A 57,671-nucleotide genomic window follows, 5' to 3' on the forward strand; every position below is an offset into this window, starting at 1 on the left:
CATGTCTGGCGCAGCGCTAGCGCAGTATTTCATATAGGTTAGGACATTCATGGCATCGCGCGTGGGCCATGCCCCACCCGATAAGCAGCAATACCCCATCCCCTAATGCCTCCAGGGGATAATTGGAAGATGTTTATGTCCTAACCTAAGTGCCTATTGCGATAGAGACTCGGTTTCCAGATATAAAATTTGGGCGCTATCGCAGGATTCATCTTTGCGATCGTGCGATGGTGCCCAAGTTTTTCCCGGCGCGCCTTACAGCGGGGGGATCATATGCGTGAGGGGAACCGCCTACCTCACATGAAGCCGAAAAATCCCTGAGGCGGCTCCCCTCACACAAAAGAAGCCCGCGCCCTTCCCTCAACTTGTGATAACCTGGGTTTGTGGGAACCAGAGGGAAAGCCGGTGCTATGTCCTTACCCAAATCAGAAACCTGGCGCATGTCTGGCGCAGCGCTAGCGCAGTATTTCATATAGGTTAGGACATTCATGGCATCGCGCGTGGGCCATGCCCCACCCGATAAGCAGCAATACCCCATCCCCTAATGCCTCCAGGGGATAATTGGAAGATGTTTATGTCCTAACCTAAGTGCCTATTGCGATAGAGACTCGGTTTCCAGATATAAAATTTGGGCGCTATCGCAGGGAGCGACAGGCACAACAGTATTTTCGCGTCATATTTGAATGCCTGCCGGTGCCGGTTGGCCACAGTTCCCGACCTTATATGCGCACACCTATCCCATTGTTCCTAATCTAACACAAATCCTGCCAATTGCAAAGGGAGAAAGACAAAAAGTTTGCAGAGGATTTTCGCTGTGCCGGGGCGGGTTGACAAATATATTTCGTTGTATGTATTTCCCTCTTTCTTCTTGGCGTCCTTGGCGTCTTGGCAGTTCATTAATAAACCCCCTATCACAGCCTCACCCTAATGAGCAACAGCACCGGCTATCGCAGAGGGCAGGACCCCGGCACCCGCGAATGCAAAACCGGAATGCTCCCGGTCAGAATCACCTCGCCACCGGCACCGATCTCCCATTCTTGCGCTTCCACAATCTCTTGCCGCACCGGCAGCACCGCCCCACCGGCAGCGCCCCGCCCCCCCACCTCACCCGCAACAGCTGTCCCCCAGTCCTCCCAAACAGAATTGCTGCTCAGGGCGTCGCTGGGGGAGGGGGGCAAGCCCCCAGAACCGGTGACGGCGAAGCTGCTGCCCTTGCCCAGCGCACAGGGGTTCCGGTCAATCAGCCCGGCGGCATCGACGGGGTTTTCTGGCAATTCCACCAACCCCTGGGTGGGGTGAGCGTCCGGGGTGTTAATTTCTACAGTGCCGCTCAACTGCGGTCCGCCGGTAGAGCTGGCTGTGATGTCACTGGTTCGGTCGTCCTGCTGCGCTCTCGCTTGTGCGCCAAAGATAGAGCGAGCGTCAACCCTCACCTCACCGCCCCGCCCTTGGAAGGCGTTGGCGTCGATGTCGCTATTTTCCAGCGCCGCGAGAGCGCCGGTTTGGATAGCGATACTTCCGCCGGTTCCGGGACTCCCTTCGCTGCCTGCTTCAGTAGAGATAGAACTGTTGTGTCGCAGCAGCAGCACCTCCCGCGCCAGCAGGCGGATATTGCCGCCCTTGCCGGAAATGGTTCTGGCGGCGAGCTCTCCGCTGTCGAGACGGATAGAGCCGGCTTGTATCTCCAGGTTGCCGGCGGCTCCTGACATGCCGCTTCCCATGATATCGGTGGCGTTCACCCTGACTTCCGCCCCACTGCTAACACTCAGCCGTCCGGTTTCAACGCTCAAGTTGCCCGCATCTCCAGGCCCAACCGTTTGAGCGAACAGCCCACTGTTAATCTCTCCATCTGGTGCGGTTGCGGAGCCACTCAATTCCACAGACTCCTTGGCCCTCACCGTCACCGTTCCCCCCTTGCCCTGAAAAGTAGACGCTGACACCCGCGCCCCACCTCGGACAGCCAGCCGCTGCGTCTCAATCGTCAAGTCCCCAGCATCTCCAGTGCCGAAAGAGCGGGTGAGCAAGCCGCTCGGACGCTCTCCAGCGACGCCGCTCAGCTCCACAGATTCAGAAGCTCTCACCGTCAGGTTTCCCGACTTGCCGGCACCCAAAGAACTTGTGACCGCCGCCGCTCCATTCCTCACAGTCAGCCGCCCGGTTTCAACCGTCAAGTCCCCCGCACCGGCATCTCCTTGGGCTTCGGCAACTAATCCGCTAGAAATGCCGTTTGCTGAGGTTCCGCTCAGTTCGACTGAATGGGTTGCCCTCACCGCCAAGCTCCCCCCCTGTCCCAAACCCAAGGAGCCAGATGACACCTGCGCCCCATCTCGAACGATTAAACGCCCCGTTTCTACAGTGACATTTCCCCCAGCGCCGGTGGCTCCTGTCTCGACTTGAGCGGACAGGGCGCTGGCAAACCGGCTGCTGGCTGTCGCGCCGGTCACTTCTACTGACTCGGAGGCGCGTGCGGTCAGGTTTCCCCCCTTCCCCGCCCCAAAGGTCGCTGATGACACGGCTGCGCCATCCCGGATGATTAACCGGCCCGTTTCCACGGTTAAATTCCCCCCAGCGCCGGTGGCTCCTGGCGCAACCTGAGCCGACAAGCCGCTGATTCGCCCCCCAACCGCTGATTCTCCAGCCAGCTCCACCGATTCAGAAGCCCTCACCGTCAGGCTGCCGGCTGCCCCCTCACCCCGTGTGGCAGCGGATACCAGCGCCCCGCCGCGAACGATTAACCTCCCCGTTACCACAGTTAAATTGCCTCCTCTCCCGGTGGCAGCCGGCCTCACTTCAGCGGATAAAGCGCTCGGAATAGAACCGTCTGATGATGTGCCGGCCAGCTCTACTAACTCGGAGGCTTGCACTTTAAGTGTGCCACCTGCTTGTGAGCCCCAGGTGTTGGCTTCAATCGCCGAGCCGCCGGTCAGCGTCACCCGCCGGCCTGTAACTTGGACATCGCCGCCACCGGCACCGCTAGCATCGGCGGACGCCTCCCCGGAAAGTTGAATGTCGCCAAAGGCAGGGACGCCCTCATATCCCAAGGAAAAGCCTTTCTCTGCCGGGGTGAGGCTGACTGTGCCGGCACCGGCGACACTGCCGATCTCAATCCGCCCCCCAGCTGTCTTGAGAGTTCCGCCTTCGAGGGCGACATTTGAGCCAACCAGGGCCAGGGTTTGTGCCGGTGCGGCGCGCAAACCGCCACTCGTGTCACCCCCGCCGGATGTCGTTTCCCTTCCCCCTCCCCGCACGAGAATCCTTCCCGGATTTGCCTCAAACTGCAAGCCAACCGGCACGCTGACGGTGAGCAGGGGCGGGTTTTGGGGGTTGGCGGCGCTGAAAACGCTGCCGTCAGCAAAGTTCAGCCCCTGTGCCGTGCTGGCGATGAAGGAGCCGCCAATGTTGAGCCTGGCGTTGGGGCCAAAAATAATGCCGTTGGGATTGAGCACGAAGACGTTGGCGCTGCCGTTGGCTTGAATGGTGCCGTCAATGTGAGAAATTGACCGCCCTGTCACGCGCGTGAGGATGTTTTGAATGTCCGGGGCATTATTGAAGTGAGCTGTCCTGCCGGTGGGGAGGGAAAATTGTTCAAAACTGTGGAAGAGGTTGCTGCCCTTAACGGTGCCGCCGGTGATGGTGATGGTATTGCCATTTGCGGTGACGGCAGAGTTGACCGGCAGCGTGGCGTCTGGGGCGGTTTGCGCCGGTGTGCCGGTGGGGAAAAATACCGCATTCCCCGCCGCCAGCAGGCAGCCGCACAAGCCTAATTTCCAGCCGATCGCTCTCCGCCGGCGAACCCCACCCCTTACGCCCCTCCCCGCCACCGGGAAGGGGGGGAAGAGAGAGAAGTTCATCTCACTGATATGCGACATTTGGTGCCTGCCACTTCCCTGAAATTTCAATCCCTCATAGGGATTCACACTTACTCAATCCGCACATTATATATAATAGCACATTTTCCAACACAGCTTGCCTCCGGCACGAATGAAACCCGCTCTGAGAGTTGTTTTATAAAGAAAACGTAAAAGAGCCAGCAACCGGGGCCGGCCACGGGAGCGCGGGTGTCAGCTTTAGCTCTCTCTTCCATAAGATTGATTAATTTTATAATCAACCGCCAATAACGCCCTAGCTTAAAAGGCTTTACTGCCACCTTTTATAGCAGTAGGCACTTAGGTTAGGACAAGGGGTTTAACATGATGTAGGAGCGGGTTCACCCACAACCTGTGCCACACCGCTATAACACCGATAAACCCGCCCCTAACCGCTGATATAGCAGCCGGCAATTGGGCCATAGCGTGTCCTAACCAATATGACTGCTGCTATCAAAATCACAATTAGGGGTTGCTAAATAGGGATTAGAACGCTTTAATGCCGCGTTTTTCACTCCGGAATCTAAAATCTAAAATCCACAATAGGTAGAGTTACCACACCGGCGGCTGCAGGGGTTGGTATCTGGGGGCGCTGTTGAGGCTAGGGATGACTTGTATAGCAGTAGTCATATTGGTTAAGAGATTAATGACATGGTTTATGGGGCTCATGCGCATCGGGCTCATGCGCATGGGAAAGACTCACAGCAATGCCCAATGCGATGATGCCCAATGCCCTATGCGATGATGCCCATGTACTAACCTAAGTGCATACTGCTATAAATTTTAAATTAAGAAGTGTCTGTTAAAAATTCAAAATTAGCTGGCACTCCTAGCCTTTCTCACTGTTCCCCTTCTGAAGTGATAATATAGCAGGCAGATACCTGGACTGGCAATCAGCGCCACACTCCCGACAGCTAGCGCAGCAGCTGTCTGACAGTTTCGAGCAGTTCTGTCGGGCGGAAGGGTTTGGCGATGTAGGCATCAGCACCTTGCTTCATCCCCCAGTAGCGGTCGAACTCTTCGCTTTTGCTGGTGCACATTACGACGGGGATATTTTGGGCTTTTGGGTTGTTTTTTAGCCACCGGCACAGTTCGTAGCCGTTCATGCGGGGCATAACAATATCTGTGATTACTAAATCGGGGCAGCTCGCCTGAATTTGTTCTTTGGCTTCGAGGCCATCAGAGGCTTCGATAACATCCAGTCCGCTTCGTTTGAGAATGTCGGCGACGATTTGCCGCAGTGTCAAACTGTCATCCACAATCAGAACTGTACTCATAACTCCCTACCTAATTGCTGGTTGGAAAGGTTAAGGCCGTGGTTGATTCCCCGCAATGCCGGTATGCTGTCTGGAGACTGGCCAGATCGCCCCGCTAGACAGCTCAGAGGGGTCTAGAGGGAGCGGTGATTCCGCTACAGGGGGGCGTGCGCGTTGCGCTCCCGCTCCTCCAGACAGGCCAAGACCTCGCCCGGACGCAACGGGGTGGGGGCGAGGCTCAGCGCAAGGGGCGCTCTCCAGCCCCGGACGGGCCCGCCCGGATTCTCGCGCTTGGCGCGTCTGGCAAGTATCGATCAGTTGCAACCGGCACCGTGAACTTCCTGCAGACGATGCCGCCACCATAGCCTCCTCCCACAGTTAGATTTCCCACTGTCCGCTCCCAAGTGCCAAAAACTGTTTGGCATCCGGGGCGCATGGAGCCGCCACGGGCCGGCCACGGGGGGCCGCCCCTACGCAGACCTGTCCCCGGAGGGCCGCCTCGGTTCACCGCGCTCCCTCCATTCTCAGACAATTTTAGGGTGTGCCAAATTGCGATTTGTGAAGCGAGGGACACTGCAGGAAGCGGGTTTGGGGGGTTTGGTTAATTTTTGATTATAGATTCTTAATTTTAAATTAAAATTAATGTTCCAAGGGGGAGAATTTATCGACTCCGCCCTGTCGGGCCCGGGTCGGGCCCGGCTCGGGCCCGGTCGGGGGCGGCGAAATGCGACAGCCCTTGGTTTATGTAACGGTTTGCAAAGTTATAATGAGAGACGGGTAAAAGATACCTTAAGAAAATCTAAAGAACCTCGAAAGGCAGTACCATCACATGCGAGTTGCGATCGCTGGAGCAGGCTTGGCAGGGCTTTCCTGCGCGAAATATCTGACCGATGCGGGTCACACGCCCACAGTCTTGGAGCGGCGGGACGTGCTGGGCGGCAAAGTAGCGGCGTGGAAAGACTCTGACGGGGACTGGTACGAAACCGGTCTGCACATCTTCTTCGGTGCCTATCCCAACATGCTGCAGCTGTTCAAGGAGCTGGGCATTGAAGACCGGCTGCAGTGGAAAGAGCACACCATGATCTTTAACCAGCCGGACAATCCGGGGACATACTCCCGCTTTGACTTCCCCGACCTGCCGGCACCGCTGAACGGCGTCATGGCCATTCTCCGCAATAACGACATGCTCACCTGGCCAGAGAAAATACGCTTCGGGCTGGGGCTGCTCCCGGCCATGATTCAGGGCCAGAAGTACGTCGAGGAGATGGACAAATACTCGTGGTCGGAGTGGCTGAAAATGCAAAACATTCCGCCGCGAGTGGAGAAAGAAGTGTTCATCGCCATGTCCAAGGCGCTGAACTTTATCGACCCGCACGAAATTTCCGCAACGATATTGCTGACGGCGCTCAACCGCTTCCTGCAGGAGAAAAACGGCTCGAAGATGGCCTTTTTGGATGGCTCGCCCACGGAGCGGCTGTGCCAGCCGCTCGCAGACTATATCACCGAGCGGGGGGGCCAAGTGCGGCTAAATGCGCCGCTGAAGGAAATCTCGCTCAACGATGACGGCACGGTGCGGGGGTTCCTGCTGCGGGGGACCGGCGGGGCGGCGGATGAACTGTTCACCGCTGACGCTTATGTCTCTGCCATGCCTGCAGACCCCCTAAAAGTTATGCTGCCGGCCAAGTGGCGAGAGCTGGATTTCTTTAAGAAGCTGGACGGTCTGGAAGGAGTGCCGGTGATTAATGTACATTTATGGTTTGACCGCAAGCTCACCGACATCGATCACCTGCTGTTTTCGCGCTCGCCGCTGCTGAGCGTCTATGCCGACATGAGCAACACGTGCCGGGAGTATGCCAATCCCGACCGGTCGATGCTGGAACTGGTGCTAGCACCGGCAAAGGATTGGATTGCCAAATCCGACCAGGAGATTGTGGGTGCCACGATGGCAGAGCTAGAAAAGCTGTTTCCCGACCACTTCTGCACCGGCCAACCGGCTCGCTTGCTGAAATATCACGTCGTGAAAACGCCGCGCTCTGTTTATAAGGCGACCCCGGGACGCCAGCAGTGCCGCCCGTCCCAGAAGACTCCGATTAGCAATTTTTACCTGACCGGCGATTACACCATGCAGCGCTACCTGGCCAGTATGGAAGGGGCTGTGCTTTCTGGCAAGCTAACAGCGCAGGCGATAGCCCGCCCCTAGCCATCAACAGACACGCCCGCTGCTACCACGCCCTCTGCCGGCAGGGGCGAATGCGTTGCGCGAGCCGCCCCCGCACGCTGCCCTTGTCAGTCCCCCTTTCGTTCCGGTCCCCGACGCAGTCGTGCTCTGACTCGACATCGAAGTTGATGACTCGATCCTTCTGGCTGATAGCTAATCCCCCAACCCATGCTGCAACTGCCTACTCACCCCCGCACGAAACCGCTGGCTTCCCCAGAAGCCTCCTATGAACTCTGCCGCCAGATTACGGCCACTTACGCCAGGACCTTTTATCTGGGCACCCTGCTGATGCCAGAGGCCAAACAGCGGGCGATTTGGGCCATCTACGCCTGGTGCCGCCGCACCGACGAACTGGTGGATGGCTCTCGCGCTCGCCTGACGACGCCTGAAACGCTCGACCACTGGGAGCGCCAATTGGAGTCGATCTTTGCCGGTCACCCGCAAGAAGACTTTGATGTGGCGCTGGCGGATACGGTGGAGCGCTTTCCCCTTGACATTCAGCCCTTTCGGGATATGATTGCCGGACAGGGCATGGACTTGTACCGCAGCCGCTACGAAACCTTTGAGGAACTGTACCTCTACTGCTACCGAGTCGCCGGCACGGTGGGGCTGATGACGCTGCCGGTGATGGGAGTCGAACCCTCCCCCCGCACCGCTCCCTGGAATCGAGCGGCCTCTTCCGATCCCAATCCAGCTGAACAGGCGGTGGCCCTGGGAATTGCTAACCAGCTGACGAATATCCTGCGAGATGTGGGGGAAGATATCCGCCGGGGCCGCATTTACCTGCCCCTAAAAGAGTTAGCGATGTTTGATTACACGGAAGAGGATTTACTCAACGGTGTGGTGGATGACAGGTGGCGCTGTTTGATGCGGTTCCAAATTCAGCGAGCCCGCAAGTTCTATGCCGAAGCGGAAAATGGCATTAGCGCTCTCAGTCGGGACGCCCGCTGGCCCGTGTGGTCGGCTCAGATGCTCTACAGCCACATACTGGTTGCCATTGAGCGCAACAAGTATGATGTCTTCCGCCGGCGCGCCTATGTTCCCGGAGCGCGGAAGATGCTGACTTTGCCGGTGGCTTGGCTGAGGGCGCAAGTCTTCTAAATGCCCGCCACGCGCTCTTGACCGCCAGCCACCGGCGTTTCAGCAAGCAGCACGGCTGTTGGCTGGCGGCACTAGCTTTGTGTTTTGCAGCACAGCCTTGAAATCCTAAACTGTCCTATTTTAGAGAAGGAACCTTTAGAAGATGGTAGCCATGAAGGGGCTGTTCACAGTGCGTCCGCTCAATGCCTTAACCAACTCCCTGAAATTAATTATTCAGCCGCAAGATATTGAAACGAGCGACAGTCTGTGTGGCGTCGGCTTTCAGCCAGTTCCTGCCATTCCACAACTCGTTTACCGAGTGGTTGCCAGAAATCAGGTTGCTGATGTTTTCGGGCAGATATGCGATCTGCTGACAGAAGCCAGTCAAGCCGCCTCCCGGTTTTTACTGACCCGATCGCCTCTTGAGGACAGCACTCTGCTGGTGGAATTCCTCGAGGCTCAGCCCCTCAGTGCCATCACCCTGTGCGTCAGGAACGCCTGGTTTTTTCGACTGCTGATCGAGCGGCGCATCTTTTTCAAATACCAGCCGATTTTTCACCTGGCATCCGGTCAGGTGGTCGCCCATGAATGTCTGGCTCGCGCCACCAGCGATCAGGGGAAATGTCTGACCGGCAAACACTTAATTGATGCCGCTGTCTCCACCCAGCTGAGTTGCGAGTTTGACGAGCTGGCTCGCGCCGCCTGTCTGGAATCGATTGCAGCGCTTAAAACTGAACAAACGTTTTTTATCAACGTCCTGCCCAATGCTATTATACACAATCCCCACTCTTTGGATCAGAACTTTCAACAAGTCCTGGATCTGGGATTGCGACCGCAACAAATTATCTTTGAACTCACGGAAGTGGAAGTCCTGGATCGCTGTCCAGACTTGCCGCAGATCGTAAACCGCCTGCGGGAATGGGGATTTGGGATTGCGGTAGATGATTTGTGCGGCTGCGTTTCAGTCGATCACTACGTCCTGGAGTTCCGTCCCGACCTGATTAAACTCGACCGGCGGCTGGTGGACGGTTGCAGCAAACACTCTCTGAAGCAGACGCTGATCAAAAGTCTCTTGCATTCCGCCCACGAAGAGGGGATTATGGTTCTAGCCGAAGGACTCGAAGACAGGTCAGATATAGAGTTCTGCCGCGATTTGGGCGTGGATTACGGACAGGGATTTGGTCTGGCCACTCCGGAACTGACCCTACAAACGGTGAGAGCGGATTTCACCGGCTTTGCTATGTCTAAGGCGTCTTAACTATTTTAAATTTAACCTTTGGGACTGTCAGAGGATAGAATTGGTTTGAACAGGCATTTTTCAGCGCACCGGCGCTCGCCTGACTTTCCCGCCACCAGCCGGTCTTGTATTAAGCTTTTAGGCTTTTATAGCAGCCGTCATATTGCTTAGGACATCAGTGGCCTAGGGATAAAAGGCGTAGGACAGGCGTCCCCTGCGATCCTGCTGTCCGTTCCCGAGCGTGAATACTGCTATAATCTTCCTATCTGCCTAAAGGAGGCAGAGCCTCCAGGACGGCGTTCCCAGGCTCAGGCTGGGAACGAGGGAAATCGGCGTGAAGAAACCGATTTGCACTCGGGGCAACTTGATAAATCTGATACATTTACGCGACATTACCCAGCATAACCCCGGACAGCGCAACGATAGCACTATCACCGAGAAAAGTGATAGAGGCGTTATCCCGCAAAGCTTTCAGGCAGATACCGACAGCGCCATTCCAGTCCCGCGAAGCGCGCAAATCTGCAGCTAGGACAGTGAAAACTTTTAGAGCCACCCAAGCGGGTGTGGGCATTTTGAGCTGGCAGTGCGCCTACCCAGCATCGCTCTCGCCGTTTTAGACCTGATTTTTCGCAAAGCCGTAGGCTTCCGTGTCGGAAGTCAAGGGAGGCAGGCAGAAAAATAAGCGCGGTAATTGAAGTCGCGATTTGCCTGTTCGGAGCTGAACGGGGCGTTTGTCAATTTTTCAGCTATGTCTGTATTGTATCATGTTTTGTAGGATTGCGCAAGAAATCCAGAATTAAATTTTACCTCTTTTGTCCCCGCTACAGCAGCTGGGGGGTGAAAACTGTATCATGGGGAAAGTTTTGGCAACTGCAACGCCACGGAGCGCACGCCGCTAACTCTCACCCACACACCCATGCAGCTTGAATTTGTTCCCGTAGAAGAATTTTATTTTGCCCTCACCCTAGCAGTTCGCACCTTGGAAGATTTGACCAAACCAGGTTTAGCCGAACTGGTGCGGGAGCGCTTGCAGTCAAAATTTGGCCAGCCCTCAACAGTCGCCGCCGCCAGCCAGAATACGTTCAACTATGTATTTCGCGTGCGAGATTGCCACAGCAGCCCACCAACTGGGCTGGTTGTCTCCATATCCGACTGGCATGGCACACTCCGCTTGAGCAGCGATTATGGCTGGACGCTCGACGCCTCTCGCAAGCCGGTGCGCACCGAAAAATTCCAGCACCGGCAAGAATTTGCCGGGCAGTTGCGAGCTTACCTCCAGGATTGGCTGCAAGTCCCCCTGCTCGAAGAGGCGTCCCATGAAGTAACCTAGACTTGCCCCAAGACCTGCAAGTCTCAATAAAAAGACAGGAGCGGGCGCTTGCCGCACTCTGCTTTTGGCCCAAGTTCCCGACCGGCTCCCCGGCACAAGTGCTCAAAGCGCCCCCAGTCTTCCGCCCATTAGCTGCGCCTAGGGATTGCTCGCTTGAGCCGCTAGCATCTGCTTCAGCTTTTCGAGCTCCTGCGCCCAGCGAGGATCGGGCTGCGTGGCTTCTGAGGACGAAGACGCGGTGGTGCCGCTGCTGGCAGGTGCTGCTGCGCCACGACGAGACTTGTTTTGGCCACCACCCCGACGACCGCCTGCGCGCTCGCCACCGCCACCGCCACCGCCTGCGCGCTCGCCACCGCCACCGCCACTCCGCTCGCCTGCACGCTCGCTTGCCCGCTCGCCTGCGGTTTTGACCACAGGGGCAGGGACCGGCGCTGCTGTGGCAGGCGCTGCTGCTGCCGCCAGGCTGTGGTCCTCTTCTCCTTTCCCCTTAGACCGAGGCAAAGCCTTTTCTATCTTTAGGGGGTTTTCTTTGAAAAGGTAGCCGTTGTACTTTTCGATGATTTGGTCCGCCTCTTCTTCCGTTTTAACTGTCACAAAACCAAACCCCCGGCATTTGCCAGTTTTGCGGTCTGTGATCACTTTCGCCGTCACGCCTTCGCCCGCCTCAGCAAAAACGGCTTGCAGCTCCTTGCGGTCTATTTCCTTGGGCAGATTGCCGACATAAAGACGAATCGACATGGAACACACCTCCAAAGTTGGGTTCAAACAATTTAACAAACCTTAACCGGCTCAAAGGCCCTCCGCAGACAAGTGCTGACTCCCGGCGCAGCGCACCAGCCAACCTCCTGCCCCTCTGGCCAACCTCAACAGCGCCGCTCACCCCTCCACAAACATTGATTCAGTAGGGCTGTGCCGGTCCGCCGCACCCGAAAACACTTCCGCGTGCTGTCAGGTCGCCAATTCAAGCTTTTGGTCATCTCTAGGAAATTGCAGCTCAATGTTGTTTTTGGAGATTTCTGTCACGCACTCAAGAAGCGAAACTGCCGTTTCAACCACTCGTGGGATGCCGGGAACTCAAGCCAAAGGGATACTAACATCCCGATTCGTCCTTTAGTATATCCAGGATATGACGCCCTCAGTAGCCGGTAGCACCACCAATGACCCGAGGCAAAATCCTGTTCGGGTTGCCAGCCGCTGTCTCTACTAATCCGATAATCTTCTCATAACTCCTTAAATCTTATCAGAGTCAAGACTCTAAAAACTAGCCGGTCAACCTCAAATAGGGCGAACCTGACCCAAATACTCTTTGTATAGCTGCTCAGTCAGCCTAAAGAGCGGGGGCGCAAGCAGCGCCTGAGCGCTCTCCCTCAATCCATCAGCTTTTCTTTCTGTTGGGCTGCCAGCCCCTCAACGCTCTCAAAAGCGCAGAGGTTCGGGGCGCTTGCTATTGTAACCTGGAACAGGCTTGCCTGTTCCCAATCCAAGAAACCGATCTCTTTTGAGCCGTCTTTGCATGAACGGCAACTCTCAAGTCCGTCAGCAACCCGCCCATCTGTATGCAACGAGGGCACAGCAAATTTCAAACCCTTCATTAAGGTATCACAGTCAAGACTCTATAGCTCTTCCCCAGCGACGCACGCTGTTGCCCCTGCCGCCACCGTTCCCCCTGCCGGCAGGCGAAAGGCCAGCCGGTGGCTGCGGCTGGCTGAACATGCTGTGTTGGGAAAAGGAAAACCTGACACCGAGACGGTTGACAGAATGCAGTGGAACAAACTTCAGGCATTGCCCACCCTCTCACTGCGGCTTTCTGTGAATAAATGTAACACGAGAGCGCCCGAAATTGCAATATTTCTTCACATTTTTTTCACAGCGGGGCACCTGTCCCTGAATTTTTATAAACTCCGGTTGATTGCCTACATAAATTTAAGGGCAGATTTGTCAGTATAAGTTAGCGCGCGCTTATTTAAATTTTGATTAATCAGGCGGAAACATTAAAAGCCGCCGCGAGAGAGCAGGTAGGCGGCCCACAGCGCCGCCGCACCGGCCAGAATCGCAGACCAAATGGGATGGCCACTCCTGCTGGTTTTGCCGGCACCGGCTTGCAGGGTTTCAACATCGATCCAAGGAGTCGCTCCCCGGCGAAACCAGCCCGTAACCGTCACCTGCCGGCTCACCAGATCCCAAGGACGAACCGACTTGGCCTGCAGCCAGACCGGCCCCAGCTTCGAGAAGCAGTGCAATTTCACCACCCCAGTTGCAGTTTGCAGCAGCAAGTCCTGTCCGAGCCAATTGCAAATGCCGGTGCGCCCCAACAGCCTGCCCTCCAGACGTACCGGCTGGCTGTCAAGGGGCAGAGCCGCCGGCCCGGCCAGCAAGGCCGGCAAACTGGGGGCAGAGAGATCCGCAGAGCGCCGGATCTCCGGAAAAAACGCATTGAACCGCACAACCGTGCCCAGACTGAATCCAGCCAGCAGCAAGCCCCAGAAAAGCCACTGCCAGTCGCGGAACACCCAAGAGATCAGGCTGATGCGCAGCTGCACGCCAGTCCAGCCGACCAGCCACAGCAAGCAGGCAGCAGCCAAACCGGCCAGCACCCCAAAAAAAGGAGCGCCCAGCAGCAAAAGCGTCTTGCGGTTTAAAGATTCAGAACTGCCAGCCGGCACCGAACCCCCCAAATCCAGCTCAGTCTCCAACTTCCAGAAGCGGGCGTACTGGGCCAGCAGTTGCAGCCGGTCGCCAGTCGGGGGGTGAGAATTGTTGGCCGCCAGCCACCGGCGGTAGGGGTTGCGGCAGTCCCATTCCAGCAGCGACTCCAGACGAGTGCCGGCCAAACACGAGCCAAGACCGACCGCCTGCCGGTGGCCCACCGGCACCAGCAGGTCAAACCCTTCCAGCAGATAGCTAGTTTTCCCCTGTTGCCCGACATCCCCAGCAATGCCAGCGGCCATCTTCAGCAGAGCCCGCGTCAGGCCATTAGGATTGCCCGTCGTTTCAGCCGCCAGACGGTCGCTGTAATAAACCCGCACCCGCGACAGCCACAGAGCAGGCCAGCGCAACAGCCAATAGAGCCCGTAAGAGAGGGCAGAAATCCCCGCCGCCGCTGAACGCAACAATTTGGCCTGCCAGCTGCCGGCGTTTTGCCAGCGGTCCCCCCATTGCGCAACTTGCCAGTAAATAAGATAGGGAATATTCGCCACAAGCGCGGCCAGGGACATGACGGCAAAATCCCCGGTGGCAATGTGGCCTATCTCGCCGGCACAAATCGCGGCAATTTCCCCATCTGCCAGCCGGTCGAGCAACCCCTGACTGACGGCGATGCGGGCCGTGCGGGGCAGGTTGCCGTAAGTCAGCGCCACCGGCGCGGCGGTCGGCAGCAGCTTCAACGCCGGCACTGGCCAGTCTTTTTGGCGGCAAAAGCGTTTCAGCACCTGCACTGCTTCCGGGCTGCTTGCGGCCAGGGTGTCGGCAGACAGCGGCACTGCGCCATAAAACCGCTGCAGCAGTGCGTCCAGCAACCAGGGAGAGGCGACCAGCAGCAGGGCCATCGCGGCGAGCACCGGCGGGTTGGGGGCGTAGTAGAGCCGGTAGAACTCCTGAATCGAAGCTAGCCGCAGTTTGACTAAGATATCGTTGGTGGTGGCCAGGAAGAACTGGAAAATGGCCCGCATCACCCAAAACTGTGCGGCCAGGGTGCCGGCCAACAGCAACCTTAAATGCCACTGCTTTGCTAATAGCATTGGCTTACAATCTTTTGCGCGTGCGGCATTTCGCCAGCTGATATTGCAGTTTAGAGGGTGAAAATGGTGGGCCGGTATTTGGGGATTGGGGGATTGCTGGGGCTTGTTCTGCTTGCCGGCTGCCGGTGGGGAGGGGGCGGAACCGAGGGGGGTGCGGCTTTTTTTGCCAGCCGGCGGGGGGGAAGAGGGGACAAAGCCGGTGGGATCTGGTGGGGCTGGGGGTTGGGATGTTTGAGGGGGTGAGGAGAGAATTTGGGGGTAGCGGGCTCGCAAACCGGCGTTGGTGCGCTCGGCCCATTCTTTGACTTGGCCCTGGGAGCTGGAGCGCAGGGTTTGACAGAGGGCGAGGGCGCTTTCGATCAGGCCATTGCCTTCATAGGCGAGGACGAGCCCCATCTGAGCTCGCAGGATAGTGGGTTCGTGAAGCTCAATCTCGCAGACGCCTTCCAGGTGAGCGATGGCTGTGGGGTGATCTCCCTGTTTGAGCGCCGCTAAACCGGCTTCTAGAGAGGGAGTGGCCGGAGAAGCGCCTCTGTTATTGGATGGAAGGGGGTCGGGAATCGAGGACATAATGGCTGCGAGTGGCTTTGTTTCCCACCATAGCTCACAAAATTTTGCTGCCACCAACGTTTCAATCCCGTTGCCGGGATTCAGCTGGCCAAAAATTTTCTCCTCCCACCCCCTCGTGAAATCATTGTCGCATTGATATGGGCTTCTTCGCACAACGGGCATGCTCCCCCACCAACTACCCTAACTCTGGCGGGGGGCGCTGGCAATCCGCATTACTGCGGATTCGCAGGCAGGATTTGTGAGGGATAATTGACTCAAAACTGGAACTGGGCCTAGGACTTACGCACAACCATGAAAGAAACCGGGTTTCTGGTGTGAGAGCCGGCGCTAAAAGTCAAGGAGTTTGGTTGAGAAACCCGGTTTCTGCGCAAGTTCTATGGGCCGTAATAAGTGACACCGGCATGGCAACGACCGTTTTCGAGCGCAATAACGTACAGGTGCTGGGCAGTGGCAAGCAGACGATTGTCTTTGCCCACGGGTTCGGAACTGACCAGACGGCTTGGCGGCATCAGGTTGTGGCTTTTCAATCGCGGTATCGCATTGTCCTGTTCGACCATGTGGGAGCAGGCAAGTCAAATTTTGCGGCCTACAGCCCGCGCCGGTACAGCAGTCTCTACAGCTATGCGGAGGATTTGCTGGAGATCTGCGCTGAGTTGGGCTTGAGACAGTGCGTGCTGGTCGGCCACTCGGTTAGCGGTATGGTCAGCCTGCTGGCGGCGCTCGTCGATCCAAAGCTGTTCAGCCGGCTCATTTTTATGGGGGCTTCTCCCCGCTACCTCAATGATAAGGATTATGTGGGCGGGTTCGAGCAGTCGGACTTGGACGCGCTGTACACTGCCATGTCATCTAATTACTATGCTTGGGCGAGTGGCTTTGCGCCTCTGGCCATGCGAAACCCGGAAAGACCTGAACTGGCGCTGGAGTTTGCCCAGGGTCTGTCGGCCATCCGCCCGGACATCGCTCAGGCTGTGGCGCGGGTGATTTTCCAGTCTGACCACCGGGCTGAGTTGCCGCGCCTAAATGTGCCGACTCTGATTATACAGTCGAGCGACGACATTGCCGTGCCGCCTGAGGTGGGGGCATATATGGCAAAAAAGATACCTAAGAGCCAGCTGATGCCGGTGGCGGCGACCGGCCACTTGCCTCACCTGAGTGCGCCCGAAGAGGTAAACAGGGCCATTGAGGCGTATTTGAAGAAGTGAGCGCGATTATAGCTGAAGGGAAATTTTAAGTCAATAGGTTTGAGGCGGTTATGAGTTCTGGCAATTAGGGGATCGCCTGAGATATGCCGGAAGGACTATATTACATGATGTCCAGTTGCATCGGTTGAGGAGATGCGGTGCGGGGCATTGGGTATTGGGTATTGGGTATTGGGTATTGAGCATGGGGCAGGGGGCATGGGGCATGGGGCATGGGCTTTCCCCTAACCCCTAAACCCTCACCCCTAACCCTTAAGAGTGACCGAGCTCGCAAGGTCAGATAAATTAACCGGAGTCACAGACATCTGATTTTTGGTTAAACCCTCTGTAACAGGCGTTACAGGTTGGAGATTATCTTATACTTACGTTTAATTGTTTTACTTATTTTCGGATAGCCGGATGCGGGAAATCAATGTTTTAAGGGCGTTTGGCGCGTTAACCTTTAATCTCAGATGCAAGATAGAAAATCTTAAATTCATATTAAAGCTGCCGCACAATCATCCAGAGCGGCTGCCAACGTTTAGAGGCGCTGTGGTGTGGCTGGCGCTGGCACTGGGGGGCTTTTGCCTGCTGGCGGGAGTGCCGCCGGAGCTGCTGGCGGCACCGGCGCTGTTTGCCGCTGGGGCGATGCTGCCACTGCCGGTGGTGGCGGTGGCGCTGCTGGCGGGGATGGCGCTGTACGGGCAAGAGATGTGGCTGGGGGGTTGCGCCCTGGCGGTGGGGGGCGCAGCGGTGCTGGGGGTGCTGGCGCGGAGATTCCTGGTGGGTGTGGAGTGGGAGCTGGCATTGCGCCAGCCGGTGGGCTCGCTGCTGGGTGCCGGCACGGGTGCCACTCCCGAGAGTGTCATGGAGGGAGCGCTGACCAAAATGCGGGACTTGGCGGGTGCCGGTGCGGCGATTGCAGTGCGCCAACTCGACGAGGTGACGGCTGAGGCGGTGCTGTGCCTGCCCCAGAGCGCTTTGCTGGACAGACTGATAACTCCCAGGCTGTTTGCTGAGGCGCTAGAGCAAAACCGCTGCTTTTACTATAGCGACTGTGCGTCCGCACCGGGCGGGGCTCGGGTTTTGGTGGCCAGAGGGGCTAGGTCAATAGCCGTGCTGCCGCTTCAGGATGTGGGGGGTTTGCGCGGGGCAATTGTATTAATTTGGTATCGCCCCACGTCGGTCCCCCCGCACCAGAGGAAGCTGATCGAGTCCAACTTGGCGGCGCTGCGGACTCTGTTGCGGTTCTCTGACACCACCTCGCACTTGGAGAAGCTGCAGGCGCGCTACGGTGCCATCTTGGAGACGATCCCTCAGGGTGTGGTGTTTGTGGATGAGAGTGGGGATCAGGGCTGGCTGAATCAGGCGGCGGCGGGGCACTTGGGGCTGGCACCGGGTGCGGTGGAGCCGGTGTCTGTGGCGGTGGCGATGGCGGCGCTGCGGGAAAGCGCTGACAACCGGCAGGCGATCGCCGAGCAGGCTGTGGGGTTTTTTTCGCAGCCTGATGCCGAGATTCGCGACTGGGTGTGGGTTTGCCGGAGCGCCGCCTTGGGCCAGAGAGACTGCGGTGGCCCCACAGACAGTCAGGCTCTGCCAGCGCCGGCACCCGACGCCCAAAAGGTGCTGAGCATCTCGAGTACGCCCACCCGGGTGCGCGATGTCCCCGGTCGCCTCTGGCTGCTGGACGATATTACTGAGCGGTATTTCAGCCGGCTGGCGCTGGTGCAGCGCACCGCCCAGCTGGAAGCCGTGAATAAAGAGCTAGAAGCATTTTCCCACTCAGTGGCCCACGACTTGCGGGGCCCTCTGGCCGTGATTGACGGCTTCAGCTTGCTTTTGCTGAGAGATTGTGCGGACCGGCTGGATGCGGACAGTCTGGAGGATCTCCAGCGCATCCGTGGCGCTGCTGAGCGGATGGGCCAGCTGATCGACGATTTGTTGCAGCTGGCCCGGGTGACGCGGGCTGAGATGAAGCGGCAGCCGGTGGATCTCAGCGCAATGGTTGCGGCGATCGCCCGAGATTTGAAGGACCGGCACCCGGAACGTCAGGTGGAATTGGCGATAGCGCCCGGGGTGGTGGCCACTGCTGATGGGCGGCTGGTGCAAATCGCCCTGGAGAACCTGTTGGGCAATGCCTGGAAGTACACGTCCAAGCGCCCCCGGGCTCGGATTGAATTCGGAGTTGGCCTGCAGTCGCCACAGCCGACTTACTTTGTCCGCGATGACGGTGCCGGCTTCGATATGGCACAGGCAGATAAACTGTTCGCAGCTTTCGTGCGCCTGCACGACAGTGCTGACTTTGAAGGCACCGGCGTCGGGCTGGCCACGGTGCAGCGCATCCTTCACCGGCATGGGGGCCGGATTTGGGCTGAAGCCGCTGTGGAGCGAGGGGCCACCTTCTACTTTACGCTTTAGACTGGGTGCGCTGCGGCCCGCCACCCCGTCGTTTTTACTCTCAAAAATTAAAATATATCGATCCTAACAGATTTATAAAAAGTTATCAGTTCTGAACAAAGGGATAAGGAAATTTCCAAGTTAACGGAACAGCTGTTCTGTGGCATCTAGCAACTGAGGGCTCTCAGCTGTATTCCGCTTTCAAATTGGTGGGTGAACCCCCCATTCTCTCTTCTTTACAGCCCGCAGCCTTCGCATGTGTGACAGACCCGATCGAGAGAGGGGGGAGAGGGGAAGGGGAGAGCGCTCCCTGGATACATGCCACTTAGTATTCGTCTGGGGGGAGGGGTGTAAAGTTTAGTAACACACTCAAGAGTCAAAGGCTATAATAGACACAAATGGCTATCGGTTAGAAGGGGTTGGAAAATTTGTTAAGCGGGCGGGAACCCCAGACAATCGTCTCCTGTCAATAAGAGGGAAAGCCAGAGCGTCAGGGCAGTGCCGAGAGGCGCAAACAGAACGCTGATGAGATGGCTGTTAACTGTTTAAAGGATGAGTGCGATCGTGGCGAAATCAATGCTCGACACTAGGCACTTGTTAGAGGATATATATAGAGGAAATGGCTGAGCGGTTTAAGTCTGTCAGGCTGCTTGTGCTTAGCGATATCCTTGAGCTCTCATCTACTCATTATTTCGGTTCGATTTACATTCATCAGGTAAGTGATTGAGGATTCACCATGAAAGCTAAATTCATCGCTCAAGTTTTGCTGGGTGCTGTTATGTTTACTGGCGCTTTTGCCCCACAAGCTCATGCAGGACAGCAGGCGGGTACATACAGCAGCACACAAAGCGGTACATATAGCGGTACATACACCGGTTCCTACAGCGGTTCCTACGAGAGTTCCTACGGCGTTGCCTCCAGCGGTTCGTGCGGCAATTCATCCAGCAGTCCGTGCAGCGGCGGTTCCTATAGCAACCAGCCAATCGTTGCCTGCGATACCTCCAATCCTCATCTTCCCAAGACTGTTTCAACCCGCACCGGTCGCGCACTGTTTGTTTGGACAACGACGCTTGGGGACTGGGACCCTCTCAGCCGCTGTCAAGCCGTTACTGACCGGCTGAACAACCAGGCGAAAAAGAATGGCGGCACTCTGAAGGGTTTGATTTTTAACGTGGGGACAGTGAACACACAAACAGTGGTTTGTGTCACCAGCGCCAGCCAACCTCGCTGCAATTCTTCTAATCTGATTTTCACCATGAAGCCAGAGAACGCTTATAACGCCGGTGAAGTTATCGACCAGCTGCGAAATCGGATTGAGGGGCTGGCCAGCGGTCGTCCTGTGATTGAGAGTGAAGCCAAGAAAGGGGTAGATGCCGGTCAGTTCTAAAGCCGGCAGCGGCACTTCTTTCCCATCAGAGAACTGCCCTCGGTGTCAGGCCAATGGTGCATCCCGCGTTTGGAATAGTGCCGGGTAGAGACCGTACATATACGGTTTCTAGATATTTAGGAATATTAGCCGGCACCAGCGGATGGCAGGTGGCTATCACCCTACTGTTGAATCTGCCATCCTATACGATATCGTAAAGGGGAACATCGGGCTGGAATTTGCCCTGGGTATTGACTTTATCCTGGGCAAGCCAGTCCATTTTTATTGGCCGAACTTTTGCGCGTAATAATCCTTATTGCGCCCCCATTCAAAATATTAGGGATAGGGGCGTATGAACTGCTTTCAAGAAAAGTAATAAAGACCGGACAGATTTGCTTAAGTTCCGCCTTTCACAAAAAAACAATAATTCCTTTTTGTCTCTGTAAAAATATAACAAGCTAGATTTTTTTATATGGTTTTTACGAGCGGGAACATCAGGGAATACGCTCCGGTCATTAGGAGAGAAAGCTGTAGAGGAAAGCGAGCGCAAACGGCGCAAATAAAAAAGCTGACAATATGGCTGGTCACTGTTCAAATTTAGAGTGTGATAAGGGCGAGCGCAATGCTCGAAGCACTCGTTAGATGAAACTAAAGGTCATAGCTTATCTGGGCGATACACTGCGCTTTAGCTTAGCGGAAACCTGAGGATTAATCTGATTGAATTAGCTTCATTTCTGTTCATCAGGTAAGTGATTGAGGATTTCAGAATGCAACGTAAATTCATGGCTCAATTTTTGCTGGGTGCTGTCATTTTCACTGGGGCATTTGCCTTAAAAGCTGAAGCGGGCTCCAACCAGCCGAGTCCCAGCAATCCCAGCCAACAGCCTGCCTTTTCCTGCGACACCTCCAGTGGGATTCCCAAGACTGTTTCAAACCGAACCAATCGCACGCTATTTGAGTGGAATAACTATCGGAACCCTCACCAACAGTGCGCGTCAGTGACTAATCGGCTGAACAATCTTGTGCGGCGCAATGGAGGCTCTACGCAGGGCTTGTTTTTAAAGGCCGGACTGGTGAACAATCAAACCGTTGTTTGTGTGGGAACCGTGGCTCAATTTGGCTGCAATTCCGGGAATACTGTGGTCAACATAACTCAAGGCAATCAAAGCACCATCACCAACGCCGGTGACGTTGTTGAACCGCTACAAGATCAGATTTCCGATCTGATCAGCGGGGAGGCGGCGATTCAGAGTGGCGGCAAGAAAGGGGTATCTCTCGGTAACTTCTAAAGCCGGGTGCGGCGGTTCTTTGTAATCAAATAGCTGCCGCCTCCGTCAGGCAAATGTAGCGCCAAGCGTTGGAAAAAACGCCCGGTAGAGACGCGATATGTCGCGTCTCTACATGAGAAACCCGGTTTCTTAAAGAAACCGGGTTTTTGGCGCGTACTTCATTCAAATGACAGCCAATTTTAGGCTATTTTTAGAGGCTTTCTAAAAAAAACGAGAGAGGTGATGTCAGGTTAAAATTTTTCCTAGATTGGGTTAGAAAGTGGGAACCTCAGTAAATTAACTCCGGTCATTAGGAGAGAAAGCTGCAGAGGAAAGCAAGCGCAAACAGCGCAAAGAAAGCAGAACTCCTGGCTGGAAAGAGGTCAATTATTAGGGCAATAGTGGCGAGCGGAATGCTCTAAGTAGTTCTTAGATAAAACTGGACGCCATCGCTGAGCGGGGTGATTAAATGCGCTTTTGCTAGGCGGCAAAATTGATCTAATAAAAGAGCCTAATTTTTTGTAAAACATCAGGTAAGTGATTGAGGATTCGTTATGCAACCTAAATTCATGGTTCAATTTGTGCTGGGTGCTCTGATTTTTACCGGTGGATTTGCCTTAAAAGCTGAAGCGGGATACCACCAGCCGCGTCCCAGCCAACAGGCTGCCTTTTCCTGCGATATCTCCTCTCCGACTCCCAAAATTGTTTCAAACCGAACCCGTCGCACGCTGTTTACCTGGGGAGACCGGCACAACGGCCAACAACCGTGCGCGGCAGCCACTAATCGCTTGAACAGTCAGGTGCGCCGGAACGGGAACACTACGAAGGGGTTAGTTTTTAACGCCGGCGTAGTCAACAATCAAACAGTGGTTTGTGTGGGCACCGTCACTCAATTTGGCTGCAATGCTGGGAATACTGTTGTCAATATCTCTCAAGGCAATCAAAGCAGCATCACCAACGCCGGTGACGTGATGGCCCAACTGCAACCCCAGATTCAGGATATTGCCAGCGGGCGTCCTGTGGTTCAGACTAAAGCCACTGACTGTGTGGATGCTTCTGAGTTCTAAAGCCAGGGGCGGCGGTTTTTTCTAAAAAAATAACTGCCGTCGCCATCAGGGAAATGTAGCATCTAGCGTTTGTCAAAACGCACGGTAGGGACCGTACATGTACGGTCCCTACAAACTTAATAATATTAGCCTCACAGGCAGATGAAAGTTCGCGGTTGCCGTACCTGCGAGCGGGTGATGCTATACTAGCGAACAGAGGAATGCGCCGGGCTGGAACTTCCCTGGAGAGTTGACTGTCTCTAGGGAGAGCCGGCACATTTCTCTTTTGTAAACGCTACAGCATCTTTGAGGTACTTGTGAGTTTACTGTCAAGCGCTTTTGGTTTCTGGCCAGTGTTCGTCCTGGCGTCCGCTGTGAGTGACTTGTCGCAGTTTCCGGCAACTCAGCTTATATCTAACGCTCGGTCGGAATTTAGCCCGCCGGCAATTTTTCCAGCGCAATATGCGCCCGGTCGCCCTTTGGCAGCGGTGCCGGTGCCAGAGATTGCCAGGCAAGTGAGTGTGAGGATTTTAAGTGAGAGAGATGCTGGGTCGGGGGCGATCGTTCAGCGTCTGGGCCAGACTTATACCGTGCTGACTTGCGCTCATGTGCTGGCGTACAGCCGCAAAAGTAGCTATACTGTCCTGACACCCGATGGGAGCCGGCACACCGCAACTAGGCTGAGCTCTATTCAGTTTGGGGATGCGGATTTAGCCCTGCTGGAGTTTACCAGCAACAGATCCTATGAAGTTGCGGCGCTGGGCAACTCGAATTCCCTGTCGGTGGGCGAGCCGGTTTATGCGGCGGGATTCCCCAACAGCGAATCGGTTAATTTGGATGGGGATGGAGGTGACTGGGGGCTGCGAACCTATCGCTTGACAAATGGCCGAGTGGGAATGCTGCTGCAGCGATCTCTCGATCGGGGCTACCAGCTGGGTTACACGAATGAAATCGAAGAGGGGATGAGTGGCGGGCCGATTCTGGATAGCAAGGGCCGATTGATTGGAATTAATGGGCGGCTGAAATATTCGCTTGCCGGTATTGACGCATACACCCTTGCCGATGGATCTGTGCCATCTCAGGCGCAATTCCAGCAGATGGAAGCCTTGAGTTGGGCGATCCCGATTGCCACCTTTGAGGAAATGGCTGGGCAGTGGCTGGGTTTGTAGCGGGAGGGGGGAAAACTGGGGTTCTTGACCGGCGCGCTTGTCGTAAGGTACAGTTAGGAAATATCATGTCCGGTAGCGACAGGCGTGTGGCGGCAAGGGTTTATGGCGTCCCTACAATAAATTTGCAATCGGAATGCCGACGGATATGATAGAATTCAATTTTGGCGCTCTTTTCTGGCACCTCGCAGCTTTGTCGCTCCACCCAACCTCCGTTTTAAGGGAGGGAGAGATAGCAAGCCGCCCTTTTTAAGGAGGATTGGGGGTGGGTCAAGTGTGGGACTGGTTCGCGAAACAAAAATTGCTTCTTTGTCATCGCCTCAATCGCATAAAATTAGATGTGAAGAAACATTGGCAGGGTCATGCTAGAGATCGGCGATCTGTTCAACAACGGCTATTATCTCGCTCAAAACCCGGATGTGGCCCAGGCTGTGGCTGCCGGCGCAACCACGGCGCTCAACCACTTCACTCAGTTCGGTCAATTTGAGCGCCGCAACCCCAGCGGTCTATTTGATACGACGTTCTATCTGCGCTCTAACCCAGACGTGGCAAATGCCGTCAGCAAAGGCGGGACGTCGGCGGTTCAGCACTTTATCAATTTCGGTCAATTCGAGGGGCGCAACCCCACTTCCCTATTTGATACGAGTTTTTATCTGGCAGACAATCCAGATGTGAAAAATGCCGTCAGCAGGAGCTTGACGGGGTATGAACACTTCGTCGATGCCGGTCAGTTCGAGAGGCGCGACCCCAACGCCCTCTTCGATACGAAATTTTATCTGGCATATTACCCCGACGTGGAAAACGCTGTCAGCCAAAATTTGACGACGGCTTACCAGCACTTCAGCCAGTTTGGTAAATTTGAGCGGCGGGACCCGATTGCGGAGTTCAATACATCTTATTATCTCCAGAACAATCCAGATGTGGCGGCTGCAGTGCAGCGAGACGAAATCACCGGCATAGAGCACTTCGATCTTTACGGTCAGTATGAAGGGCGGAGTCCGAGTGCTGATTTCCCGACGGGAGCTTATTTGCAAGTGAACCCAGATGTGGCGGCAGCGGTGAGAGCCGGTGCGCTGACGGCGATTAAACACTACCTTCAATATGGGGAAAATGAAGGACGCCGGTTTATCGAGGTAGCTGCTGAAGAGGATCTCCGCCGCGCCACCAATGCCGGCACCCTCAGCGCTACGCCAAAGGTTCAGAATGCGGTTACCACGACAGAAATCGATAATGCTTTTAAGGAGGTTTACACGTTTACCCTGTCGGGCACCAGCAACCTTAACATCCAACTCCAAGGGATAGCCGAGGCGGATATTGGCATTGAAATCGGTCGGGACATTGGCAATAATGACATTATCGAAGGCAGAGATATTTTCTTTAATTCCCTAGCGAACTTCGATTCCACGCTAGATCAGGTGAAGCAGTCCGTGCTGCTTCCGGGAACTTACTTTATCCGCATAACGCGGAATAAAGACTTGCCGAATTACACCCTGAGCCTGTCGGCAACCCCGGCAGCGCTCCCAACACTGACGGAGTTTGACCCTAATTTGGGGAACGGTCTGGTGGATGCTAAAAAGGCCGTTGAGGGGGCGATTAAGAGCGCGAATCCCAGCGCTGCCGCTCTCAGTAGCGCTGCCGCTCTCACTCAAACAGATGGAGAGAACTTTGAGGATCTGAACTTAATTAATGTTGCGCCGGTCTGGAATGCCGGCTTTACCGGCGAGGGCGTCAAGGTCGCGGTGATCGATAATGGGGTTGACTACAATCACCTGGATTTGAAGCGCAATATTGTGACTAGCGCCGGCTATGACTTTGCGGATAAGGACAGTAACCCCCTGCCCGGACCCCGGGAGACGGCGAGCACCACGAACCCCGAACAGTTCGACGCCAGCGAACACGGCACTCATGTAGCGGGAATTGTCGCAGCAGCCAGAAATGGGATTGGCACGACTGGGGTGGCTTATGAGGCGCAGATTCTGCCTCTAAAGGTGCGCGAGAATGCTAAAGATCCCTACGATCTGTCTGCTGCGGCGGTGGCTGAATCAATTAACTATGCTGTCGCGCAAGGGGCTAAGGTGATCAATCTCAGCTTGAGTTTGCCTACTGCTAACGATACCATAACGGCTGCGGTTAAAGATGCCGTATCGAAAGGTGTTGTGGTTGTGGCTGCTGCAGGCAATCAAGGGGGACAAGACACCAACTTTCCGGCATCTTTGGCTGCAGATCCTAACATTCCCGGCGTGATTGCTGTGGGCGCTGTGGATGAGGACAAGCAGCAGGCTGAGTTAAGCAATCTTCCCACACTGAATGGAGAAGCAGCACCGGCGCTGAAATTCGTGGTAGCGCCCGGGGTGGGGGTTTTGTCCACGACGGGGGACCGAGAGTATAAAACCACGAATGGCACCTCTCAGGCGACTCCCCACGTTGCCGGTGTTGTGGCGCTGATGCTGCAGGCGAATCCCAACCTGACGCCGGTGCAAGTTGTGGATATTTTGACTGGGGAAGCCACGACTCTCGTGGGGCTGAGTGACTTCCCCAGACCCGAGACAGCAATCGCCTAGTCGCCTTGCCAGAAATCGGATTTAGAAACCAGGTTTCTTTCAGAAACCTGGTTTCTGGGGCTTATCTTTATAAAACTAGGTTAAAGTCAACTTCATCTTTAACCCGTCTTGATTCTCTCCGTAATAACTCTTCAGGCGAGCCACCCTGGAGAATCCAACCGACTCGTAAAGGGCGATAGCGCTGTTATTCTCCGCCTCCACCTCCAGGAACACCGCCTGGATATTTTCCCTCCCCAGTTTATCCAAACATTCTAACATTAGTTTCTTGCCCAATCCCTGCCCTCGGAATTCAGCCTTAACCGCAAAACTGTACAATCTAGCCACTTCTCCGCGACAGGTTTTTCGCTTCAAGATAATAGCATAAGCCGCCAGCGTTCCATTCAACCGCATCACATAGATATCTGTGCGTGGACTTTTCAGCAAATAGGCGATCTGCTTCTTAGAAAAGGCTATCCCCTCTCTAAAACATTGAGCTTCTAGTGAGGCCAGATCGCTCTTATCTTCAAGGAGCGCTTTATCTATTTTACAGTCCAGAGCAAGCCCCATTGATTTGCGCCCCTTTTCCGTAATAAAAATTAGCAGACCATTTGGGAATGCGAAACGCCGGACGGTAACTTTCCTTGCTCCAAGCTAAAGAAGGGATTTCGCAGTCGTCTCCAGCATTGCACCATTTGATATCGGCCCAGTACAGGCGGCAAAACTCGCTAAAAATGTATTGAGCGGAACCCGTAAAATTTCTATCCGTTTTCTCAATCAGGACGCTAAATATGTCGGCACCGATCTTTTCCCCAAACGTAAAACCTACCACTTGGTCACTGGCATATAACACCATGCCGGTGAGTCCTAAAGCCTCAGCATTCTGCAAAACACGCTTTGTGGCTGCTGTGTCTTGATAGCGCTTGAAGGCAATTTTTACCGAGTCTTGCACCTGCGGCTGCCAAATATCCAGCAGGTTCAGGCACTCTTCTATACGATCGGGGGTAAACCGCTCAGTGTAAATATTGCTGTATCTCCTCAGGAAAGCCGCGCGACTTTGCCGCTTGGAAGCCAGATCGCCCCCCTTTAAGTCTATCATCCGCTGCGTTTCATAGACATAATCGCCGCTGCGAACTGCCAGGTCAAAAAGTCCGAATTTGTCAGCCCATTCTCGGGGGACGTATTCCACATATAAGCTGGGCTGGTTAAATTGCTTGAAAAAGAACAAGCATTCTTCCAGCGCTGCTTCCTTGTCTCCAAATCCGACCGGCGGAAACACCATGAAGGGTTCTCCTCCTTGCATGGCAAACACACACAAGCAATCTCTGACGATTTTCCACCGGGTATCGCACACTTCACCCCACATGAACAGGTTGGCAAAAGTCGCATCGGATATGGGGGTCTGACTGGCGGACAGAAAGAAATCGAAAATCGGCTTATGCTCTAGCTCTAATTTTAATAAGCCGCTGCCCTCAAAATAGTCTTCGTCCTGCTCAACTGTAGCGTCGGATGTGTCACTCTTTGGCGATTGGTTTTGCATGGTTTACAGAAATTATAGCTCCCTAGAAGGCAAAGGTTTTGTTGGCTGTATTATAGCACGATCTCTGGCAAGGCATGTCAAATTTTTATGAAAAATTTTACCGCCCATAAATCAGGGAGTCGCGAGGGAGAACGCACCACTTTTGTAGCGCGAGTCAGGAAGAAGGGTAGAGGGCGACAATCCCCTGTCATTCTCCCACCTTCCAGCTTCATCTTTTTCCCTTGCTTTTCCGGAAAGGGAACGAGACTTTTGCCCACTTTCCCTCCTGTAAATGGCCATTAGGTTGCTTCCTAATGACATCCCACACTCCATCGCCGCTGCACGGTGTGTTCCCCCCGGGGGGAACACACCCGGCTTCTTTTACAGCGCTTCTGGTTCCTGACCGGCAACCACCGGCGCTGAAGCGTTCAGCTTCAAGTCCGGGTGGTCAGCTTGGATCTGATGCAAGTTCCACTCATTCTTAAACAGCAAAACCGGCCTTCCCCAGCTATCCTTCACCGTCACGGTATTGAACAAACGCCCGACTTTCGCCAGCGCTTCCCAACCGCCAGCCACCCAGCGGGCCACAGAAAAAGGCAGCTGTTCCAGCAGCGTCTCAACACCGTACTCATTCTGCATGCGGAACTGCACCACCTCAAATTGCAGCTGGCCAACTGCGGCCAAAATCGGGTCGCGCTTCGCCTCATCAGCTGAGTACATAATCTGCACCGCACCCTCTTCCCGCAATTCAGAAACGCCTTTGCGGAATTGCTTGAACTTGGAAGGGTTGGGGTTTTTCAGATAGGCGAACAGTTCTGGCGAAAAGCAGGGAATGCCTTCATACTCCAGCTTCTGACCCGTATAAATCGTGTCGCCAATCGCAAACACTCCCGGGTTGTTCAAACCAATTACGTCGCCCGGATACGCTTCCTCAATTGATTCCCGATCTTGAGCGAAGAGTTTCTGGGGGCGAGAGAGGCGAACGATTTTGCCGGTGCGGGCGTGGCTCACTGTCATGTCTTTTTCAAACTTGCCGGTGCAGACGCGCACGAAGGCAATTCGGTCGCGGTGTTTCGGGTCCATGTTGGCTTGCAATTTGAATACGAAACCGCTAAACTCCGGGTGAGTGGGAGCAATCTCACCGGCAGTGCTGCGTCGCGCTCCCGGTTTCAGGGCGTATTCCAAAAAAGAATCCAGGAACAGCTGCACGCCAAAATTGGTCATGGCGCTCCCGAAAAACACCGGCGTCATAATGCCGGCGTGCACCTGTTCTAAATCCAGCTCTGACCCCAATTCTTCCAGCATTTCCAACTCGTCTTTGAACTGGTAGTAGAGGTCTTTTTCTAACAGTTCTTCCAGGCGCGGGTCCCCCAGATTGAGAGCGGTGTCGAGCGCCTCTCGCGCCCCGTGGGCGCTGCGCTCGAATAAGTGAATCTGCTTGGTGCGCCGGTCGTAGACGCCTTTGAAGCGGTCGCCGGTGCCAATGGGCCAGTTGACTGCGTAGGTCGTCAGGCCCAGTTCCTTTTCAATCTCGTCCAGCAGTTCCAGCGGTTCCCGCCCGGGCCGGTCGAGCTTGTTAATAAATGTAAAGATGGGAATGGAGCGCATCCGGCAGACTTCAAACAGTTTCCTCGTTTGGGGTTCGAGCCCCTTAGCCGCGTCTTCCAGCATCACCGCGTTGTCCGCTGCAGCTAGGGTGCGATAGGTGTCTTCGCTGAAGTCCTGGTGTCCGGGGGTGTCCAGCAGGTTAATCTGGTATCCCCCGTACTCAAACTGCAGCACGGTGGAGGTAATCGAGATCCCCCGCTGCTGCTCCATCGCCATCCAGTCGGAGGTGGCGTGACGCTGCGCCCTGCGTGCCTTCACGGCACCGGCTTCGTGAATGGCACCTCCGTAGAGCAGGAGCTTTTCCGTGAGGGTGGTTTTCCCGGCGTCGGGGTGCGAGATAATGGCAAAGTTGCGGCGCAGGTCAACCGCTGTTTGCAGTTCGGCTTGGATTTCGGTGGTCATTAGGTAGCTTGATTGGGGACTCTTTACCAGACATTATAGGAATTCCGCGCCCATGCAAATGGCAAGATGCCGAACCCGACCGGTTGTACTGTCCCCCGGCGCGGATTCAGGGGGAGAGGGGGCAGGGCGCAACACGCCTTTAAACTCGGACAGACGTACTATACAAATTTGGGAGTTTCGATTGGATATTCTGCATTTATAATGCCGGAGCGAAAGCATTTTTATTCCCTACATAGCCTCCATTTTTCCTCTTCTAGCAGCAGTCATATTGGTTAGGGCAGGCGTCTCGCCTGCCCTACGTCAAGACCTCGTAGGATAGGCGTTGCTTTCCGACGCTCGTCTCCGAAAATAAGTGAATATTGCTAGATCAACCTTTCCCGCCAGTACAATAGCAGTAGGCACTTAGGTTCGTACATTTCGGCCTCTTTTGCACCCTCGCACTCTGGCTCCTATTGTCCTAACCCATATTACTACTGGGATATAGACGTAGGCCAGCGTCTGGCTGCCCTGAAGGTCTAATGTTTTAACCCAAGTGAATACTGCTATAGCAGCAGTCATATTGGGCGCGGACATTCATTTCCCTATCTGCGTCCATCTACTTCTACTTCAGCGATTATCTGCGGTTTGAAATCTTGAACCGCAGATGAACGCAGATGAACGCAGATGTGGCAATAGACCGTCATGTCCTAAACTAAGTGAATAGGGCTAGATCTTTTGTTCTGCCTATAGAGCGAGCAATTATGAGGAAAGGCGAGAGGAACGCAATCTCTATAAACTAGGGCGATTAAATCCAACTTGTTAAATACTTTTAAAGTCCCACATCAGGGAAGAAACCGGGTTTCTTTTACTGGGGGAGCTGATATGTAATGGCACGCGGCCTGCTGGGGCGGTCCCGCATGGCCGCCCCCAGGTTCTGGCTCCTTTACGTTTTCTTTATAAAGACGGTCTTAATTTTACCTTTATTTTTACCCGCTTGCCTTCTGGCCACAAAATAGACAATATAGCAGCAGTCATATTGGTTAAGACATTAATGGCATGGCGCATGGGACATGGCGCATGGAACATGCCCCATCATAGAAGACTCACAGATGCTTGCTCAATACGATGATGCGATGATGTCCTTTGGCGTGATGCCCTTTTGCGTGATGCCCGATGCCCTTTTGCGTGATGCCCATGTTCTAAACTAACTGTTTATTGCTATATCTGTAAACACGCCGGAAGCTGAGGGGAAGCGGGAGCAACAAAACACGCCACCGGCGCAACAGGAGCGCTCGTGCCTCACCGGCAGCAATCACGCCCCTGCCGCCGGCGGCGGTGGCTGTGACCTGCTCCTTTCCGTGCCGGCTGCCTTGACAGGCGGCACCGGCAGTGATACCTTAAAGAGCAATAGGAGTGCGAAAGTCCCTGAATGGCGTTCACCTCGGTCGCGGAGCCGGCAATCGCCGCCCGCCTGACAGCCCGTGCCGGTGCTGATACCCGCTCGCAAGGGGGAGCTAAAAAAATCAGGGGCGTCAGGGAAAGCCGGCTGACAAAACCGACTTCCGCAACGCCCCCACACAGGACTGACCTTGAGCTAGCACGGAGTTTCAGGCACTGGGTGGGGAATCCCCCCCCAGATCCCAACCCCCCATGAAACCTTACTGGCAAAGTTAAAATACATTCAAGACAACAGCGCGCCGGTTTCAGGCGCGTAACGAAAGCAAAGTCCTAATCAGGTGAGGGGGTTGGTTCCATGTACGACTCGGACAAACGCAAGCTCTTAGCAGCTCTCTGTCACGGCGCAATTTTTTTAAGCACTTTTGTTGTGTCCGTCGGGATACCGATTGCGATTTTGCTGGTATCCGACGATCCGGTTGTGAAAGAGAATGCCAAAGAATCCCTGAACTTCCACTTTAATGTATGGCTCTATGGGGTTATTATTGGGGCGCTGTGGTTTTCAGTGATTGGCATCCCGCTGGCCTTCCTGCTGCTATTTCCATACTTTCTTTTCCAATGGGGGCCGCCAGTTCTGGCCATTATTCAGGTTCTCGGCAATCCCGAACAGCCCTACCGCTACCCGTTTATTTTCCGCATCCTGTAGGGCTGCCGGCGAGCCAAAATTTACAAGGCATTCCCTAAAATAGCTGTGAGATAAGTAGGGTGCGTTTCCCTCCGGGAAACGCACCCTACAAAACGTCTAATCGCTTTTTAATTGGGAGCCTCCCCAAGAGGCGGCGGGCATGGATCAACAGAGGCAATGGGAGCATCCCATTTTTGTAATCCCCCTCACCCCCAGCCCTTCTCCCACAAGGGGCTCATCCTTACCCATAAGTCCCAGAAAGCTCTCACAGTAAAGCTTCCAGCTCTGTTTCTCCCCCTGCCTTCAAGGCAATAAGCCCCAACTACTGATAATAAAGTCCTGGTGAAAAGCCAGAACCCTGATTCGCCGATTGGGGGTTGTGCACACTGCGGCAGCTGTGGGGTGAGAAGTAGCTCCTGAAAACAAGTCTGGATAAGCTTTTCAGGAGATGTGGGTAATGATGAGCCCACAAGGGGAGAGGGGAGAATTCTTGATTCTTTCGCCCCTCTCCTGCCCTGGGAGAGGGGGGGTTAGGGGGGTGAGGGTGACAGTCTTTGCTTTAACGGGATGCTCCCGAGGCAATCGCTGCAATATGTTACCCAAGTTTCTAATTATAGCTGTTTTCCTCTGAGTGAGGTACTGAGAAACCCGGTTTCTGGCATCTACTTCATCCCACTGAAAACCGCTATAAGTAGGCAGAGCCTCCAAAGCGGCCAGGCAGTGCCTGAGAACGAGGGTTAATTTATTAATTTAAAATTAAAATTTTTACAAGCGTTGAAGTTTTCGGTTGAGGCGGGCTTTTTTGCAGGGGTTCTTCTGGACAGCGGCTGTGGGGCGTTGGGGCGCTGGCAGCCGGCAGGGGTGAGGGCAGCAGGCTCTTCCTGGCGCAGGCGAAAGTTGGCAGCCACTATAATAGAGTGTGTGCCATCTTTGAGTTCTTATGAAATTTCACGCCGGCTGCCAATTAAACTACAGCATCGCTCAACCCAGCACCTTTGTCTTCAACATTCAGGTGATCAACAGCGCCTGTCAAAAGATATGCCAGGAAAGCCTGCTGATTGACCCCCAGCTGGATATTGACGAGTGTTACTGTTCCTCTGGTGAGCGCCGGTATTTTCGAGTCAGCGCACCGGCGGGCAAGCTGCAAGTCTCCTACGAGGCAACCGCTGACATCGAGCACTTCTATGCAAATCCCGAGGAGATTCCCGAAGTTCCGCCGGCTGATTTGCCCCTAGAAATTATACCACTACTTTACCCCAGCCGCTACTGCGAGTCGGACCTGCTGCTACAGCTGGCGCAGAGTGAATTTGGCGAGCTAGAGCCAGGATATTCCAGAGTCACCGGCATCTGCAACTGGATTTATGACAGAGTAAAATACCTGTCTGGCAGCACGGACTCCCAGACTTCGGCGTACCAGACGGCGATAGAAAGAGCCGGTGTCTGCCGAGATTTTGCCCATTTAGGCATCGCTCTGTGCAGAGCCTTGAATATTCCGGCACGCTTTTTCGCGGGGTATGCCTGGGGGCTGAACCCGCCCGATTTTCATGCCTGCTTTGAAGCTTATCTGGGAAATCGCTGGTATTTTTTCGACCCCACCCGACTCGCGCCACAAACCGGCATCATCCGCATTGCCACGGGGCGGGATGCCGCCGATGTCTCTTTTGCCACCATTTTCGGGCCGGCGCAGCTAGAGCGGATGCAGCTGTTTGTCGAGCCGGTGGGAGAAGCCGGCACCGGAAAGCCAGAGCCGCCCCCCTACACAACAGCCGCCATCGCCATCTCCTGAAGGGGGTTTGAGCCGCGCACCCGTTTGCAGTAGGGCTAAAGCCCTACCGTTTGCTGTCCGGCATTAGCCGGGCAGAACACCGGCTCACCGGCAGCCGGCAGTCTGGCATAAAAAAGCATTCGAGATTAGCTTAAAATAGTGAGGGCTCGTTTCGCTGTAAGGCACCGCAATCATGGGGCAGCATTCCCGCGCGCGCAACCCCGCATCCCCCACCCAGCCGGCAGGGGGAGAAAAGGAAAAAAAGGGAAAAGATGTGTCCCCCCTCTCCTCGCTCCGGATCGGGGGGGAAGGGGTGAGAGATTTTAAGGTGCCAAAATGGCATACTTCCCGCAATGATTGAGCAGCAATCTGATTTAAGAGGGAGGCGGCTGTATCCCCAGCAGCTTAAGATGACTCTCAACAGCAGTCGCTGATTTCTCCCCTGTACGGTAGTAAACAGATTTAACCAAAACTGATGTGCCTTCCGTGAGTTATTGCCTCAACCCCAACTGCCTCAACCCAGCTGACCCGTTGAATGATAGCAACCGGATGTGCCGGCACTGCGGCTCATCGCTCGCCGTGCGCGGCTATCGGGTTAAGCGTCTTTTGGGCGAAGGCGGCTTTGCAAAAACGTTTGAAATAACTGACGATCTCGGAACAGCAAAAGTCCTGAAAGTGCTGCTCGGCACCAATCCGAAGGCGGTGTCCCTGTTTCAGCAAGAGGCCCGGGTTTTGGCGAGCTTGCAGCATTCGGGGATTCCCAAAGTGGAGCGAGATGGCTACTTCACCTATTTCCCTCACAACAGCCAGCAGCCAGTACACTGCCTGGTGATGGAGAAAATTGAGGGGTCAAATTTAGAGGAGTGGCTGAGCGAGCGCAACAGCCGGCCCATCACCCTTCAGCAAGCCCTAGGCTGGTTAAAACAGCTGGCAGAAATCTTGCAGCAAATCCACCTGGAACAGTATTTCCACCGGGATATTAAGCCGTCCAACATAATGCTGCGCCCCAGCGGAGAGCTGGTGCTAATTGACTTTGGCTCCGTCCGGCAAGTCACCGGCACTTACCTGGCCAAAGTCGGCGGCGGCCATCAAGTCACCGGCATTGTCTCTCCAGGCTACACTCCCCCAGAACAAGCCAATGGCAAAGCGGTGCCGCAGTCGGATTTCTTTGCCCTCGGACGCACCTTTGTCTATTTGCTGACCGGCACAGATCCCAACGAGTTTCCCGAACACCCCCGCACCGGCGAGTTGCTGTGGCGAGACAGGGCTTGGCACGTATCGCCACCCGTGGCGGATTTGATTGATTACCTGATGGCACCTTTTCCCGGCAACCGCCCTCAAAATGCCGGGGTGATTTTACAGCGGATCGCCGAAGTGGAGCGCCCTGACTTTCAGCCCCTGCCATACCAGCCGGTGCCCCGCACCCCCCATTACAGGATGACGCCTCTGGCGAGCTTGCCCAGATCCAGAAGCAAACGACGGAGCAGCGCCAAGTCCGGGCGCAAAAAGTTTAGCAAGTTCAAGGGGAAATTACTCAAAGGCAGTGTTTGGCTGCTGTTTGCCGGCAGCGGGGCGTCGCTGCTGCTAACCCTTGCCGGTGCCGAACTCCACCCTTCCTGGGCACCCGCGCTCAATGCCGGGGGTGTGTTTTCGCCCGGGTGGAACGCACCCCGATTTCCATCGAGTGAGCTAGCTTCTCCCCCCACACAGAACGCCTTTCAAAACGCGGCTTTGGCCCAGACGCTTGACAGCCATACCGGCGGCGTTAATGCCGTCGCCATCAGCCGCGACGGCCAGTTCCTGGCCACGGGCAGTGTTGACAAAACGGTTAAGATTTGGGACCTGGGCACCGGCGAAGCGCAGCGCACCCTCACCGGACACACCCGTGAGGTTTGGGCGATTGCCATCAGCCCGGATGGAAAAACCCTAGCCAGTGGCAGTGGCGACCGGACGATTAAACTGTGGGATATGGCCACGGGGGAGCTGCTCCACACCCTCTCGGGCCATTCCGGGCGGGTGAGCGCCCTGGCTTTCAGTCCCGATGGCCAAACCCTCGCCAGTGGCTCCTATGACGCCAAGATTAAGCTGTGGGATGCAGACACCGGCACGGAGATCCGCACCCTGAATGGCCATACAGACTGGGTGACCGCTCTCGCCTTCCGCCCCAATGGCCAAACCCTCGCCAGCGCCAGTGCCGACCGCACGGTGAAGCTGTGGGGTGCCGGCTGTGGCGACGAGCCGCCTTGCGCCCCTGCGCGCACCCTCTACGGGCATTTCAGTCCGGTGGAGTCTCTGGCCATCAGCCCGGATGGCAAGACTCTGGCCAGTGGCAGTGAGGATGGCACGATTAATCTCTGGGATCTGGGTGCCGGTAAGCAGCTCGACAGCCTGTTCGGACATTCCGCCTCCGTCAACGCTCTCGCCTTCACTCCGGACGGCCAGACTTTAGCCAGTGGTGGTGGCCCTCTGGAAGACAAGATCAGGCTTTGGAATCTGCGCACCGGCCAGCTCCTGCCCACCCTCTCCGGGCATACCGATACGATTCACGCTCTGGCCATCAGCCGCAACGGCCAGCTTATGGTCAGTGGCAGTGAGGATGACAGCATTAAGGTTTGGCGGCTGCGGTGACAGCCAGGGCAGGCCAGTCCCCCCACGGTTATGGCGTTTCTGGCCAGCGGGAAGGCTGCGCTATTTTACGATTAAATAGGTTTTAAAAAAAACCGTTTGCAGACCTGTTTTGTATATATGTTTTCTTCCGGATATTATAAATTTTTTCGGGGTGCCGCCCCCCAGATCCCCATCTCCTCTGTCCCGGAAAACTGGAAATATCTGCAGTTGCAGGCCCCCGCGCGCAGGTATGAGTCGGGCGGCCACGGGGGGCCGCCCCTACAGCTGAACTGAGCGATTAAAACCGGCACTGCGCCACTCCAGTTCCTCCACCTGTACCTCTTTCCTCTTCCTTCTTGGCGCTCTTGGCGTCTTGGCGGTTTATTATTAAAAATCTAAAATCTAAAACCGTGGACAGGGAAATCTTTTCTTTCGGTGAGTCAGGCGAGCGCGACCGGCGCACTGACCGCCGGCTCGAACAGCTCTGGGTTTTTGGGCTGCTGCTGGCGGCGCTTCTCCTTTATGGAATCAATCTCGATGGAGTGCCGCTGCGAGACTGGGATGAAGGAATAGTCGCTCACGTCGCCCGCGATATTTGGCGCGGCAATTTAAACTGGCTTCACCCAACGCTAGCCGGCGAACCGTATTTTAACAAACCCCCCCTGGTTCACCTGCTGATTGCTATAGCATACTCTGCCGGCGGTGTCAGTGAGCTGATGGCGCGATTGCCACCGGCAACTGTCAGCGCTTTTAGCGTGCCGCTGCTGTATGGGGTTGGGCGGGAAGTGTTTCCCCGGCGCACGCCGGCCATTTTTGCGGCGCTGATTTACCTGACACTGCTGCCGGTGGTGCGCCACGGGCGTCTGGCCATGCTGGACGGGCCGGTGCTGTGTTTTTCCCTGCTGATGCTGTGGTGCTTGCTGCGCTCGCGCCGGGATTTGCGCTTTGGCTTGGGTGCCGGCATTGGTTTGGGGCTGGTTTGCCTGACTAAGGGCGTGCTGGGGCTATTGCTGGGGGCGATTGCCGCTGTGTTTATCGCCTGGGACACCCCCCGCTTGCTGAGGTCTTGGTATCTGTGGGCCGGCTTGCTGCTGGGTGCGGTGCCGGCAGCTGCCTGGTATGCCGCCCAGTGGCAGCACTATGGCCAGCAGTTCATTCAGGAGCATTTTTTCAGCCAATCTTTGCAGCGCCTTTGGCTGCCGGTGGGGAATAATGCCGGCCCGCCCTGGTACTACCTGCTGGAAATTGTGAAATATAGCGGACCGTGGCTGCTGTTCTGGCCCCAGGGGCTGCGCTTGGCCTGGGAAAATCGCAACCTGGGTTTTGGCAAGCTGGTGCTGGTGTGGGGCGGGCTCTACCTGCTGGCGATTTCTGTGATGCGCACCAAACTCCCCTGGTATGTCCTGCCGGTCTACCCCGCCCTCGCTCTCGCCGGCGGCGCGCTGCTGGCTGAGGTTTGGGGGCGTCGGGCGCGGGCTTTCCCTACGTTCTCTTACTCTGTCAGTTTCCCCCTCTACCCCTCTCGCCGCGCCTGGGTCGCAGCCTTTGCGCTGCTGGCTGTGGCCGGTTTGGCCGGCAGCCTTTACTTCGGCGGACTTGGCCCCCAAACGGAACGGTATTTGCAGCTGGCACTGGGCTGCGCTGCCCTAACGATGGCGGCGGTGGCTGTCCTCGTCTCCCGAGAAGATCCGCAATTTATTTTGGTTTTGTTTTGGGGCTGTTATGTTTCGCTGACGCTATTTGTCAGCTCGAATAGCTGGGTTTGGGAGCTCGCAGAAGACTATCCCGTATTGCCGGTGGCGGCGATGGTTCAGCAGCACGCACCGGCAGGCGTGCCGGTGCGCACATCCCACCCCTACAGCCGCCCCTCTCTCAATTTTTATAGCGACCGCCAAGTGATTCCCGCTCCTGATAGCGAACTCCAGCGCCACTGGCAGCAAGATTCTCAACCTTATTTGCTGCTGGACCGGCCTGCCTTGGAAAAGCTGGGTTTGCAAAAGGTAAAGCCTCTGGCAACCGCTGACGGCTGGATGCTGCTGGCGCGAAATAAGTTGCAATCCTCAAGCCGGCTTCATTAAACTTAGCTGAGCCGGTTTTAGAAATCAGGTTTTTTTAGTTGGAATTTCTAGAAGGGGGATTACAGAAACCTGTTTTCTTTCCTTGGCGCTCCCCGGATGCGGTTTATTTTTAAAATTTTTTCCATCTAGAAACGCTACAGATATATAGCAGTATGCACTTAGTTTAGAACATTAGACCTTCAGGGGGGGCGGGACGCCTGCCCTACGTCTATATAGCAGTAAGAATTTAGGAAACCTACATTCCGGCCTTCCTTGCTCCCCCGATCCGGAAGCTTCTATTGTTCTAACCAATATGACTGCTGCTATAACAGTAGCCACTTAGGGAACGGACATTAATCGCATGGGGCATGGGGCATGGCGCATGGGGCATGGCGCATCATGGAAAACTCACAGCAATGCGATGATGCCCAATACGATGATGCCCAATGCGATGATGCCCAATACGATGATGCCCAATGCGATGATGCCCAATGCGATGATGCCCAATGCGATGATGCCCAATGCGATGATGCCCAGCACCAAGGCAGGCGCAGTTTTCCAATAATTACCTGTGCCCTGTGCCCCATGCCCTGTGCCCCTGGCCTGCCGCCATGCCCTGTGGCCTAACCGCTACGGTAAGAGCCTGGTTGAATCTACGATCTCAGTAACTTGTTCTATGACATTCTCAAAGGGGTTGCGCTGAGGGGTCCAGGTTTCAAGGGTCGCTATGGCCACACCGGCGAGGGCAGCACCGGCCAAAACACCAAGTAAGGAAGACGGTTTTGCCAGCCCGATATCGCGGAGGATGCGAGCCAGAGGGCGGCTCTGGCGGCGGAGAGTGCGCCCGAGGGCTAGCTGCCTCATGGTGTTGGGGTCTCGGACGTAATGACCGCTCCAACTGATCACCAAACGTTCCTGACAGTAGGGGCAGGTGTACAGTCCACCGAACATCAGATTAGACTGCATGGTGCCGGTGCGATTGCAAATCGGGCAAGTAACAGAGTGACTGTCAAAGGTGTGAGCGTTCATTCGTATTTCCCGCTTTCCCAAAAGATGGTTTGACTGTTTTGCTGAGGCGAACATGCTGGTTGTGTGTCGAGCGCGTTCAGCCTGGCACCTAGCTGAAACGGATGGTGAGTTCCCACGAGCCGTCAGATTTTGAGATGCTCGCGTAACGCGATCCCCAGACGCGATAAATCGACGTCTCTGCCGCACCCATTTCAACTGTGCTGTCGGGGGTGGCGGAGGAACCAAAGGTCACAGAAGAATGGAACGAAAGGGATTCCTCCTGTGAGGCTGAGCGCGAGATCGGCATGCAATGCCGGTGCGTGCGTTCCCGGCGCACGCACCGCACCGGCTGGCTTTCCCCGGTTGATGTCTGCACGCCGGCTGCAGCGCCACAGTTGGGCCATCAAACGTTAGCTGACGCGGGTAAGTCTGCTTGCGAGAGTGAGCGGCGTTACCTGCCAAGTCCTGCCTGGGGAAGGCTGCTGTCGGGGCAAGCGCAAAACGCTGTTCCCGAATACTGGCAAGGCATGCTGTTGACCCTTGAAGGCTGTCCTACCTACTTTCTAGTCTACTCTGGCTGTCTCCATCTTCCCAAGGGCTGAGAGCCCGCACTCACGCCCTCAAGCGGGCGTCTGGGGTGCCGGAAGCGCCCACTGCCACGCCTGCAAGCTTTGCAGCCCTGGCCCGTCGGTGAGGTTGTACTGCAAGGGGGTAATGGTGATGCAGCTGTCGCGAATTTTCTCCACGTCGGTGGGTATTCCGGGAGGCAGATGGGGGTTGTCGGGCTGTTCAATTTCTTCGAGGACCTCACCGGCCAGCCAGTAGTAGGTTTTTCCCCTCGGATCTACCCGCTTGTTGAAGATATCCACATACCGGCGCAGGCCCAAACGAGTGAGGGCCACACCGGCGATTTGTTCCTGCTTTACCGCCGGGATATTGACATTTAGCAGCGTTTGTGCTGGGAGGGGGCTTTCGGCGAGCTGCGCCAGCAAGGCGACAGCAAAGTTGGCTGCCGGTTGAAAGTCGCGCCAGGCGTAGCTGACTTGACTGAAGGCGATGCTGGGTATGCCTTCCAGCAGCCCTTCCATTGCAGCGGAGACGGTGCCGGAGTAGAGGACGTCGCTGCCCAAGTTCTGGCCTTGGTTGATGCCGGAGAGGACAAAATCTGGCGGAGAGTCGAGCAATGCCCACAGCGCCAGTTTGACGCAATCGGCAGGGGTGCCGGTGCAAGACCAGGCTTTGACTGCGGGATGAAAAACGGACTCTACGATTTCGGCGCGGATGGGCTGGTGCAGGGTCAGTCCGTGACCTGTGGCGGAGCGCTCTTGGTCGGGGCAAACTACTGTAACCTGATGGCCGGCAAGAGCCAGGGCGTTGGCGAGGCTGCGAACCCCAGAGGCATAGATGCCGTCGTCGTTGCTGATCAGGAGTTTCATTACGCTTTGTGCGGGAGTAAAATTGCTTCTTTATTGAATGAAAAGTTTGAACCGCCACCGTGAAGGGAGGCCAATAAATTTATCGGTGGCCCACTGCAGCTGCTGTGTTTTTAGCGCAGGCTGGTTTGTCACTTATTCTAAACTTTGGCGGCGGGGCTGCGGTGGGTGAAATCTGGAGTTTGAAAAATCATGCGATTTTTGGGATGCTATGAATAACCGCAGAGCTAGGCAGAACAAAGCACATAAATATGATATCATCCGCGTTTATCTGCGGTTCAAACTCTAATTTTTATGCTTGGGGTGCAAATCGCGCTAAACTCAACATGGCGAAATATTACGACACACAAGCCCTCCCATGACTACCCAGCTGATGGATCTGGAAGCACAACTGGAAACACTGCGTCAAGAAGCTCAGGACGAGATTGCCACTGCCGGGACACTGGAACGCCTCGAAGAACTCAGAGTGAGCTACTTGGGCAAAAAAGGCCAGCTGTCCAAAATATTAGGCAGCATGGGGAAATTAGACCCTGCCGACCGGCCACGCATTGGGGCGCTGGCCAATGAAGTTAAGGAAGCTATCCAAACCAACTTGGAGGAAAAGCGGACAGCACTGCAAGCCGCCCAGATTCAAGCCCGGCTACAGTCAGAAACGCTGGATGTGACGATGCCGGGAGTTTATCGCCCCCAAGGTCGGGTTCACCCGCTCAATGGTATGATTGACCGGGCGCTGGATATCTTCGCCGGACTGGGCTACACGGTGGCCACCGGCCCGGAAATGGAAACCGACTACTACAACTTTGAGGCGCTGAATACGCCGCCAGACCACCCGGCGCGGGATATGCAGGATACCTTCTACCTCCCGGATGGCAACCTGCTGCGGACTCACACTTCGTCGGTGCAGATTCGCTACATGGAGAAGCACAAGCCGCCGGTGCGGATTGTGGCACCCGGACGAGTTTACCGGCGCGATACGGTGGACGCCACTCACGCGGCGGTGTTCCACCAGATTGAACTTTTGGCTGTCGGTGAGGGGCTGACGTTTAATGACCTTAAGGGTACAATTAAGGAATTCTTGCGGCAGATGTTTGGCGAGGTGCCGGTGCGCTTCCGCGCCAGTTATTTCCCCTTCACGGAACCCTCAGCTGAGGTGGATGTGCAGTGGAAAGGGAAGTGGTTAGAAGTCCTCGGCTGCGGCATGGTTGACCCCAATGTGTTCAAAGCGGTGGGGTACGATCCAGAAAAATACACCGGCTTCGCTGCAGGGTTTGGTGTGGAGCGCTTCGCAATGGTGCTGCACCAAATTGATGACATTCGCAGGGTGTACGGCAGCGATTTGCGCTTCTTAAAACAGTTCTGAATGTTTTAATGAGTGCTGGGGGGCAGTGGCGGCTGCCCTGAATTGCCGGTGAGGGGGAGTGTGAGGCGTTTTATTTGGGGTGGGAGCCACCGCCGGCGCACGCGGTGCGGATATCTGTCCGCGCCGCGCTGAGCAAGCGTTTCGCAGCGGTGGTTTTTTAAGCTGTTATAGCAACAGACAGTCAGTTTAGGACACTGGTCGGAGGGAACACAATTCCTACGAGGTATAGACGTAGGGCAGGCGTTCCCTCCGACCCTCAAGGTCTAATATCCTAAGCTAAGCGGCTACTGCTATAGGCTTTTAATCTGCATGCGGGCGAAAGGAGGCAGAGCCTCCAGGGCAGCGTTCCCAGCCTGAGGCTGGGAACGAGGGTAAATCAAAAATCAACAATTAAAATCTGCGAGGGGTGATAGAATGCTAAAATTGCACTGGTTGCGAGCGACTTTACAAATTAAGGGGTCAGTCATTCGCTCTGTTTATGAGCGGGTTGTCCTTTGCGCTTTGTTTGGGTATATCATTTCCGTTCTTTTCCATTTTGGATTTCCTGTTGCGTGGCCAATATTAGGCTTTGTACCTAACATTATCTTAGGTTTATTATTGGTTTTTCGCACAAATACGGCTTACGAACGTTTTTGGGAAGGCCGCAGACTCTGGGGAACAATAACCATTAGTGTCCGCAACTTGGCGCGTCAAATTTGGATAGCAGTTGACGAAAAAGAGCCGCTGGATGCAGCCAATAAGGTGCGGGCGCTGAGGCTTTTGGTTGCTTTTGCTGTGGCGACTAAGCTGCATTTGCGCCAGGAGCCGCTCAACAGCGAACTAGAGGCATTGATGGCTCCAGAGCAGTATGTCAAGATCAAGGATATGAACAATCCCCCCCTTGAGGTTGCCTTCTGGATTGGGGACTATTTGCAGAAGCAGCACGATCGGGGGTGCGTCGATAGCTATCAGCTGACTTCCATGTACAAGTTACTGGATGAGATGGTGGGTGCTTTAAGCGGCTGCGAGCGGATTTTGCGGACGCCCATGCCCTTGGCGTATGCGATTCACCTGAAACAGCTGTTACTGATTTATTGTCTTTTCTTGCCCTTTGATATGGTCAGCAAGCTGAATTGGTGGACTGCCCCTGTTGTGGCTTTAGTGAGCTTCATGCTGTTTGGGATTGAGGAGATTGGGGTTGAAATTGAAAATCCCTTTGGGCACGATCCTAATGACTTGCCTTTGGATACGCTTTGCGATACTATGCTGCGCAATATTGAAGATATCATTTCACTGAAGCCCAGCGTTCGTTACCCTTCAGTTGAGTTGCCGGCGACATCGGTGGATTAGCGGGAAGCCGAAGGGCGCTGTACGGGGGCTAAGAAACTGGGTTTCTGTCGCAGAAACCCGGTTTATGGGTGTCTTGCACGGAGGCGGTTGAGAAAATCACTGCCTGTTAAGCATTTCGGAAATTGCCGGCAATATCTCCTGAGAAACTTGCGCAAGTTGGGCTGCCACCGGCAACTCCGCCAGCGTCGCTTTCAAACTCTTGAATGCCTTCCTCGCCTGATTTTGCAGTAACTCATCTTGGGGAGTGTTCGCCGCATTCACCAATACCCGCACATCCTCTAGCGCATCGGCTTTATCCCTGGAATTCAAGTCAGTGTCAGCCTCCAGCGCTTCTTGGAGTTGAGCTAAGAATTGCAATAGTTCCTTGACACTCGGCTCAAGTGCCGGCACGCCTCGCAACTCTTCCCAAGTCAGGGGAATTTCTGCGGGGTGCTGGCAAATCACCGGCAGCCAACTTGCGCAGGGAAATTCATCCTCAAAGGCGTGCAATTTTTCCCGCGCTTCTCTCACGGAGGCGTACAGGGATTTCCCACCGGCAAAAGCCTTGACAAAATCCTGCAAAAATGCTTCCGCCACGGGATCGGGCACCGGCTCGCGCATGACGATAATTTGGGGGATGCGCAAGTCAGCCAAGTCGCGGGCTAAACCCAAGCCATCACAGGAGTTGAAAATAGCCAGTTTTAATCCCCGCTCAACCGCTGCTCTCAGGGCGTATTTTAACTCCTTTAGCGTCAAGCTATCGGTAGCATTTATATAAATATAGCCGGTGTCCTCTTGGCTGTGACTGTGACCGGCAAAAAACAGGATATCCCAGCCGGCTTCATCCCACAGGTGGACATCTACTTGCCGGCGGGTAGGCTCTGGGAGGAAGGTGGGATCTGCGTCGGGTAACTGGTTGAGCAGCTGCCGGTCTTTTTCTATATCAATGTTAGCACTATTGCCGAGAATTGCCAAGATTCTGACTTTGGTTCTGGGGATGTCTGGGGGAGATTTTTCCGCGCGATCGTATTCGGGGGCGCTCAAGGCGAGTTCGGCTTTGCGGTAATTCTCGAAGAAGTCCCACAGTTGCCAGGGGAGCCGGTGTGCCAGGTTATTTTCAGTTTGAAGGATAAGGCGAATTTCCTCAGAGGGGTCGAGTTTGCGCAGCAGGACATCTTTGATGGGGCGAAATTCCTCTGAGTTCAGCCAGGAGTTGAGGCTGTCAGTCAAAATTTGGGCAGATTCGCGACAGTCTTCTCTGGGGGAAAAGTTGGTTTTTTGTGAGGATGAGATGGATATTCGCCAAAATTTGTCCAGGTTGCGATAGATTGATTGCCAGTGGGTGTGGGTTTCGGGAATTTCTGGGGCTGGGGGTAACTGGCCTTTCTTTTGTGTGGAGGGGAAAGCCCCCTCTGCGCCAATCTGAAGCGTGACGGGGAAGCCGGTGTTAAAGTCACCTTGACCCAAGTTGAGGATAACTAATTTACCGGAGATAAATTGGCGCTCAGTTAGGGCTTTCGCTTGATAAACGCTAGCCGGTCGGCTTGCTAGGTGCCGGACGACCTCCATCATGTTAGCATTGCTTTGGCGATAGGTGGCAATTTGGTCATCTTTAGCTTTCAGTTCTGCATGATAGCGTTCTTCTAACGCTTTCAGCGCCTCTTGATAGGTTTGAGTGAATTCGCTGTGAATCCTTTCTTTGTCTGTACCGGGAGAAACTCTCACCCTGACCACAACCACGCCATCGCCTTGATTTTCAATGCTCTGGATCTCTAGTTCGGCGTCTTCATTTTCCAGAACTAGCTTGTTAAAGGAATAGGTGAAGGCTTTCCAATCGATCCCATTGCGGAAAATGAAGTCAACAGTATTCAAAACCTCTTGAAAAAGTTTAGTAAAGTCTCCCTGAGCGAATTCCCCACTACTGGGCCGGCGTTCGCGATCGTCGGTTCCCGGTTTGCAGTCTTCCAGAAGGTAGACAAATCGGCAATCGACCCATTCTAGCTGAGTCGTGCTGTCAATATTCCACGTTCCCAAACCGCACGCGCCGGTAAGCTGAGCGTTGGTGAAATCAGTGCCGATCGCCTGAGCTTGGGTAAGGTTGGCCCACTCCAAACAGGCTCCCTGCAAAGTGGCTCCACTGATATCGGCTCCTGTGAGATTGGCATAACGCAGGTCTGCTCCTTTCAGATATGCACCCCTGAGGTTTACGCCCACATAGGATTTGTTGTGGCCATTGCCGGTGACTAGCAGTTCTTGTACAGATAGCTTAACCAGAAGCATTGGATTCTCCGACCCTTCCTGTCTGGATTCGTCAAGCTTTTGTGCGGAAATAAAGCAGGTGTGAGTGAGATTTGCTTCTCTAAAATCTGTGTTTTTGAGAGTGGCGTAGGTGAAGCTACATTGGGTTAAATCAGCTTTACGAAAGCTTGTTCCTCCTGAAGCTGCAAAGTTGACAGCAATCATCCTCATCCAAGCAAAGGAGTTGGCACCGGCTAGTGCCCTTAAGCCAATATAATTAGCAAAAAAACCCAGGATAACAGCCCCAACCACCACTATAATGATGGCCTCAGTCGCATTTAAAATACCGCGCTCAACTAAAACTCTAGCTACCGCACCAGCTACAGCTATGATTCCCGTCAAAGCTGCAGCTATAGCTGAAGGCCCAGCCACAGCAACAGCGCCAGCCATTGCCACAGCTAAAAGGAAAGACAATATCAAAAAAAAGGCCCCGAATATAACTAGAGCCACCACCAAAGCAGACTTTCCAGAAAGAGTTAAAATGACTGCTAACGCAAAAACTACAGTAGCCATGCCAGCAGAAACCAGCGATCCTTTTACAGTTCGATCGCTCACATTTGAGGTATGTTTATAACCCCAAGTTTCTTTAGCTACTGCATACCCTCGCCGGACAACAATAATGATAATAAGAGACAGTATAGCTAGAAAAATTGAGGCAAAAACTACATATTGTTTTACGGTTTCAGGCTTCACGATAACGGCAGCAAAAAGACCTAAAAGCCCAGAGGCAAATCCTAATAGGGTGGTTATTATAAATGACACTCCTAACAAAAAAAATGCCCGATAGCGTTGCAGTCCAGCTTTGGCATGGCTGAAGTTTGCCCCTCTGAGGGTCGCGTTAGTGAAATTAGCGCTTCGGATGTCGGCATGGCTGAAGTTTGCACCCAGGAGATTAGCGTTAGTGAAGTCAGCCCCTTGGATATCGGAGTGCGAGAAGTCAGCACCCGTGAGGTCTTTCCCTCTGAAGTTCCCACCTTTGAGATTTTGTCGGGAGTAGTTTTCAGGCATGGCTTGGGATTTTGGACTTTCTCTTTTAGATAAACTTTACCCTAAATTGCGTATATGCTTCCAGTCAGCTCTAAGGCAAACGAATCTGACTCATTTAAGTTTACCAGCCTTGTGATCAGCTTCCAAACGTTCGCACTCCTCATAGTACGCTGCAATATCCGCGTCAATTGCATCTTTGTTCGCGTAATAGTAGGCCAAGGCTGCATAAACTTGGGCTAAGTTCAAATGCGGATATTCGGCGACGAGTTGTTCTGCACTCATGCCCCCATTGTGGTAAATTGCAATGGCCTCGACGGACATTCTAGTCCCCGCAATTCGCGGACGCCCACCACAGGTATCGGGCGTGCTGACTATCAGTGTCCCGATGTCGGTGACAGTTGACATATTGACCTCCCTAGACTTATCTCACAGTATAACATGACCGCAATTCGCCGCTACCCATCCCCCACCGGCTAAATCAGAAAATATTCTGTAACACCGGCATCTCCCAGAGCCACTCGAACAGCAAACCGCTCGCCCGGATTCCCACTCAATTTCAATTGAATGCAGGCATCCGCACGGTTGGCTGTAACTGGCCAAACACTTTTGCCAGATTCATCCAGCAAGATAAGTTGCAGTTGGGGTGGCAAATATACTTTGTCTCCAGTTGGATACACCCGCAAGAGAATGTAAACCATTACGGCTTTTTGAATCAGCGCCACAGTTAGCGCCACCGGCTCGCCCGCCGGTTGGCCCAAGTCAATCAGCTTCGCCCTTCTCATACCGGCTGCTGGATTATCGGGGTCGATTCGCCACAAGCTCTCTGCCGCTGTCCACAGCGTTTCCTCATCCTCAGTCGCGGACAAAACCTGAATCAGGGCATTAATCGCCTCGGAATTGCCGGTGCCGGTTTCCCCTAACTTTTGGGCAGCTTGCCGGCGCTGTGTCTCATTCCGGCTAGAAGACAGCTGGTTAATCAGGGCAGCGATTTCTTGCGAATTCCCAGGGAGAGCTTCTCCAGCACCGGCACCCTTCCTAAAGCTAAATGCCGGTTTGGCACCTTGTGCGTTCAAAAGTCCTGCAACCGTATCCCAGCCGGCTTCGACAGCCCCGTGAAACCACTGACTCAGATGCACTAAACCTCTTGTAGGGGAGGGGCTGGGGGAGAGGTTTGTCGGGAACTCTTCCGAGATTTCCCGCTCCACTTCCAAAGCCATCTCCAATATGGCATCAGTTACCCGAATTGCCTTCAGGTAGGTGCGAGAAGCAGCCACCGGCACTTGCAAGACAGCCGCCCAGTCTTCTTCAAGCCGGTGAAACGCTTGAATTTCTGGCTGCTGTGCCGAAACTGCCCCCACTCGCAGCCCCAGGGACTCGATGTCCTCAACAGCCGGTGGCTGATCAATCAAACCGTGGTAGCAGTCTCCCACATCCAGCAGGACATCATATACATGTCGCGACAGCCGGTGCCCTACGCGGTGGGACAAGTTACAGGCTAGCACCGGCAGCACATGCCAAGTTTCGGCGAGCAAATCTTGGCCCACTCCAGAGACTTGCGAGGGAATCAATATATCCGCGTCGCTCAGCCGGTCTGTTTTCAGAGACAGCAACATCACAGAAACGATGCGCCAGTCCTCATCTGGCTCGACTGCCGGTTCCGGTTCCTTGACAATCATCACATATCGTGGTAAAGAATCGCCATTGAGAAAAGGGCGGGCCGCATCTGGGTAAAGGCGCTGTTGCTCCTCTGGGGAAAATTCCAAAGGACTTCGCACCTGCCGGCTGATTTCCCAGATTTCCCCTGGTCGGATCTGTTCTGGGCCAACCTTTGGCAATTCCAGAGCCACTGATTCGCTGATGTCCATGTTCATACCCCTTTTGTTTTCTTGCCCTACCACTGTGTGTCTGAGCGCTTGCGCCCTTTTCCTCTCCCCTGGCGAATAGCCCGCACTTCTCGCTCTACCTGTTCAAGGGTCAAAAGTCCTAATTCTGCCGCCACTCGTATCGATAACTCTTGCCGGCGCTTGGCGATTTCGGGCTGCTTGACCCCCAACTCTTCTGCCAGTTGGGACTGGTCTTTTTCTTGAACTAGCCCCCGCCACAGCATCAGATAGCCTTTTTTGGGATAGCGCCGGTCAATCGTCTCAATCGCTTCTCGCGCTTTCAAGACCAAATCCCCACGCTCTACTTCATCCCACAAGTCAAAGTCGTCCGCTATGGATTCCCCCAGCGTCATGTCCGTTTCAGGGAGGTGCCGGTCGAGACTCACCAAGCGCCTTCCGCCCAGTTTTCGCTTTTCCCTGCGGACTATATCAATAATGGCATTCTGGGCGACCGCCGCTGCCCAACTGTAAAACTCTCTCGCCCCACCCTGGCGGAAACTTCCGCTTCTCGCCGCTTGTAAGACTTTCAGGTGTGCCTGCTGGGCCGCCTCTTCCCAAGGGACTGAGCCGGTCGCATGCCTGCGGGCGAGTCTGTCAACTCTCTGGAGGTGCATCGGGTGGCTCAATAGCTGCTCGCCAGCTTGGCCATCTCCCAGGAGATAGCGCTCTACCAGTTCTTCTGGGGCCATATATAAACGTACACCCTCCCACGGCGGTTGGCATTGCGGATACCACTCTATTGTAGGACGGGCGAGGCCGGTGAGTGCCGCTGTGTGGCTAGGTTCCAGGGTTTGTGCCGGCTTCGCGCCGGCTGTCAGCAGACGACAGCGGCAAATTTTTTTGGGGGCTTGTGGAATATTCTGGTTTGCCTTGGCGTTGTAGAGAGTAAGGAGGCAAACAGAAGCGCCAAATTTTTTAGGAAATTTTGGAATAATCTGGTTTGCCTTAGCGTTGTAGAGAGTGAAGGCGGCCATAACACCTCTCAAATAGCAGAAAAATAAATGCCGTCAATACCCCGAATAGGAGAAACGCGATGAAATTGAAAAATGCAATTCTATTGCTTGCTGGAACCGCTTTGTTTTCCGGTATGGTGGCAGCTAGTGTTTTGGCGCAACCAGGTTGTGTTGGCAGCCAATGTAACGGACGCGACCCACAAAGTAGTGGGTGTGCCTCGGATGCGAAAACCATAGGAGAGAACAGCACCACTTACTGGGACGGAGTAGGGCGATATACTCTCAGGGTTCAGCTCAGATACTCACCACGCTGTCAGGCTGGTTGGATCATTGCTGACCGTGTAATGAAGGGTTCGCAATTTATCCTTCGCGATGCGAAGTCTAATAATTTGCTCCAATACACAGCTAATGTCAATGGACAGGTTCGCGGCGATATGTCGGGGGAGCGAAACCGAGGATTCCAGGCTTGTGTTAGCCTACCGTCAGGGCAAAATCGTCCGGGAATGTTCTGTACAAATCCTGTTCCGAACCCTTCTTAGTCTCCTGATGTGCAATTTATCACCCACATTCCGCACCCAATACTGGCACAGTAAATCATTTTTACTGCCGTCACCATAACCGCGTTACCCACGGGTAACAAAGTTGATTGACGTGGCTCTGCCTGGGAACGAGAAACTCTCTTCCCTGGCAGTTTGTTTTGCTGATATTAATCTATTGTAGGGCGGGCGAGGCCGGCGATCCAAGGTTTCTGTACCTAGATTTGGCCCATGCTGCCAGCCTCTCAGACAACAGCGGCAAATTTTTTTGGATAATTTTGGAATATTCTGGTTTGCTTTGGCGTTGTAGAGAGTGAAGGCGGCAAGAGCGCGTCGCCACAAGTCAAACCCTTCACAGGGATAGATTCATGTAAGTGCCATGACTGACTATTCTCTCACAGAGTCCCGGAACGATCTGGCTCCATCTGTCACCCCCTACTCCACCGATTTAGGTGCGAGTTTACAGCCGACTGACTTGATTACTCCCAACTCATTCCTCCAAAGTCTCCCTACAGGGAGTGCCGGTCAAAATGCAATTAACATCGATCCTTGGGTATTGAGCATCGACGACAGTCTCATTCTGCTTGACACGCCGTTCGTACCCCACAAGGTTCAGGAATTGACACTGGGCACCGGCAACAGCACAACTCTGCCTGACACATCAACTGTAGATCCGCTCACAGGTCAGACACTATCTGATGGAACGGAAAGTCATTTGTCCTTTTACCCAACTGTGAGTCAAGCTCTGCAATCGGCTCACGGTTATCTCAAGGCGTTGGCGACTGACCCCAATTTCAGTGCCAAGATGAATCTGGCTTTCGGCAATAATTATAATGCCGAAGTAGCTAACAACCTAGTTCAAAAATTTGCCAAAGGCGAGTTTAGTGCGCTGCCAGCAATTGAGATTCTTCCATCAGCCGCCATTAATGAAGCTAAGGGCGCTTTCGCCGCTGTGACCAACACTATTTATCTATCCAGGGAGTTTGTCACCCAAAATGCTTCCAACTCACAGGAGATCGTCTCGGTGCTGCTCGAAGAAATTGGGCACTACATAGACTCACGGATAAATACCTCAGACGCATTAGGAGATGAGGGTGAGCGTTTCTCAGCTTTAGTACGTGGTGCCTCCTTGAATCTGGCAACTTTCTGGGAAGATGATTCGGCAACTATCTCCCTAGGTAACCGAGAGGTAGAAATTGAGCAGGCGTCATACAACAGAGATGCTGCGGTCAGCTACGCTCGCCAATATGCGCTGAACTACCAAAATAATTCAAGCTATGGTACATACTACCCTGGAACCGATCTAGGCGGGGGAGATTGTGCGAATTTTGTATCTAAGTGCTTGAAGGCAGCGGGATTGTTGAGTCAGTCAATCCCCGGAGTCGTCAACTTAGTCGATACTTTGGAAAAGGGAGGACTTGCCACAAGAGTTTACTCGATTAACGATCTTAAACCAGGAGATGTTATTACCTACGATATTCGCACTAATGGGACACCCTACGATCACACCGCCATCTATTTGGGGAATGGAAAAGTGGCATCCCACACCACTGATCGGCTTGATGTCGGTTGGACTCTTGGGCAGCCCGAAAGTCTAATCCGCTTTTTCCGAATTAATGAGGCAAGCGGAGGAGGGGGCACCCGCGAGTTTCAGAGCTTTACTGGCTACGTTGACAGTAACCCAGATACCCGATCGAACGGTGGCATCAACATCCGTTCCGGTCCTGGTTCTGGTTACGCAGTCATAGGCAAACTTAGCATTAACAGCAGCGTCAACTTTGTGGAAATCGAGCGTTCTGGAACCAACCACTACGATTATCTAAGTAAGCAGTATAATGACGATTGGTACAGAATTGCTGGAACAACAAATCAGTGGGTTAGTGGTGCCCACATAACAACCCCGCTAGAGATTAGTCAAAGAGGGCGTTACGGTTGATGGCGATCTAAGTCGGTGGGGTGGGCATTGCCCGCCCTACTACTTTTTGATTGAAAATTTGTCTGAAATATACATGTCCTGCCCTACTCACAAGTTCCCAAGCCAGCCACAGACCTTTCCTGGCAAGCCCTTCCCCCTATTCTACCAGCAACCAATTCTCCACCGGCACCCCCGGAACCCTCAGCATATCCGAATCATTCGACACCAGAACCAACCCCCGCGTTATCGCCGTCGCCGCAATCAAAATATCCGCATCTTGTATCGGTCTGCCCCTTCGTTTTAAATCCGCATGGATTTCGCAAGCTCTCTCAATAATTTCCAGGTCATCCAGGAATAAAAGTGTAACCCTTCGGCAAAACCTGTCAAATTCAGACATTTGCCTGGTAGCACCGGCAGACAAAAGTCCCCTCTTCACCTCATAGTAGCTGACGCAGCTGATAAACACTTCTTCTCCCTGAAGCTCCACCCGCCGCAATTTCTCTCGTATTATTTCATTCTTCTTCAATTGCGCCGAGATGATATTCGTATCCAGCAGATAGCCCATTGCCAACACTATCTCCCTTCCACAGCTGCATCGAACATTTCCATTTGCTCTGGGGTTAGGTCATTTAACATCCCAGACGTAGCCTCTACCATCATCACCCCGTCAACCCTTTTTGTCAGTTGCTCATCCTCCAGAGATAGAAGTTCTTCTGGAGACACCTCCTCTAACAGGTGAGAGAAAATTTGCATGAGTTCATCTTTGTTCAATTTTTCCTGGAATAACTTCTCGCTTTGCAACAAACTGTCAACAATCCCCGATATGCGGGATAAAACAGCATCCTTGCTCACAGCAACTTCAGCCATAACATCCTCCCAATTCTTAAGTTAAAATAAAAGAGGCTCCCTCTAACCGGCGAGCCTCTTTCATTATAACCTATACTTTTTCAACCGCTCTTCCCCCCTCCCCGCGTGCGGGGAGAGGGGTAAGGGGGGTGGGGTTCTTTAACCCAACAGCGCCTGAGCCTTAGCTAGCACATTATCCACCGTGTAGCCAAACTTCTCCAGAGCGACATTACCGGGAGCCGAAACGCCAAAACGATCGATGCTGATCGACGCGCCCTCACCGCCCAAATACCGGCACCAGCCAAAGCTAGAACCGGCTTCCACAGCCAGCCGCTTCGTAACAGCCTTAGGCAGCACAGATTCGCGATAAGCTTCATCTTGCTCGTCAAACAGCTCCCAGCAAGGCATCGAAACAACGCGAACCTTCTTACCCTCAGCGCGCAACTTGTCAGCCGCACTGACACACAGATGGAGTTCGCCACCCGTACCAATCAGAATGATATCAGGCGTGCCCTCGCTATCCGACAGGATGTAAGCGCCCTTAGCGACACCCTCAATAGAACTGCCGGCTAAATTCGGCAAGTTTTGCCGCGACAGCGCCAGCAGCGTCGGGCGAGTGCGGTTTTCAATCCCCACCTTATAAGAGCCAGAAGTTTCATTCCCGTCAGCTGGGCGAATCACCAGCAAATCAGGAATAACCCGCAGAGAGGCGATCGTTTCCACCGGCTGGTGAGTCGGACCGTCTTCACCCAGCGCGATCGAGTCGTGAGTCATCACATAAATCACACCGGCTTCCGACAGCGCAGACAGCCGGATAGCGCCCCGCATGTAATCCGCAAACACCAAGAACGTCGCACAGTAGGGAACCAACCCGCCGTGCAGGGCCATCCCGTTAGCAATCGCCCCCATACCGTGCTCGCGCACCCCAAAGCGCAGGTTGCGCTCGCCATACTGACCCTTTTGGAAGTCCTTAAACTTCTTCAAATAAGTCATATTAGAAGGAGCCAAGTCAGCCGAACCGCCAATCAGCTCGGGAATCACATCCGCCAGAGCGTTCAAGCACTTGCCAGAATGGTTGCGAGTGGCATCGCCCTTATCTGCCGGCGTGTAAGTAGGCAGAACCTTCTCCCAGCCTTCCGGCAACTTGCCGGCAATTAGCCGCTCCAGCTCAGCCGCTTCGGCGGCGTACTCAGCCTTGTACTTGTCGAAAGCCTCATTCCACTCTCCCTCCCACTGAGCGCCGCGCTCGACTGCCTTGCGGAAGTGGTTGAGAGCGTCTTGGGGAACCACGAACGGCTCGTACTCCCAGCCGAGGAACTCGCGAGTGGCCTTCACTTCATCCCCACCCAGGGCTGCGCCGTGGACGCCGTGAGTGTCCCTTTTATTGGGAGAGCCGAAACCGATAATGGTGCGGACTTTAATTAACGATGGCTTGTCGGTCACCTGCTTGGCTTCTTCAATCGCCTTGTGAACCGCATCCAGGTTGGTATCCTCGTCGAGATTAGTGTTGTCTACGGTGATCACGTGCCAGCCGTAGGCTTCAAAGCGCTTGCCCACATCTTCGGTGAAGGACAGATCCGTGTGTCCGTCAATCGAGATGTGGTTGTCGTCGTAGAGGGCAATCAGCTTGCCAAGTCCCAAGTGGCCCGCCAGGGAGCAAGCTTCACCAGAGACGCCTTCCATTTGGCAGCCATCGCCCAGAATCACATAAGTGTAGTGGTCGATGAGGTTGTAACCGGGCTTGTTAAACTTGGCAGCCAGGTGAGCTTCTGCCATTGCCAAACCGACGGCATTGGAAATCCCCTGGCCCAGGGGGCCGGTGGTCACTTCCACCCCTGCAGTCACGAAGTTTTCCGGGTGACCGGGGGTTTTCGACTCCCACTGGCGGAATTGCTTGATGTCCTCGATAGTCACGCTGTCGTAGCCGGTGAGGTGGAGCAGAGCGTACTGCAGCATGCAGCCGTGACCGGCAGACAGGACAAAACGATCGCGGTTGAACCACTTGGGATTTTTGGGGTTAAACCGCATAAACCGATCCCAGAGGACAAACGCCATCGGAGCAGCGCCCATCGGCAGACCGGGGTGACCGGACTTTGCCTTCTCTACGGCGTCAATCGCCAGAAAGCGGATGGAGTTGATGCAGAGTTGTTCGAGTGATTGGGTGGCAACAGGCATTTTTCGTTATCTTGTGTGAGCAACGGTGGCTGGATGGAATCAGCTTCGGTTTCAGCGCTCTGGAATCGCCCTAAAACGTTAACTCCCATCATCCCATTACCGGGATAGATGGGCAAGAATTTCTCATCGGGACTGGAGAATGGGGAATCGGGCATGGCGCATGGCGCATGGGGCATGGGGCATTAGCAATTTCCCCCGCTCCCCCGCTCCCCCGCTCCTTCTAGACGTACTTCTTAAAGACCAGCGTGACGTTGTGACCGCCAAACCCGAAGGAGTTGGACAGCGCCACTTCCACGGTTTGGGCGCGGCTGACATTGGGCACGTAGTCCAAGTCGCAGGCTGGATCGGGATTTTCCAGGTTAATGGTGGGCGGGATTTTATCGTTGGCGACTGCCATCACTGTAGCCACAGCTTCAATGCCCCCAGAACCCCCCAGCAGGTGGCCGGTCATCGACTTGGTGGAGCTAATCGCCACTTTCTGGGCGCTCTCCCCCAAAGCTGTTTTAATCGCGGCGGTTTCTGTTGGGTCGTTGGCGGGGGTGCTGGTGCCGTGGGCGTTGATGTAGCTGATTTGTTCGGGGGTGACACCGGCATCTTTGAGGGCCAGCTGTATGGCCCGTGCGGCTCCCGCCCCACCCGGCACCGGCGAAGTCATGTGATAGGCGTCGCAAGTCATGCCGTAGCCCACCATTTCCGCATAGATGCGGGCACCCCTGCTGAGGGCGTGTTCCAGTTCTTCCAGGATGAGAATGCCGGCACCTTCGCCCATGACAAAGCCATCCCGGTCGCGGTCAAAGGGGCGGCTGGCGTGTGCCGGATCGTCATTGCGCGTCGAAAGCGCCCGCGCCGCTGCGAAACCGGCTACAGACAGGGGAGTCACCGCTGCTTCCGTACCGCCACAAATCATCGCCTGGGCGTAGCCGCCCTGGATCAGGCGAAAGGCATCGCCCACCGCATTCGAGCCGGCGGCGCACGCCGTCACCGAACAGGAGTTTGGCCCCTTAGCTCCCGTGTGAATGGCCGTCAAGCCGGCAGCCATATTGGCGATCATCATGGGAATCATAAAGGGGCTGCAGCGGTCAGGTCCCTTGGTCAGATAGATTTCTTGCTGGTCTTCCAGGACTTTCAGACCGCCGATGCCGGTGCCAATCATCGCCCCCACCTGCTCTGCGTTCAGGTCAGTAATCGCCAACTGGGCGTCCGCGAGCGCCTGTTTGCTTGCTGAAACCGCAAATTGAGCGAAGCGATCCATGCGCTTGGCTTCCTTGCGCTCCAGATAGTCGTGGGGGTCGTATCCCTTCACCTCACCGGCAATCCGGCAAGCGTGTTTCGACGCATCGAAAAGGGATATCAAGCCGATGCCATTGCGCCCGCTCAGCAACCCTTCCCAGTACTCTGCTAGGGTATTGCCAATCGGTGTAATCGCAGCCAGGCCGGTTACAACAACACGTTTTCGTTCCAAATTTGTCATGATTCAGTCCAAGCGGGCCTCAACCGCCCAAAACGCAGAATACAGGTGGAAGGATCTATCGAGAATGAGTGCGCGGTGGAACGTGACTGAAGCTATCCGCCTCCAGCCCGTTTCTGGTGTCAGCTGTCAGGTTGCTGTGCCGGCAGCTCACGCGGGGATTTGGCTGAAGGTATTTCAATTTCCACTTGCCCCGCCCAAACTCCGTTCCTGACAGCCAATCCGCTTGATAGCTCTAGCCTACAGGCTTCTGACTCACTCCTTCACGTGCGGCGGCTTGCTTATTCCTTGCGGTGGGTCTTTATGTAGTCCACAACGTCTTGAACCGTGGTCAGCTTTTCTGCCTCCTCGTCCGGAATTTCCGTCTCAAACTCTTCTTCTAGCGCCATTACCAATTCCACCGTATCTAGGGAATCAGCCTGTAGATCGTCTGCAAAGCTAGCTTGAGGAGTGATTGCACTCTCTTCTACTTCCAGTTGCTCCTTGATAATCTGCTTAACTCTTTCTTCAATGGTACTCATAGTGGTGTCCTTGTTGGGTGGCGCAGCTCCAATGAATAGCTTACTGTTAGTTGTCTTGAACCTAAACCCACTTGCCTTTTACGGTGCCTGTTTCTCCTGGAACGCGACAGTCGCTAAAACTCGCAGGCAGGATTGCGCGGGGCTGGTCGTTTTTTCATCTTACCCCAAAGCGCGATCGCCGAACCGTCAGGTAAACGCTTTTAAAACTGACACTGGCGCTCAGTCAGGCAGGTGGGGTTAAGGAAATCTCAGACATCGCCTCCTGTCTTGCCCCTTGAGATCGCACAGTGCTGACAGCTGGCGGCTTCTGACTCACTACTTTACTGGGGATTCTTCCAGTTTCTTGCTGATATAGTCCACAGCGTCTTGAACCGTGAGAATCTTTTCAGCGGCTTCGTCCGGAATCTCCGTACCAAACTCTTCTTCTAGCGCCATTACCAATTCCACCGTATCCAAGGAATCAGCGTTCAGATCGTCGTTAAACCTGGCTTCAGGTGTGATTTTACTCTCCTCGACTTCTAGCTGTTCCTTGACAATCTCCTTGACCTTTCCCAAAATTTCCTCTTTATTCATACCGATGTCCTCGTTGGATGCTGTAGCCGCTTTTGAAGCCGGCTCGCTGTTGGTTCTCTTTTACGTTAACCCAGTTGCCATTCCCGCTTGTGTCTTTCGGGTCCCGGTCAGTCGCTATAACTCCCGGGCCCTCAACAA

The 57,671-nt window shown here is 54.6% G+C and carries 45 protein-coding genes and 1 pseudogene; 24 read left to right on the top strand and 22 right to left on the bottom strand.

Annotation, left to right across the window (positions count from 1 at the left end; all coding sequences use genetic code 11):
- The first annotated feature begins 588 nt into the window (after nt 1-588).
- On the top strand, nt 589-756 hold the full coding sequence (locus tag OSC10802_RS50905; protein ID WP_155968311.1) for a hypothetical protein: 168 nt from the start codon (nt 589-591) through the stop codon (nt 754-756).
- A gap of 188 nt (nt 757-944) precedes the next feature.
- Here the strand turns inward: OSC10802_RS50905 and OSC10802_RS41580 are convergent, their stop codons facing one another.
- Complete coding sequence (locus OSC10802_RS41580; protein ID WP_017719347.1) at nt 945-3,869, bottom strand: two-partner secretion domain-containing protein; 2,925 nt, start codon at nt 3,867-3,869, stop codon at nt 945-947.
- A gap of 911 nt (nt 3,870-4,780) precedes the next feature.
- Nucleotides 4,781-5,143 (bottom strand): response regulator transcription factor, encoded by a 363-nt coding sequence (locus OSC10802_RS0124170; protein ID WP_017719349.1) that lies wholly within the window; start codon nt 5,141-5,143, stop codon nt 4,781-4,783.
- A gap of 808 nt (nt 5,144-5,951) precedes the next feature.
- Between OSC10802_RS0124170 and pds the strand changes: the two genes are divergently transcribed.
- From pds to OSC10802_RS0124185, 3 genes are all read left to right on the top strand, one after another.
- The gene (pds, locus tag OSC10802_RS0124175) at nt 5,952-7,322 is read left to right on the top strand and encodes a 15-cis-phytoene desaturase (protein WP_017719350.1); all 1,371 of its coding nucleotides are present in this window, start codon (nt 5,952-5,954) and stop codon (nt 7,320-7,322) included.
- A gap of 186 nt (nt 7,323-7,508) precedes the next feature.
- A complete protein-coding gene (crtB, locus tag OSC10802_RS0124180) occupies nt 7,509-8,441 on the top strand; it encodes a 15-cis-phytoene synthase CrtB (RefSeq protein WP_017719351.1) in 933 nt (310 codons plus the stop codon).
- A gap of 142 nt (nt 8,442-8,583) precedes the next feature.
- Nucleotides 8,584-9,678 (top strand): EAL domain-containing protein, encoded by a 1,095-nt coding sequence (locus OSC10802_RS0124185; RefSeq protein WP_232731742.1) that lies wholly within the window; start codon nt 8,584-8,586, stop codon nt 9,676-9,678.
- 361 nt (nt 9,679-10,039) lie between these two features.
- Here OSC10802_RS0124185 and OSC10802_RS50910 read toward each other — a convergent pair whose 3' ends face one another.
- Entirely contained in the window at nt 10,040-10,228 is a 189-nt protein-coding gene (locus OSC10802_RS50910) for a hypothetical protein (protein WP_155968315.1), read from the bottom strand.
- 345 nt (nt 10,229-10,573) lie between these two features.
- Between OSC10802_RS50910 and OSC10802_RS0124195 the strand changes: the two genes are divergently transcribed.
- Nucleotides 10,574-10,987 carry a hypothetical protein gene (locus OSC10802_RS0124195; protein WP_017719353.1) on the top strand — a complete coding sequence of 138 codons (414 nt, stop codon included), beginning with the start codon at nt 10,574-10,576 and terminating at the stop codon, nt 10,985-10,987.
- 138 nt (nt 10,988-11,125) lie between these two features.
- On the opposite strand, the gene OSC10802_RS0124200 is transcribed toward OSC10802_RS0124195, so the two are convergent.
- Both OSC10802_RS0124200 and OSC10802_RS0124215 read right to left on the bottom strand, forming a co-directional pair.
- Nucleotides 11,126-11,725 (bottom strand): RNA recognition motif domain-containing protein, encoded by a 600-nt coding sequence (locus tag OSC10802_RS0124200; RefSeq protein WP_017719354.1) that lies wholly within the window; start codon nt 11,723-11,725, stop codon nt 11,126-11,128.
- A gap of 1,253 nt (nt 11,726-12,978) precedes the next feature.
- Nucleotides 12,979-15,447, bottom strand: coding sequence for a M48 family metalloprotease (locus OSC10802_RS0124215; protein ID WP_232731743.1), 2,469 nt, complete (start codon nt 15,445-15,447; stop codon nt 12,979-12,981).
- Nucleotides 15,448-15,695: 248 nt separating this feature from the next.
- On the opposite strand from OSC10802_RS0124215, the gene OSC10802_RS0124220 reads away from it, so the two are divergent.
- From OSC10802_RS0124220 to OSC10802_RS44765, 7 genes are all read left to right on the top strand, one after another.
- Nucleotides 15,696-16,496: an alpha/beta fold hydrolase gene (locus OSC10802_RS0124220; RefSeq protein ID WP_017719358.1), complete on the top strand. Its 801-nt coding sequence runs from the start codon at nt 15,696-15,698 to the stop codon at nt 16,494-16,496.
- 396 nt (nt 16,497-16,892) lie between these two features.
- Nucleotides 16,893-18,890 carry a sensor histidine kinase gene (locus tag OSC10802_RS54795; RefSeq protein ID WP_017719359.1) on the top strand — a complete coding sequence of 666 codons (1,998 nt, stop codon included), beginning with the start codon at nt 16,893-16,895 and terminating at the stop codon, nt 18,888-18,890.
- Nucleotides 18,891-19,605: 715 nt separating this feature from the next.
- Nucleotides 19,606-20,256, top strand: a complete 651-nt coding sequence (locus OSC10802_RS44755) for a COP23 domain-containing protein (RefSeq protein WP_017719360.1) — start codon at nt 19,606-19,608, stop codon at nt 20,254-20,256.
- A gap of 746 nt (nt 20,257-21,002) precedes the next feature.
- Complete coding sequence (locus tag OSC10802_RS44760) at nt 21,003-21,524, top strand: COP23 domain-containing protein (protein ID WP_232731744.1); 522 nt, start codon at nt 21,003-21,005, stop codon at nt 21,522-21,524.
- A 533-nt stretch (nt 21,525-22,057) separates the two neighbouring features.
- Nucleotides 22,058-22,570 carry a COP23 domain-containing protein gene (locus tag OSC10802_RS0124245; protein WP_026098757.1) on the top strand — a complete coding sequence of 171 codons (513 nt, stop codon included), beginning with the start codon at nt 22,058-22,060 and terminating at the stop codon, nt 22,568-22,570.
- Nucleotides 22,571-22,866: 296 nt separating this feature from the next.
- Nucleotides 22,867-23,718 (top strand): S1 family peptidase, encoded by an 852-nt coding sequence (locus tag OSC10802_RS41605; RefSeq protein WP_198525183.1) that lies wholly within the window; start codon nt 22,867-22,869, stop codon nt 23,716-23,718.
- A gap of 359 nt (nt 23,719-24,077) precedes the next feature.
- Nucleotides 24,078-26,276: a S8 family peptidase gene (locus tag OSC10802_RS44765; RefSeq protein WP_017719365.1), complete on the top strand. Its 2,199-nt coding sequence runs from the start codon at nt 24,078-24,080 to the stop codon at nt 26,274-26,276.
- 75 nt (nt 26,277-26,351) lie between these two features.
- Here the strand turns inward: OSC10802_RS44765 and OSC10802_RS44770 are convergent, their stop codons facing one another.
- The 3 genes from OSC10802_RS44770 to prfC form a co-directional block, all read right to left on the bottom strand.
- Nucleotides 26,352-26,822 (bottom strand): GNAT family N-acetyltransferase, encoded by a 471-nt coding sequence (locus OSC10802_RS44770; protein ID WP_017719366.1) that lies wholly within the window; start codon nt 26,820-26,822, stop codon nt 26,352-26,354.
- Nucleotides 26,800-27,792: a DUF2156 domain-containing protein gene (locus OSC10802_RS0124265; RefSeq protein WP_017719367.1), complete on the bottom strand. Its 993-nt coding sequence runs from the start codon at nt 27,790-27,792 to the stop codon at nt 26,800-26,802. Before OSC10802_RS0124265 ends, OSC10802_RS44770 begins: the two co-directional genes overlap by 23 nt.
- A 360-nt stretch (nt 27,793-28,152) precedes the next feature.
- Nucleotides 28,153-29,781, bottom strand: coding sequence for a peptide chain release factor 3 (gene prfC / locus OSC10802_RS0124270; protein ID WP_017719368.1), 1,629 nt, complete (start codon nt 29,779-29,781; stop codon nt 28,153-28,155).
- A gap of 1,408 nt (nt 29,782-31,189) precedes the next feature.
- On the opposite strand from prfC, the gene OSC10802_RS50915 reads away from it, so the two are divergent.
- The 5 genes from OSC10802_RS50915 (at nt 31,190) to OSC10802_RS0124305 (ending at nt 38,290) form a co-directional block, all read left to right on the top strand.
- On the top strand, nt 31,190-31,414 hold the full coding sequence (locus OSC10802_RS50915) for a hypothetical protein (RefSeq protein WP_155968317.1): 225 nt from the start codon (nt 31,190-31,192) through the stop codon (nt 31,412-31,414).
- A gap of 99 nt (nt 31,415-31,513) precedes the next feature.
- Nucleotides 31,514-31,861 (top strand): DUF4870 domain-containing protein, encoded by a 348-nt coding sequence (locus OSC10802_RS0124275; RefSeq protein ID WP_017719369.1) that lies wholly within the window; start codon nt 31,514-31,516, stop codon nt 31,859-31,861.
- A 919-nt stretch (nt 31,862-32,780) separates the two neighbouring features.
- Nucleotides 32,781-33,626, top strand: coding sequence for a transglutaminase-like domain-containing protein (locus OSC10802_RS41620; protein ID WP_017719371.1), 846 nt, complete (start codon nt 32,781-32,783; stop codon nt 33,624-33,626).
- A gap of 456 nt (nt 33,627-34,082) precedes the next feature.
- Nucleotides 34,083-36,233, top strand: coding sequence for a protein kinase domain-containing protein (locus OSC10802_RS0124295; RefSeq protein WP_044170192.1), 2,151 nt, complete (start codon nt 34,083-34,085; stop codon nt 36,231-36,233).
- Between the two features lie 389 nt (nt 36,234-36,622).
- Nucleotides 36,623-38,290, top strand: a complete 1,668-nt coding sequence (locus tag OSC10802_RS0124305) for an ArnT family glycosyltransferase (RefSeq protein ID WP_017719375.1) — start codon at nt 36,623-36,625, stop codon at nt 38,288-38,290.
- Between the two features lie 387 nt (nt 38,291-38,677).
- Here OSC10802_RS0124305 and OSC10802_RS55825 read toward each other — a convergent pair whose 3' ends face one another.
- Together OSC10802_RS55825 and OSC10802_RS0124315 are read right to left on the bottom strand one after the other, a co-directional pair.
- A complete protein-coding gene (locus OSC10802_RS55825; protein WP_255349168.1) occupies nt 38,678-38,809 on the bottom strand; it encodes a hypothetical protein in 132 nt (43 codons plus the stop codon).
- Nucleotides 38,810-38,899: 90 nt separating this feature from the next.
- Nucleotides 38,900-39,298 carry a hypothetical protein gene (locus tag OSC10802_RS0124315; RefSeq protein WP_017719377.1) on the bottom strand — a complete coding sequence of 133 codons (399 nt, stop codon included), beginning with the start codon at nt 39,296-39,298 and terminating at the stop codon, nt 38,900-38,902.
- Between the two features lie 209 nt (nt 39,299-39,507).
- Here OSC10802_RS0124315 and OSC10802_RS50920 point away from each other — a divergent pair, with 209 nt between their 5' ends.
- A complete protein-coding gene (locus tag OSC10802_RS50920; RefSeq protein ID WP_155968319.1) occupies nt 39,508-39,879 on the top strand; it encodes a hypothetical protein in 372 nt (123 codons plus the stop codon).
- 18 nt (nt 39,880-39,897) lie between these two features.
- Here OSC10802_RS50920 and surE read toward each other — a convergent pair whose 3' ends face one another.
- Complete coding sequence (gene surE / locus OSC10802_RS0124320; RefSeq protein WP_017719378.1) at nt 39,898-40,713, bottom strand: 5'/3'-nucleotidase SurE; 816 nt, start codon at nt 40,711-40,713, stop codon at nt 39,898-39,900.
- 355 nt (nt 40,714-41,068) lie between these two features.
- On the opposite strand from surE, the gene pheS reads away from it, so the two are divergent.
- Together pheS and OSC10802_RS0124330 are read left to right on the top strand one after the other, a co-directional pair.
- The gene (gene pheS / locus OSC10802_RS0124325; protein ID WP_017719380.1) at nt 41,069-42,070 is read left to right on the top strand and encodes a phenylalanine--tRNA ligase subunit alpha; all 1,002 of its coding nucleotides are present in this window, start codon (nt 41,069-41,071) and stop codon (nt 42,068-42,070) included.
- Between the two features lie 414 nt (nt 42,071-42,484).
- The gene (locus OSC10802_RS0124330) at nt 42,485-43,399 is read left to right on the top strand and encodes a bestrophin family protein (RefSeq protein ID WP_017719381.1); all 915 of its coding nucleotides are present in this window, start codon (nt 42,485-42,487) and stop codon (nt 43,397-43,399) included.
- A gap of 96 nt (nt 43,400-43,495) precedes the next feature.
- On the opposite strand, the gene OSC10802_RS44775 is transcribed toward OSC10802_RS0124330, so the two are convergent.
- Nucleotides 43,496-46,018, bottom strand: coding sequence for a pentapeptide repeat-containing protein (locus OSC10802_RS44775; RefSeq protein ID WP_232731745.1), 2,523 nt, complete (start codon nt 46,016-46,018; stop codon nt 43,496-43,498).
- On the opposite strand from OSC10802_RS44775, the gene OSC10802_RS54800 reads away from it, so the two are divergent.
- Complete coding sequence (locus OSC10802_RS54800) at nt 46,005-46,250, top strand: hypothetical protein (protein WP_232731746.1); 246 nt, start codon at nt 46,005-46,007, stop codon at nt 46,248-46,250. The genes OSC10802_RS44775 and OSC10802_RS54800 overlap by 14 nt on opposite strands.
- A 272-nt stretch (nt 46,251-46,522) precedes the next feature.
- Here the strand turns inward: OSC10802_RS54800 and OSC10802_RS56700 are convergent.
- From OSC10802_RS56700 to OSC10802_RS47890, 4 genes and pseudogenes are all read right to left on the bottom strand, one after another.
- Nucleotides 46,523-46,684, bottom strand: a pseudogene (locus tag OSC10802_RS56700) (pentapeptide repeat-containing protein); the annotation flags it as partial.
- A 90-nt stretch (nt 46,685-46,774) separates the two neighbouring features.
- Nucleotides 46,775-47,068 carry a DUF433 domain-containing protein gene (locus OSC10802_RS0124340; protein ID WP_026098758.1) on the bottom strand — a complete coding sequence of 98 codons (294 nt, stop codon included), beginning with the start codon at nt 47,066-47,068 and terminating at the stop codon, nt 46,775-46,777.
- 68 nt (nt 47,069-47,136) lie between these two features.
- Nucleotides 47,137-48,528 (bottom strand): DUF1822 family protein, encoded by a 1,392-nt coding sequence (locus tag OSC10802_RS45455; protein ID WP_017719384.1) that lies wholly within the window; start codon nt 48,526-48,528, stop codon nt 47,137-47,139.
- Nucleotides 48,529-48,554: 26 nt separating this feature from the next.
- Entirely contained in the window at nt 48,555-49,520 is a 966-nt protein-coding gene (locus OSC10802_RS47890; RefSeq protein ID WP_017719385.1) for an RNA polymerase sigma factor, read from the bottom strand.
- A gap of 113 nt (nt 49,521-49,633) precedes the next feature.
- Here OSC10802_RS47890 and OSC10802_RS56705 point away from each other — a divergent pair, with 113 nt between their 5' ends.
- Together OSC10802_RS56705 and OSC10802_RS0124365 are read left to right on the top strand one after the other, a co-directional pair.
- Nucleotides 49,634-50,038, top strand: a complete 405-nt coding sequence (locus OSC10802_RS56705; protein ID WP_369797131.1) for a DUF2690 domain-containing protein — start codon at nt 49,634-49,636, stop codon at nt 50,036-50,038.
- Between the two features lie 376 nt (nt 50,039-50,414).
- Nucleotides 50,415-51,971, top strand: a complete 1,557-nt coding sequence (locus OSC10802_RS0124365) for an amidase domain-containing protein (RefSeq protein WP_017719387.1) — start codon at nt 50,415-50,417, stop codon at nt 51,969-51,971.
- 136 nt (nt 51,972-52,107) lie between these two features.
- Here OSC10802_RS0124365 and OSC10802_RS0124370 read toward each other — a convergent pair whose 3' ends face one another.
- The 4 genes from OSC10802_RS0124370 to fabF all read right to left on the bottom strand — a co-directional run bounded on the left by OSC10802_RS0124370 (nt 52,108) and on the right by fabF (nt 56,442).
- Entirely contained in the window at nt 52,108-52,515 is a 408-nt protein-coding gene (locus tag OSC10802_RS0124370; RefSeq protein WP_026098760.1) for a type II toxin-antitoxin system VapC family toxin, read from the bottom strand.
- A gap of 8 nt (nt 52,516-52,523) precedes the next feature.
- Nucleotides 52,524-52,817 (bottom strand): hypothetical protein, encoded by a 294-nt coding sequence (locus OSC10802_RS0124375; RefSeq protein WP_017719389.1) that lies wholly within the window; start codon nt 52,815-52,817, stop codon nt 52,524-52,526.
- 138 nt (nt 52,818-52,955) lie between these two features.
- Nucleotides 52,956-54,971 (bottom strand): transketolase, encoded by a 2,016-nt coding sequence (gene tkt / locus OSC10802_RS0124380; protein WP_017719390.1) that lies wholly within the window; start codon nt 54,969-54,971, stop codon nt 52,956-52,958.
- 220 nt (nt 54,972-55,191) lie between these two features.
- Nucleotides 55,192-56,442, bottom strand: a complete 1,251-nt coding sequence (gene fabF, locus OSC10802_RS0124385) for a beta-ketoacyl-ACP synthase II (RefSeq protein ID WP_017719391.1) — start codon at nt 56,440-56,442, stop codon at nt 55,192-55,194.
- On the opposite strand from fabF, the gene OSC10802_RS0124390 reads away from it, so the two are divergent.
- Nucleotides 56,441-56,653: a hypothetical protein gene (locus OSC10802_RS0124390; RefSeq protein ID WP_017719392.1), complete on the top strand. Its 213-nt coding sequence runs from the start codon at nt 56,441-56,443 to the stop codon at nt 56,651-56,653. The genes fabF and OSC10802_RS0124390 overlap by 2 nt on opposite strands.
- 67 nt (nt 56,654-56,720) lie before the next feature.
- Here OSC10802_RS0124390 and acpP (OSC10802_RS0124395) read toward each other — a convergent pair whose 3' ends face one another.
- Nucleotides 56,721-56,960: an acyl carrier protein gene (acpP, locus tag OSC10802_RS0124395; protein WP_017719393.1), complete on the bottom strand. Its 240-nt coding sequence runs from the start codon at nt 56,958-56,960 to the stop codon at nt 56,721-56,723.
- 315 nt (nt 56,961-57,275) lie between these two features.
- Nucleotides 57,276-57,533: an acyl carrier protein gene (acpP, locus tag OSC10802_RS0124400; protein ID WP_017719394.1), complete on the bottom strand. Its 258-nt coding sequence runs from the start codon at nt 57,531-57,533 to the stop codon at nt 57,276-57,278.
- Nucleotides 57,534-57,671: the final 138 nt, after the last annotated feature.

The sequence above is a fragment of the Kamptonema formosum PCC 10802 genome (assembly GCF_000332335.1).
Lineage (GTDB): Bacteria > Cyanobacteriota > Cyanobacteriia > Cyanobacteriales > Oscillatoriaceae > Oscillatoria.

Bases quoted from the DNA above. Each gene is read 5' to 3' on its own strand.
- OSC10802_RS0124370 (WP_026098760.1), bottom strand. From the start codon at position 52,515: ATGGGCTATCTGCTGGATACGAATATCATCTCGGCGCAATTGAAGAAG.
- OSC10802_RS44770 (WP_017719366.1), bottom strand. From the start codon at position 26,822: ATGGGGCTTGCTCTGGACTGTAAAATAGATAAAGCGCTCCTTGAAGAT.
- OSC10802_RS54800 (WP_232731746.1), top strand. From the start codon at position 46,005: ATGATTCCCGTCAAAGCTGCAGCTATAGCTGAAGGCCCAGCCACAGCA.
- OSC10802_RS0124365 (WP_017719387.1), top strand. From the start codon at position 50,415: ATGACTGACTATTCTCTCACAGAGTCCCGGAACGATCTGGCTCCATCT.
- OSC10802_RS0124170 (WP_017719349.1), bottom strand. From the start codon at position 5,143: ATGAGTACAGTTCTGATTGTGGATGACAGTTTGACACTGCGGCAAATC.
- OSC10802_RS0124375 (WP_017719389.1), bottom strand. From the start codon at position 52,817: ATGGCTGAAGTTGCTGTGAGCAAGGATGCTGTTTTATCCCGCATATCG.
- pheS (WP_017719380.1), top strand. From the start codon at position 41,069: ATGACTACCCAGCTGATGGATCTGGAAGCACAACTGGAAACACTGCGT.
- OSC10802_RS41580 (WP_017719347.1), bottom strand. From the start codon at position 3,869: ATGTCGCATATCAGTGAGATGAACTTCTCTCTCTTCCCCCCCTTCCCG.
- OSC10802_RS0124185 (WP_232731742.1), top strand. From the start codon at position 8,584: ATGGTAGCCATGAAGGGGCTGTTCACAGTGCGTCCGCTCAATGCCTTA.
- OSC10802_RS0124390 (WP_017719392.1), top strand. From the start codon at position 56,441: ATGATTCAGTCCAAGCGGGCCTCAACCGCCCAAAACGCAGAATACAGG.
- OSC10802_RS54795 (WP_017719359.1), top strand. From the start codon at position 16,893: ATGCGGGAAATCAATGTTTTAAGGGCGTTTGGCGCGTTAACCTTTAAT.
- OSC10802_RS0124275 (WP_017719369.1), top strand. From the start codon at position 31,514: ATGTACGACTCGGACAAACGCAAGCTCTTAGCAGCTCTCTGTCACGGC.
- acpP (WP_017719394.1), bottom strand. From the start codon at position 57,533: ATGAATAAAGAGGAAATTTTGGGAAAGGTCAAGGAGATTGTCAAGGAA.
- OSC10802_RS0124340 (WP_026098758.1), bottom strand. From the start codon at position 47,068: ATGTCAACTGTCACCGACATCGGGACACTGATAGTCAGCACGCCCGAT.
- surE (WP_017719378.1), bottom strand. From the start codon at position 40,713: ATGAAACTCCTGATCAGCAACGACGACGGCATCTATGCCTCTGGGGTT.
- OSC10802_RS0124315 (WP_017719377.1), bottom strand. From the start codon at position 39,298: ATGAACGCTCACACCTTTGACAGTCACTCTGTTACTTGCCCGATTTGC.
- OSC10802_RS0124265 (WP_017719367.1), bottom strand. From the start codon at position 27,792: ATGCAAAACCAATCGCCAAAGAGTGACACATCCGACGCTACAGTTGAG.
- prfC (WP_017719368.1), bottom strand. From the start codon at position 29,781: ATGACCACCGAAATCCAAGCCGAACTGCAAACAGCGGTTGACCTGCGC.
- OSC10802_RS44760 (WP_232731744.1), top strand. From the start codon at position 21,003: ATGCAACGTAAATTCATGGCTCAATTTTTGCTGGGTGCTGTCATTTTC.
- OSC10802_RS50910 (WP_155968315.1), bottom strand. From the start codon at position 10,228: ATGCCCACACCCGCTTGGGTGGCTCTAAAAGTTTTCACTGTCCTAGCT.
- fabF (WP_017719391.1), bottom strand. From the start codon at position 56,442: ATGACAAATTTGGAACGAAAACGTGTTGTTGTAACCGGCCTGGCTGCG.
- OSC10802_RS44765 (WP_017719365.1), top strand. From the start codon at position 24,078: ATGCTAGAGATCGGCGATCTGTTCAACAACGGCTATTATCTCGCTCAA.
- tkt (WP_017719390.1), bottom strand. From the start codon at position 54,971: ATGCCTGTTGCCACCCAATCACTCGAACAACTCTGCATCAACTCCATC.
- OSC10802_RS41620 (WP_017719371.1), top strand. From the start codon at position 32,781: ATGAAATTTCACGCCGGCTGCCAATTAAACTACAGCATCGCTCAACCC.
- OSC10802_RS56705 (WP_369797131.1), top strand. From the start codon at position 49,634: ATGGTGGCAGCTAGTGTTTTGGCGCAACCAGGTTGTGTTGGCAGCCAA.
- OSC10802_RS0124220 (WP_017719358.1), top strand. From the start codon at position 15,696: ATGGCAACGACCGTTTTCGAGCGCAATAACGTACAGGTGCTGGGCAGT.
- OSC10802_RS0124330 (WP_017719381.1), top strand. From the start codon at position 42,485: ATGCTAAAATTGCACTGGTTGCGAGCGACTTTACAAATTAAGGGGTCA.
- acpP (WP_017719393.1), bottom strand. From the start codon at position 56,960: ATGAGTACCATTGAAGAAAGAGTTAAGCAGATTATCAAGGAGCAACTG.
- OSC10802_RS0124195 (WP_017719353.1), top strand. From the start codon at position 10,574: ATGCAGCTTGAATTTGTTCCCGTAGAAGAATTTTATTTTGCCCTCACC.
- OSC10802_RS0124200 (WP_017719354.1), bottom strand. From the start codon at position 11,725: ATGTCGATTCGTCTTTATGTCGGCAATCTGCCCAAGGAAATAGACCGC.
- pds (WP_017719350.1), top strand. From the start codon at position 5,952: ATGCGAGTTGCGATCGCTGGAGCAGGCTTGGCAGGGCTTTCCTGCGCG.
- OSC10802_RS47890 (WP_017719385.1), bottom strand. From the start codon at position 49,520: ATGGCCGCCTTCACTCTCTACAACGCTAAGGCAAACCAGATTATTCCA.
- OSC10802_RS45455 (WP_017719384.1), bottom strand. From the start codon at position 48,528: ATGGACATCAGCGAATCAGTGGCTCTGGAATTGCCAAAGGTTGGCCCA.
- crtB (WP_017719351.1), top strand. From the start codon at position 7,509: ATGCTGCAACTGCCTACTCACCCCCGCACGAAACCGCTGGCTTCCCCA.
- OSC10802_RS50915 (WP_155968317.1), top strand. From the start codon at position 31,190: ATGGCGTTCACCTCGGTCGCGGAGCCGGCAATCGCCGCCCGCCTGACA.
- OSC10802_RS0124245 (WP_026098757.1), top strand. From the start codon at position 22,058: ATGCAACCTAAATTCATGGTTCAATTTGTGCTGGGTGCTCTGATTTTT.
- OSC10802_RS44755 (WP_017719360.1), top strand. From the start codon at position 19,606: ATGAAAGCTAAATTCATCGCTCAAGTTTTGCTGGGTGCTGTTATGTTT.